Annotated in this window: 48 protein-coding genes (1 of these 48 running past the window's edge); 24 read left to right on the top strand and 24 right to left on the bottom strand. The window is 41.9% G+C overall.

Features of this window, described 5'->3' with window-relative positions; translation table 11 throughout:
• From ACFQZX_RS08140 to yihA, 5 genes are all read right to left on the bottom strand, one after another.
• Positions 1-1,216 carry the 5' portion of a M3 family oligoendopeptidase gene (locus ACFQZX_RS08140; RefSeq protein ID WP_377113614.1) on the bottom strand. Its footprint begins 485 nt before the window's first position, so only the first 1,216 of its 1,701 coding nucleotides appear in the window; its start codon is at positions 1,214-1,216; the stop codon falls past the left edge of the window.
• 530 nt (positions 1,217-1,746) lie between these two features.
• Entirely contained in the window at positions 1,747-2,676 is a 930-nt protein-coding gene (locus tag ACFQZX_RS08135; RefSeq protein WP_377113612.1) for an NAD-dependent epimerase/dehydratase family protein, read from the bottom strand.
• 352 nt (positions 2,677-3,028) lie between these two features.
• Positions 3,029-3,631 (bottom strand): Crp/Fnr family transcriptional regulator, encoded by a 603-nt coding sequence (locus ACFQZX_RS08130; protein WP_377113608.1) that lies wholly within the window; start codon positions 3,629-3,631, stop codon positions 3,029-3,031.
• Complete coding sequence (locus ACFQZX_RS08125; protein ID WP_377113605.1) at positions 3,619-4,473, bottom strand: UbiA-like polyprenyltransferase; 855 nt, start codon at positions 4,471-4,473, stop codon at positions 3,619-3,621. The genes ACFQZX_RS08130 and ACFQZX_RS08125 overlap by 13 nt, the downstream gene beginning before the upstream one ends.
• A gap of 60 nt (positions 4,474-4,533) precedes the next feature.
• The gene (gene yihA / locus ACFQZX_RS08120) at positions 4,534-5,163 is read right to left on the bottom strand and encodes a ribosome biogenesis GTP-binding protein YihA/YsxC (protein ID WP_377113602.1); all 630 of its coding nucleotides are present in this window, start codon (positions 5,161-5,163) and stop codon (positions 4,534-4,536) included.
• Between the two features lie 128 nt (positions 5,164-5,291).
• Here yihA and ACFQZX_RS08115 point away from each other — a divergent pair, with 128 nt between their 5' ends.
• Positions 5,292-5,780, top strand: coding sequence for a VOC family protein (locus tag ACFQZX_RS08115; RefSeq protein WP_377113599.1), 489 nt, complete (start codon positions 5,292-5,294; stop codon positions 5,778-5,780).
• Positions 5,781-5,787: 7 nt separating this feature from the next.
• Here the strand turns inward: ACFQZX_RS08115 and ACFQZX_RS08110 are convergent, their stop codons facing one another.
• From ACFQZX_RS08110 to ACFQZX_RS08095, 4 genes are read right to left on the bottom strand one after another with little or no spacing between them, the layout of a single operon-like run.
• Positions 5,788-7,899, bottom strand: coding sequence for a putative porin (locus ACFQZX_RS08110; RefSeq protein WP_377113596.1), 2,112 nt, complete (start codon positions 7,897-7,899; stop codon positions 5,788-5,790).
• Positions 7,899-8,714 carry a purine-nucleoside phosphorylase gene (locus ACFQZX_RS08105; RefSeq protein WP_377113593.1) on the bottom strand — a complete coding sequence of 272 codons (816 nt, stop codon included), beginning with the start codon at positions 8,712-8,714 and terminating at the stop codon, positions 7,899-7,901. Before ACFQZX_RS08105 ends, ACFQZX_RS08110 begins: the two co-directional genes overlap by 1 nt.
• A complete protein-coding gene (lpxK, locus tag ACFQZX_RS08100) occupies positions 8,686-9,738 on the bottom strand; it encodes a tetraacyldisaccharide 4'-kinase (protein ID WP_377113591.1) in 1,053 nt (350 codons plus the stop codon). Before lpxK ends, ACFQZX_RS08105 begins: the two co-directional genes overlap by 29 nt.
• 41 nt (positions 9,739-9,779) lie before the next feature.
• Positions 9,780-10,961, bottom strand: a complete 1,182-nt coding sequence (locus ACFQZX_RS08095) for an asparagine synthetase B (RefSeq protein WP_377113588.1) — start codon at positions 10,959-10,961, stop codon at positions 9,780-9,782.
• 196 nt (positions 10,962-11,157) lie between these two features.
• On the opposite strand from ACFQZX_RS08095, the gene ACFQZX_RS08090 reads away from it, so the two are divergent.
• The 3 genes from ACFQZX_RS08090 (at position 11,158) to ACFQZX_RS08080 (ending at position 12,758) form a co-directional block, all read left to right on the top strand.
• Positions 11,158-11,604 (top strand): hypothetical protein, encoded by a 447-nt coding sequence (locus tag ACFQZX_RS08090; RefSeq protein WP_377113585.1) that lies wholly within the window; start codon positions 11,158-11,160, stop codon positions 11,602-11,604.
• Positions 11,605-11,724: 120 nt separating this feature from the next.
• Entirely contained in the window at positions 11,725-12,162 is a 438-nt protein-coding gene (locus tag ACFQZX_RS08085) for a peptidylprolyl isomerase (protein WP_377113582.1), read from the top strand.
• Between the two features lie 83 nt (positions 12,163-12,245).
• Complete coding sequence (locus ACFQZX_RS08080) at positions 12,246-12,758, top strand: DUF5606 family protein (protein ID WP_377113579.1); 513 nt, start codon at positions 12,246-12,248, stop codon at positions 12,756-12,758.
• A 100-nt stretch (positions 12,759-12,858) separates the two neighbouring features.
• Here ACFQZX_RS08080 and ACFQZX_RS08075 read toward each other — a convergent pair whose 3' ends face one another.
• The gene (locus ACFQZX_RS08075; RefSeq protein WP_377113576.1) at positions 12,859-14,331 is read right to left on the bottom strand and encodes an energy transducer TonB; all 1,473 of its coding nucleotides are present in this window, start codon (positions 14,329-14,331) and stop codon (positions 12,859-12,861) included.
• Positions 14,332-14,800: 469 nt separating this feature from the next.
• Here ACFQZX_RS08075 and ACFQZX_RS08070 point away from each other — a divergent pair, with 469 nt between their 5' ends.
• Positions 14,801-14,974: a hypothetical protein gene (locus ACFQZX_RS08070; protein ID WP_377113574.1), complete on the top strand. Its 174-nt coding sequence runs from the start codon at positions 14,801-14,803 to the stop codon at positions 14,972-14,974.
• Between the two features lie 355 nt (positions 14,975-15,329).
• Here ACFQZX_RS08070 and ACFQZX_RS08065 read toward each other — a convergent pair whose 3' ends face one another.
• The 3 genes from ACFQZX_RS08065 to rlmH form a co-directional block, all read right to left on the bottom strand.
• Positions 15,330-15,740, bottom strand: coding sequence for a Dabb family protein (locus ACFQZX_RS08065; RefSeq protein ID WP_377113572.1), 411 nt, complete (start codon positions 15,738-15,740; stop codon positions 15,330-15,332).
• Between the two features lie 21 nt (positions 15,741-15,761).
• Complete coding sequence (locus ACFQZX_RS08060; protein WP_377113569.1) at positions 15,762-16,682, bottom strand: cation diffusion facilitator family transporter; 921 nt, start codon at positions 16,680-16,682, stop codon at positions 15,762-15,764.
• A gap of 113 nt (positions 16,683-16,795) precedes the next feature.
• Positions 16,796-17,269 (bottom strand): 23S rRNA (pseudouridine(1915)-N(3))-methyltransferase RlmH, encoded by a 474-nt coding sequence (gene rlmH, locus ACFQZX_RS08055; protein WP_377113566.1) that lies wholly within the window; start codon positions 17,267-17,269, stop codon positions 16,796-16,798.
• 77 nt (positions 17,270-17,346) lie between these two features.
• Between rlmH and ACFQZX_RS08050 the strand changes: the two genes are divergently transcribed.
• From ACFQZX_RS08050 to ACFQZX_RS08035, 4 genes are all read left to right on the top strand, one after another.
• Positions 17,347-19,152, top strand: coding sequence for a MutS-related protein (locus ACFQZX_RS08050; protein ID WP_377113563.1), 1,806 nt, complete (start codon positions 17,347-17,349; stop codon positions 19,150-19,152).
• 274 nt (positions 19,153-19,426) lie between these two features.
• Positions 19,427-19,639, top strand: coding sequence for a hypervirulence associated TUDOR domain-containing protein (locus ACFQZX_RS08045; protein ID WP_377113562.1), 213 nt, complete (start codon positions 19,427-19,429; stop codon positions 19,637-19,639).
• A gap of 112 nt (positions 19,640-19,751) precedes the next feature.
• The gene (locus ACFQZX_RS08040; RefSeq protein ID WP_377113559.1) at positions 19,752-20,516 is read left to right on the top strand and encodes an ABC transporter ATP-binding protein; all 765 of its coding nucleotides are present in this window, start codon (positions 19,752-19,754) and stop codon (positions 20,514-20,516) included.
• Between the two features lie 74 nt (positions 20,517-20,590).
• Positions 20,591-21,709: an ABC transporter permease gene (locus tag ACFQZX_RS08035; protein ID WP_377113556.1), complete on the top strand. Its 1,119-nt coding sequence runs from the start codon at positions 20,591-20,593 to the stop codon at positions 21,707-21,709.
• A gap of 63 nt (positions 21,710-21,772) precedes the next feature.
• On the opposite strand, the gene ACFQZX_RS08030 is transcribed toward ACFQZX_RS08035, so the two are convergent.
• Positions 21,773-22,417, bottom strand: coding sequence for an energy transducer TonB (locus ACFQZX_RS08030; RefSeq protein WP_377113553.1), 645 nt, complete (start codon positions 22,415-22,417; stop codon positions 21,773-21,775).
• Positions 22,418-22,554: 137 nt separating this feature from the next.
• Here ACFQZX_RS08030 and ACFQZX_RS08025 point away from each other — a divergent pair, with 137 nt between their 5' ends.
• Both ACFQZX_RS08025 and eno read left to right on the top strand, forming a co-directional pair.
• A complete protein-coding gene (locus ACFQZX_RS08025; RefSeq protein WP_377113550.1) occupies positions 22,555-23,292 on the top strand; it encodes a DUF2490 domain-containing protein in 738 nt (245 codons plus the stop codon).
• A 115-nt stretch (positions 23,293-23,407) separates the two neighbouring features.
• The gene (eno, locus tag ACFQZX_RS08020) at positions 23,408-24,709 is read left to right on the top strand and encodes a phosphopyruvate hydratase (protein WP_377113548.1); all 1,302 of its coding nucleotides are present in this window, start codon (positions 23,408-23,410) and stop codon (positions 24,707-24,709) included.
• 231 nt (positions 24,710-24,940) lie between these two features.
• Here the strand turns inward: eno and ACFQZX_RS08015 are convergent, their stop codons facing one another.
• On the bottom strand, positions 24,941-27,517 hold the full coding sequence (locus ACFQZX_RS08015; RefSeq protein WP_377113545.1) for a TonB-dependent receptor domain-containing protein: 2,577 nt from the start codon (positions 27,515-27,517) through the stop codon (positions 24,941-24,943).
• 179 nt (positions 27,518-27,696) lie between these two features.
• Positions 27,697-30,666, bottom strand: coding sequence for a leucine--tRNA ligase (locus ACFQZX_RS08010; protein WP_377113542.1), 2,970 nt, complete (start codon positions 30,664-30,666; stop codon positions 27,697-27,699).
• Between the two features lie 110 nt (positions 30,667-30,776).
• On the opposite strand from ACFQZX_RS08010, the gene ACFQZX_RS08005 reads away from it, so the two are divergent.
• The gene (locus ACFQZX_RS08005; protein ID WP_377113539.1) at positions 30,777-31,226 is read left to right on the top strand and encodes a DUF1634 domain-containing protein; all 450 of its coding nucleotides are present in this window, start codon (positions 30,777-30,779) and stop codon (positions 31,224-31,226) included.
• A 40-nt stretch (positions 31,227-31,266) separates the two neighbouring features.
• Entirely contained in the window at positions 31,267-31,482 is a 216-nt protein-coding gene (locus ACFQZX_RS08000) for a KTSC domain-containing protein (RefSeq protein WP_377113536.1), read from the top strand.
• 23 nt (positions 31,483-31,505) lie between these two features.
• Here ACFQZX_RS08000 and ACFQZX_RS07995 read toward each other — a convergent pair whose 3' ends face one another.
• Positions 31,506-33,932 carry an outer membrane beta-barrel protein gene (locus tag ACFQZX_RS07995; protein ID WP_377113534.1) on the bottom strand — a complete coding sequence of 809 codons (2,427 nt, stop codon included), beginning with the start codon at positions 33,930-33,932 and terminating at the stop codon, positions 31,506-31,508.
• Between the two features lie 196 nt (positions 33,933-34,128).
• Between ACFQZX_RS07995 and ACFQZX_RS07990 the strand changes: the two genes are divergently transcribed.
• Positions 34,129-35,415 carry an alpha/beta fold hydrolase gene (locus tag ACFQZX_RS07990; RefSeq protein WP_377113531.1) on the top strand — a complete coding sequence of 429 codons (1,287 nt, stop codon included), beginning with the start codon at positions 34,129-34,131 and terminating at the stop codon, positions 35,413-35,415.
• Positions 35,416-35,534: 119 nt separating this feature from the next.
• On the opposite strand, the gene ACFQZX_RS07985 is transcribed toward ACFQZX_RS07990, so the two are convergent.
• On the bottom strand, positions 35,535-36,008 hold the full coding sequence (locus ACFQZX_RS07985; protein WP_377113528.1) for a DinB family protein: 474 nt from the start codon (positions 36,006-36,008) through the stop codon (positions 35,535-35,537).
• A 90-nt stretch (positions 36,009-36,098) separates the two neighbouring features.
• Here ACFQZX_RS07985 and ACFQZX_RS07980 point away from each other — a divergent pair, with 90 nt between their 5' ends.
• The gene (locus tag ACFQZX_RS07980; RefSeq protein WP_377113526.1) at positions 36,099-37,871 is read left to right on the top strand and encodes a DUF885 domain-containing protein; all 1,773 of its coding nucleotides are present in this window, start codon (positions 36,099-36,101) and stop codon (positions 37,869-37,871) included.
• A gap of 8 nt (positions 37,872-37,879) precedes the next feature.
• Here ACFQZX_RS07980 and ACFQZX_RS07975 read toward each other — a convergent pair whose 3' ends face one another.
• The 4 genes from ACFQZX_RS07975 to carA form a co-directional block, all read right to left on the bottom strand.
• Positions 37,880-38,197 carry an FtsB family cell division protein gene (locus ACFQZX_RS07975; protein ID WP_377113521.1) on the bottom strand — a complete coding sequence of 106 codons (318 nt, stop codon included), beginning with the start codon at positions 38,195-38,197 and terminating at the stop codon, positions 37,880-37,882.
• Between the two features lie 163 nt (positions 38,198-38,360).
• A complete protein-coding gene (locus ACFQZX_RS07970; RefSeq protein WP_377113518.1) occupies positions 38,361-39,704 on the bottom strand; it encodes a DEAD/DEAH box helicase in 1,344 nt (447 codons plus the stop codon).
• Between the two features lie 130 nt (positions 39,705-39,834).
• Positions 39,835-40,341: a signal peptidase II gene (gene lspA / locus ACFQZX_RS07965; protein ID WP_377113515.1), complete on the bottom strand. Its 507-nt coding sequence runs from the start codon at positions 40,339-40,341 to the stop codon at positions 39,835-39,837.
• A gap of 95 nt (positions 40,342-40,436) precedes the next feature.
• Positions 40,437-41,540, bottom strand: coding sequence for a glutamine-hydrolyzing carbamoyl-phosphate synthase small subunit (gene carA / locus ACFQZX_RS07960; protein ID WP_377113627.1), 1,104 nt, complete (start codon positions 41,538-41,540; stop codon positions 40,437-40,439).
• A 281-nt stretch (positions 41,541-41,821) separates the two neighbouring features.
• On the opposite strand from carA, the gene panB reads away from it, so the two are divergent.
• Both panB and ACFQZX_RS07950 read left to right on the top strand, forming a co-directional pair.
• Positions 41,822-42,637, top strand: coding sequence for a 3-methyl-2-oxobutanoate hydroxymethyltransferase (gene panB, locus ACFQZX_RS07955; RefSeq protein WP_377113512.1), 816 nt, complete (start codon positions 41,822-41,824; stop codon positions 42,635-42,637).
• 46 nt (positions 42,638-42,683) lie between these two features.
• Positions 42,684-43,421, top strand: a complete 738-nt coding sequence (locus tag ACFQZX_RS07950) for an RluA family pseudouridine synthase (RefSeq protein ID WP_377113509.1) — start codon at positions 42,684-42,686, stop codon at positions 43,419-43,421.
• Between the two features lie 675 nt (positions 43,422-44,096).
• Here the strand turns inward: ACFQZX_RS07950 and yiaK are convergent.
• A complete protein-coding gene (gene yiaK, locus ACFQZX_RS07945) occupies positions 44,097-45,077 on the bottom strand; it encodes a 3-dehydro-L-gulonate 2-dehydrogenase (protein ID WP_377113506.1) in 981 nt (326 codons plus the stop codon).
• 107 nt (positions 45,078-45,184) lie between these two features.
• On the opposite strand from yiaK, the gene ACFQZX_RS07940 reads away from it, so the two are divergent.
• A complete protein-coding gene (locus tag ACFQZX_RS07940) occupies positions 45,185-45,685 on the top strand; it encodes a hypothetical protein (RefSeq protein ID WP_377113503.1) in 501 nt (166 codons plus the stop codon).
• A 44-nt stretch (positions 45,686-45,729) separates the two neighbouring features.
• Complete coding sequence (purN, locus tag ACFQZX_RS07935) at positions 45,730-46,308, top strand: phosphoribosylglycinamide formyltransferase (RefSeq protein WP_377113501.1); 579 nt, start codon at positions 45,730-45,732, stop codon at positions 46,306-46,308.
• Here purN and ACFQZX_RS07930 read toward each other — a convergent pair.
• Positions 46,235-46,852 (bottom strand): STM3941 family protein, encoded by a 618-nt coding sequence (locus ACFQZX_RS07930; protein WP_377113498.1) that lies wholly within the window; start codon positions 46,850-46,852, stop codon positions 46,235-46,237. The genes purN and ACFQZX_RS07930 overlap by 74 nt on opposite strands.
• A 217-nt stretch (positions 46,853-47,069) precedes the next feature.
• Between ACFQZX_RS07930 and ACFQZX_RS07925 the strand changes: the two genes are divergently transcribed.
• The 5 genes from ACFQZX_RS07925 to ACFQZX_RS07905 all read left to right on the top strand — a co-directional run bounded on the left by ACFQZX_RS07925 (position 47,070) and on the right by ACFQZX_RS07905 (position 57,548).
• Positions 47,070-48,608, top strand: a complete 1,539-nt coding sequence (locus tag ACFQZX_RS07925) for a PAS domain-containing sensor histidine kinase (protein WP_377113495.1) — start codon at positions 47,070-47,072, stop codon at positions 48,606-48,608.
• 1,137 nt (positions 48,609-49,745) lie between these two features.
• Positions 49,746-50,936, top strand: coding sequence for an ROK family transcriptional regulator (locus ACFQZX_RS07920; protein WP_377113492.1), 1,191 nt, complete (start codon positions 49,746-49,748; stop codon positions 50,934-50,936).
• 102 nt (positions 50,937-51,038) lie between these two features.
• Positions 51,039-54,122 (top strand): SusC/RagA family TonB-linked outer membrane protein, encoded by a 3,084-nt coding sequence (locus tag ACFQZX_RS07915; RefSeq protein WP_377113490.1) that lies wholly within the window; start codon positions 51,039-51,041, stop codon positions 54,120-54,122.
• Positions 54,123-54,148: 26 nt separating this feature from the next.
• Complete coding sequence (locus tag ACFQZX_RS07910) at positions 54,149-56,068, top strand: SusD/RagB family nutrient-binding outer membrane lipoprotein (RefSeq protein WP_377113487.1); 1,920 nt, start codon at positions 54,149-54,151, stop codon at positions 56,066-56,068.
• A gap of 607 nt (positions 56,069-56,675) precedes the next feature.
• Entirely contained in the window at positions 56,676-57,548 is an 873-nt protein-coding gene (locus ACFQZX_RS07905) for a PAS domain S-box protein (RefSeq protein WP_377113484.1), read from the top strand.
• Positions 57,549-57,671: the final 123 nt, after the last annotated feature.

Raw genomic sequence — 57,671 nt, 5'->3', positions numbered from 1 at the left:
AAACGTTCCAGTTATCCATGGAAATTAACTCCATCGACATGGAAGCCAGTTCGGCAACTTCGCTTGGGCAATGTTTAAAATCATTCAGTTCCAGGTCGGCAGTCAGGAAAGTATGTACCGCGTGGCCGCCTTCATGCACCATAGTGGTCAGGTCGCGAAAGGTATTGGCAGAATTCATGAAGATGAAAGGCGCGCCTGTTTCTGATAGCGGATAATTGTAGCCCCCCGGCGCCTTGCCTTTGCGGCTCTCTACATCAAACAGGTTATTATCTTTCATGATCTCCAGGCGCTCGCCCAGGTAACGGTTAATGTTGCTGAAGCACTGTATAGATTTTTCTATCAGTTCGGTACCGTTGTTAAAAGGTTTAAGTGCAGGCCTGCCAAGCGGGTCGACATCCATATCCCAAGGTTTAAGCGCTTCAACGCCCAGGGCTTCACGGCGTTTTTCAGCGAATTCTTGTAAGATTGGTACTACCTCAGTTTCAATGGCTGCATGAAAGGCATAACAGTCCTGCGGGGTGTAATCAAAACGGCCAAGCGCCTGGAACATATAATCGCGAAAGTTTTCAAAACCGGCATTCACAGCCACCTTATGGCGCAGGGCGCGCAGGTGATCAAATAAGGTATCCAGCACTTGTTTATCCTGCAGGCGGCGGGCAGTTATCTTTTCCCAAACCTCCTGGCGTTTACCGCGGTCAACATCTTTTAAAAAGACAGAGGCCTGCTCAAGCGTGTATTCCTTATCGCCAATATGGACAGACATAGAGCCGGTTATCGACTGATATTTTTGCTGCTCAACCTGTATCTCGGTTTGAAGCGGTATATTTTCCTCGCGGAAAAGTTCCAGTTGCTTGCGTACGCTGCGGAGCATGATGTAGTACTTTTCTTCGCTAAGTTGATCAACAAATTCGCTTGCAACCAGTTTTTTGTTTAGCTCGTTATTATACGGCGCTGTTTTTGGTTCAATTTCGGTAGCAAAATACTGAAAGCTTTGCAGCAGCTCTTCGCTTGCGGTATCGCAGGTCATGCGGATATAGCGCCAGGCAAAATCTTCTTCCAATGCAGCCTGTAGTTCGCTGGCATCTTTAAGCCATTGCTCCAGATCTTCTACTGAGTTTATTTGGCGATCAAGCAGTTCTTTATAAATGGGTTCCAAGTATTCCCATTTGATTTCAAGATCGGCAGGTATATAGGTTCTTGTTTTTTTATGTATCATGGTTAGTAATATGCAGATGTGCTTATGTGCAAATATGCATATTAGTTGGTAAGTTGTGAAGAGGGGTAGGTAGAAAAGACAGTTTGATGAATTTTTAATTAAGTGGATAATGCCTCTCCTAAATCCTCTCTTTTTGCTTGCGGCTTTTACTCACCCCGACTTCGCTTCGCTGGTCGACCCTCTCTGCTGCGCAAAGAGGGTGGGAAGGGAAGAAGAAAAAGTTTTAGCCCTCTTTCCGCTTGCGGGAGAGAGGGTGGTCGAGCGGAAGCGATGACCGGGTGAGTCGGCTTGCGGATTACTGCTCACGCGACTACGCATAATAGCCTCTCCTAAATCCTCTCCAACGGAGAGGACTTTAAAATGCTCCATCTTTTGAATGTGGGCTATTTGACTCAACCCCGACTACGCTTCGCCAGTCGACCCTATCTGCTGCGCAAAGAGGGTGGGAAGGGAAGAAGAAAAAGTTTTAGCCCTCTTTCCGCTTGCGGGAGAGAGGGTGGTCGAGCGGAAGCGATGACCGGGTGAGTCGGTTATTCCGGCTTGTAAATTGTACGGGCTACTTCTCTGATGCCGTCTTCATAACTCGTCGGTTTAAAGTTGAATGCCTTATTGAATTTGTCGCTGTTAAAATTATAGTCATTATCGTTTTGATAATACATTTCTACTGCGCCTGCAATAACTTTTACAAATAACCCCATCAGCCTCAGCATAAACTTGCGCACCCGCATATATTTAGGCTTAACACCGTAAATTTTTGCAGCCAGTTCTATGAATTGCTTACCAGGCATAGCGGGTGCGGTTGGCAGGTGCCATACCTGGTTGTCACTTTCCGGCGAGTGACCGAGCAGATACATGGCCTTGCCGGCATCAGGTATATAAATAAAGTTGTGCAACTTTTCAGGGTCGCCCATCCATTGCGCGCTTTGCTTTTTGGCAAACTTTGCCAAAACCATCATATCTAAAAAGGCATTGGTGCTGCTGGTGCCATAAAAATCGGGTGCACGGGCAATAGTAGCCTGTATGCTGCCGGCCTTAACTTCGGCCATCAGCATATTGGCAATTTCGGCACGTACCTTTCCCTTCTCGCTGTTTGGCTTATAAGGTGTCTCTTCAGTGATTGGGCCGTTTACAAGCCCGTACATGTAAATATTATCGAAGAAGATCAACCTTGCGTTGTTTTCTTTTGTAACGTTGATCACATTGCGCATAATGACGGGCCATTGCTCGCGCCAGATCTTAGCGTCATACACCAAACCCGCGCACAAATAGATAATGGTTGCCCCTTTAACTGCAGCCTGTAAACCGGCATAATCCAGCAGGTCTGCTTTTTGCCAGGTGAGGTTATCGCCCTTAATATCTACAGGCCGACGGCTAACAAGGCGGATAGTTTTATTGTTTTTTAAAAGCTCTTGCGTAAGGGCGTTTGCTACCGGCCCGCCGGCTCCTAATATGGTATGCATGTTGTTCCTTTATTAAGTATGGTACAAATCTCCGTAATGTTTATTAATCAAAACGTTATCTTAAGATAAGGAAATTCGATAGTGAATGGAGGAGTAGTGAATGGTGAATGGAGGTTTTATGTGGCTTATTACTTAACCCGGATACTGCCTCTTCTAAATCCTCTCCATGAGAGAGGACTTTAAAATGTTTTTTTGGCATGCGGGCTATTTTACTCACCCCGACAACGCTGACGCTGGTCGACCCTCTCTGCTGCGCAAAGAGGGTGGAAGGAAAGGAGAAAAAGTTTTAGACTCTCTTTTCTGCTCGCGGGAGAGAGGGTGGTCGAGCGGGAGCTATGACCGAGTGAGTTAGCTATACCAATATCCTTCTCCGTATTCGCGACAGCGAAACAGGTGTTATGCCCAAAAAGTTAGCTACATAATGCTGGGGGATACGCCGCAGAATATCGCGGCCGGTTTCCATTAGTTTAAGATAACGTTCTTCAGGGCTTTGGGTGATGAACGAGGTAACCCTGTCCTCGTAACAGATCAGGTAGTACTCGGCCAGTAGTCGCCCAAAACGTTCGATCTTATAAGCTAATATCGGGTTACTCAGCATTGCTTCCCAGTCTTTCTTACTTACTGTTATAATGGTTGTAGGTTCGAGCGCCTGTATGTAATTAATTGATGGTTCGCCTGTCAGGAAGCTTTTATACGAACTTACATAGTCGTTCTCAAAGCTGAAATAATTAGTGATGTCGTTACCGTCTATAAGGTGGTAATACCTTACCGAGCCGGATAGCACAAATCCAAGTGTTTTACACACTTCACCTGCTTCAATAAAATGTTCTTTCTTTTTTAGTTGCCAAACATTCAGGTATTGAATGCAGATGGCCCACTCGGCATCATCAAATTCAATAAAAGCAGCCATGTGCTTCCTGAACTGATTTAACTGTGCCGGACTTAACGCATCCATACCCTGTCTAACAAAAAGAAGGCGGCAAAAACCACGCTGGCAATACCATTGGTGGTCATGAAGGCCAGGTTAACCCGGCTTAAATCGTTTGGTTTTACCAGCAGGTGTTGGTAGATGAGCATCGCGCAGAAAAATACAATGCCTATGTAATACAAAAGGCCGACATTAGTATACACAACCGGCATTATTATAAATACCGCAGAAAAAACGTGCAACACGGTTGATAAGCGCAGCGCATTCACCTTGCCTAACCATGCCGGTATTGAATGAAGTTTTTCGCTGCGGTCAAAGTCCTCATCCTGCAGGGCATAAATAATATCGAATCCGCTTACCCAGCATAGTACCGATAATGAGAAAAATACAGGTGTCAGCGCGAAAGCGCCGGTAACAACCAGGTATGCACCTATGGGCGCGAGCGATAAGCCCAGTCCCAGCACCATGTGGCAAAGCGCTGTAAAACGTTTGGTTGCGCTGTAGCCTAAAACCACCAGCAAGGCCACCGGCGACAGGTAAAAACATAGTGGATTGATAAACCAGGTAGTTAATATAAACAGTGCGCAGTTTGATAGTGTAAAGGTTAAAGCTGCAGCAGGCGAAATGCGCCCTGCAGGTATGTCGCGCTGTTTGGTACGTGGGTTTTTGGCATCAATATTCCTGTCGAGGTAACGGTTAAATGCCATTGCCGAGTTGCGTGCGAAAACCATGCACAACAACATCATCACCAGCTTTTGCCACTCGAACCGATGATTGGTAGTGGTAACTGCCAGAAAAAAGCCTATAAAGGCAAATGGCATGGCAAATATGGTGTGCGAAAAAGTAACGAGGGAAAAGTATTTTTTCATCTTGTTTAGAACAACAAATATCGGCTTTTGAATGCTAAATAACTAACAGCCAACAAACAATCATTTATACCTTTCTTCATTAAATACCGGCGGCTCAAAGCTTTGGTTAATGTTGTCGATAAAGTTTAAAACCTCATCGCGGCCAAGCAGGTTTTCTGATGATGTAATGAAATGCTGCGGTGCTTCTTCGAACGAGGCAAGCAGCGCCTTGCGGAATTTAGCAATGTTCTGATCTGTTTTGATGCTGCTTTGTTTATCTGCCTTTGTAAAAACGGTAACAAATGGTAGTCCCTTTTCGCCAAGCCAGTTGCAAAATTCCAGATCTATCTTCTGCGGCTCCAGGCGGCTATCTATCAAAACCATTACACATTGCAGGCTTTCCCGTTTATCCAAATAAGTGCGGATAAACTTGTTCCAGTCTTCCTTTTTGCTTTTTGATATTCGGGCATAACCGTAACCAGGTAAATCAACAATATACCAGTTTTCATTTACAAGGAAGTGGTTAATAAGCTGTGTTTTACCTGGCGTTTGCGAGGTTTTAGCCAGTCCCTTTTTCTGCGTAAGCATATTGATCAGCGACGATTTACCTACGTTTGACCGGCCTATAAAGGCGTATTCGGGCTTTAACGGCGGTGGTAGCTTTGATATTTGTGTGTTGCTGCAAATAAAGTCGGCAGATTTGATGATCATCTTGCAAAGGTAGGGCTTTTATAATTAACACGATAAACCCTAATTCGATGTTTAAACATTTATTTACTTGCTGCTGATACATATCATCACTGTACTTGGTATCTTTACTTATTAAAAAAGGATTAAGAATGAGTGATTATAAAATACCTGCTCAAACGCGTATAGGTCATGTGCATTTAAAAGTGAGCGATCTGCAACGGTCTATGGCGTTTTATTGCGACCTGCTGGGTTTTGAGTTGATAACCATGTATGGCGATCAGGCCGCTTTTATTTCGGCAGGAGGGTACCATCATCATATCGGTTTGAACACCTGGCAAAGCAAAGGCGCGCCACCTGCGCCGCAGTACGCACCGGGTTTATTTCATACGGCTATATTATATCCGGAAAGGAAAGATCTGGCTGCCATATTGCAACGGCTGATAGATAAGCCATATCCGCTTACCGGCGCCTCAGACCATGGTGTATCTGAAGCAATATACTTAGATGATCCGGATGGCAATGGCGTTGAATTATACTGGGACCGCCCGCGCGACAAATGGCCCTTAGATGCACAAGGCAATTTAACCATGTTCACCCGGCAACTGGATGTAAGAGGATTGCTTAACGAATTAAATTAATCACAGACTATTGATAGAATGTCCAGGCAACGCCAAACTTCAGGAACCTGTCCATCTGCGGGTAACGGTTTACAGTGTAGTAGCCATTGCTGAATAGCCCCTGATTGGCGTAATCATATTGCAGGAATATATTGGTACGCTCAAGCGTTGCTTTGAAAAATACACTTGCAATAGGGTACGAGGTAAAGGTAACATCAGCACCGTTATAAAACTGCCCTATGCCCAGTGCATAAGACGGCGCCACATAGCGGGTATTATACCGTACGTTTATACCAAACTGCGAGGTAAGCGTAAACAGTTGCGCTTTATAATACAAGCTGCTGAAAGTGTAAAGCTCCGGTGTGCGCAGGATATTGGCATTGTCCGTTTTTTGATAAACTATGTAATTATCAAAATTAAGTTTATGCCAGTGCAGGTTTTTGCCCAGGCTAAGCTTCAGCATGTTTATAGATGAGCCATACTGCATAGGCGTAGCGTCAATACCCCCGGGCTGCGACGCAAAATACAGATAATCACTCACCAGGAAATACTCGGCCTTTAAATCAAGTTCAAGGGCGTCGTTTACATAGTTGAAAGATAGGTTAGTGATCTTTTGATTATCAAAATCGTTGTTAAATATCCAGTGGTTGGATATCCAGTTGGTATATACCAATCCCGGCGAGCTGCTTTGCTGGTAAGCGCCAAGCACAATGCGGCCTGTTTTTTTATTGCCTGCAAGCGTCAGTTTGGCATCATACAGGAAATCGCCAAAATTACGGCCCTGCGCTATCTGGTTAACGTTCAGGTCCAGGTTGATCCTGTCGCTGAAACGGTAGCCTAACCTGCCCTTAAGGGTAATATTCTGGAACGATTCCTTTTGCACCCTAACCTGCTTCATATCTTTACGGCCCACATTATTAATTATGGTATCGGCCACATACTGGCTCATGTTGTAATAATCCTGTGTAAGGCCAACATCCAGTTTTAGCTCGTTTTTAGACCTTGTTGTTGATTTGCCGCGCAGGTAAAAGCTGTACGAAAAATCGTTCTGCAGGTGAAATACATTAAGCGAATCGCGCGAGCGGCCGGCACTGTAATAGTAATCCGGGAAAGCCCCGTAAGTGTCAAGTCCGTTTTGCAGGTAGTTAAACTTGCGCTGATTGGCATAAAAAGTATAGCTTAAACGTTGGGTAGGCAGCACATTTTTAGTGCCTGTTTTGCCCTGGTTCAAACTATCTATATGCCCGATATAATAAAACTGTTTAACATATAAGCCGGTGTTTTTCCAGTTGGTATAGCTACTGGGCAACTTTACCGCTTCGCCGGTTTTATCAAATGACGAATTGGGGCTGTTAAAAATAGTGTCTTTTAAAATGGAACCCGTTTCGGGCGCTTTAAGGTTATTGACCAATAAATTAGCCAGGAGGTTGTAACGGTTATTTTTGCTATGGTACCAGCTGAAGATACCGGCGTTAAAGTCGCTTACGTTCTGGCTGATGATGTTACTGGTGCTGTAATAACCTCTTGAACCATTAAAATTAAGTATAAAGCCGATATTCCAGTTTGGCTTGATATTTTGAGTGTGCAGCGTTTTAAAAAGCTGCTCCTTTGTTCCGCCAAAGGTGCTATAAAGCGAGAGAAGAGTATAAGGTGCCCGGGCATTGAAGTAATTAAGGTCCTGCGGGTTGATCATATATGCATCCAGCGCATGCAGCCCCTCGTCAAAGCCAATAGTTTTACGGGGGTTGAACAGCAGGTCGCGCGCGGCCACACCAGGATAACCTAAGCTGATCTTAGGGTTACGCGGCTGGTTCAGCGGACTGTAGTTCTCAAAGTTCACCAAGCCTGTATCCAGCGGAAAAAGTTGTGTACTATCAGCCAGCAGGCGTTCGCTGGTTACCTTTATGTATTTAGAAGTAACTACTATCGAATCCTTTTTATTCTCCTCGCGCTTACGTAGCGAGTCGAGATTATCAGATGCGTTGGATTGCCTGCGGTATTTGGTGGTATCGCGGCTGTAAACAGGCTCGTCTGACGTAGGGTTTTGCCCCGGGAACCGCGGATTACTGATTTGGGCAAACGCGCCCTGAGCTGCAATGCAGATGAACAGAACCAGGATGTATTTTAGCTTATCTGCCATTAAAGCCCCGCAATAAGTTCTTTTAATATCAATGTTAGTTTTGGTTCGGCCTGGCTTGCAACTTCAATAATTTCTTCCACAGAAACGGGTTTCAGATCTTCTGGGAAACCCTCGTCTGTTAAAACTGAAATAGCAAATACGGGCAGCCCCATGTGGTTGGCAACAATCACCTCGGGCACGGTACTCATGCCCACGGCATCGCCGCCAATAATACGCAGATATTTATATTCGGCGCGTGTTTCCAGGTTTGGGCCTGTAACCGCAACATAAACTCCTTTATGGCATAAAATATTGTTTGCCTTGGCAATATCAAGCGCTTTATTTATTAAATGGCGTTTATAAGGTTCGCTCATATCCGGAAAACGCGGGCCCAGGTCGCTGTCGTTGCGGCCGGTAAGCGGGTTCATGGGCTGCAGGTTGATGTGATCCTCAATCACCATCAGTTCACCCTTTTTATAATCGGGATTTAAAGAGCCGCTGGCGTTAGATACAAACAATGTTTTTATGCCCAGCATTTTCATTACTCTTACCGGGAAGGTAATCTGCTGCATGCTATATCCCTCATAATAATGCAAACGGCCCTGCATGGCCACCACTTTTTTACCGCCCAGTATACCAAATATCAATTTGCCGGAGTGGAACTCAAGCGTTGAAATAGGAAAATTGGGAATATTGGAGTACATCAGCTGTTTTTCAACTTCAATCTCGTTCACCAGGCCGCCAAGCCCCGTGCCCAATATAATGCCTGCCTCCGGCTCAAAATCGCCGATCCTTTTTTTAATGTATTCAGTGGTGAGGTAGATGCTCTCTAACATAATTTTTTATTAATTGATCAAAACCTGCCGCGTTGTTTAAAAACTTAACTCCTATTGGCAATACCCAAACTGGCAGTTGCTGTATTACATTTCGCAGGCTGTGTACCCCTAAACGCTGCGCATCTTTTTCTGTTGTAACAATTATTTTTTTTTGCGATATACAGGACTCAAATTCCGTAGCAAGTTTACTGATATTTTTTAAGGTATACTGATGATGGTCGGGATAACTGTGATGTATAATGTTTTGAGTTGATCGTTTCAGTTCATCAACCAGCGGCCGGGAGTTGGCAATGCCTGTCAATAAAAACACAGTGGTATCAGCATCGATGAAATAGTTTACCATATTTCCCTGCAGATCCTGCAACGGCTGATAGGCTATACTGCAAAAAAACAATGGCTGGGTACTTAAAGGCGTAAGCTTATTGTAGCAGCGTGTCATATCGGCTTCCACAATATCTGCCGGGCATTTGGTAACCACTATTACATCCGAGCGCCAGCGGCCGCTGAAAGGTTCGCGCAGGTTGCCGGCAGGCAGTACAACCTGGGGCTGTTGCAGCCGGTTATAATCAAACAATAGTATGCTGAACCCCGGTTTAACCGCACGATGCTGAAAGGCATCATCTAAAATTATTACATCATGTTGTTGTTTCAGCTGATTAATGCCCTTTACCCGGTCTTCGCAAACGGCAACGGTAATATCAGGAAAATTATGCTTAAACTGCGCAGGCTCGTCGCCAATCTGGTCTGCATTGCTTGATGCATCTGCCAATACAAAACCTTGGGTTTGGCGCCCGTAACCGCGACTAAGCGTAGCCAGCCTTACATCCTGCTTAAGCAGGCGGATCAGGTATTCTGTCATGGGGCTTTTGCCGGCGCCGCCAATATCAAGGTTACCTACACAAATAACAGGCAAATCAAATTCGTGGCTTTTGAACAGGCCCGTATCATACAGCCAGTTGCGTATAACAACTACAAAGCTGTAAACAAGCGAAAAGGGTAACAAAAGCCAGCGCAGGTATTGCATAAAGCGGTAAAGATAGGTAATAAAGCCTCAATGTGCGGGCATCAGGTTTTTTGCTTTTTCTTTTTAGCCGCCGGGAACAACACATTGTTTAAAATAAGGCGATAACCCGGTGAGTTGGGGTGAAGTTTCAGGTCGGTTGGCGGGTCGCCTACGGCGTGCTGATAATCTTCAGGGTCGTGGCCGCCGTAAAAGGTCCACTGGCCTTTGCCGTATTCGCCATGTATGTAGCGGGCCTCGCCATTGGCTTTCATTTCGCCCATAATGGTAACGCCGGGTTTTAGTTTGTCTTTTTTATAAGCGGTGGTAAGGCCCATAAAACCTTTGATAACCTTATCATGGTCCTGCGTTAGCATGCTGGGCACCACATCCCACTTGGCCGAAAAATCAAACAGGGTAAAAAAATCACGTGTACGTTCTACCTGCCGGGTGGGGGTAACGTCGATATCGGCAAACTGGTGCGATAAGGGATTTTGGTCTATAGTGAAATTTTGGAAGGCGAATGTTTGTGAAAAATCAAGCTTTTGCTGTGCGTTAGGGTCGGCAGGGTCGCCATCAAACATGGCTTCGCAAATATCGGTATTGGCGGCAGCCAGGGCAATATCAAAGGTATCGGTACCGCTGCACATGGCAAACAGAAAGCCTCCGCCGGCGCAAAAATCGCGGATGCGCTGCGCTACTGCCAGTTTCATTTGCGATACTTTGTTGAACCCCGATTTAGCCGCCATAGCCTGTTGTGTTTTTACATCGTCATTATACCATTGCGCAAAACGGTAAGCGCTGTAAAACTTACTGAACTGCCCGGTAAAATCCTCGTGGTGCATGTGCAGCCAATCGTACTTGGGCAGGTCGCCGCGTATCACTTCTTCATCATAAACCACGTCATAAGGTATCTCGGCATATTTTAAAACAAGGGTTACGGCATCATCCCAGGGAAGCTTGTTTTTTGGTGAATAAACGGCCATTTTAGGTGCTTTCTCCAGCTTTACCATGTCCATATTTACAGACGGATCGCTTACCTCGTTCAATATCTCGTTGGCTTTTGCATCAGCAATAACCTCGTAGCTTACACCGCGTACTTTGCATTCGTCTTCCACCCGTTTATCATACTGCATCATAAAGCTGCCACCGCGATAGTTAAGCAGCCAGTCGACGGTTTGACCATTCTTCAACGTCCAGAAAGCAATACCGTACGATTTAAGATGGTCCTTCTGCTCATCATCCATAGGAATAAGGAGAGAGGAGGCCTTTAGTAAAAGGGGCAGGAAGCAGAAAGCTAAAAGCAGAAAGCTTTTGGGAGGAAAAAGATATTTTATTATATTAAGCATTGGGCGTTATCAAATGTAACGATTAATTGGTAATGGTATTATTATGTTATATTGGTGATTAGTATTTTCACTTATAGTATTATATCTATAAACTATGAATTTTGCTTTGACGTTAGAAGTAACTAAAGAGATAGTTGAGAATGGATTGGATGATCTCATTAATAGCACATCAATAAAGATATCAGAATTTTTAGAAGATAAAAGTTATGGACAAGGCTTGGAAACGCTTTATGTAGGGGTTGTTTGCGTAAACCCTAAATTTGACTTTTTTTTTAAAGAACGGAAGCCTAAGTACCGCAAAAAAGAAATAATCATTCAAGATGGTAGACCTTATGAATTAATAAATTGTTTAACATATGACATTAAACTCGACTATGTACAAGTTATACATTTTACCAAATCTGAATTTATCAAAAATCTGTTTCTTAAGCTTATAAATTCATTAGAATACCTTGATAGTATCAATATTGTTGACTTCAATAAAAACCTGTTTAAAACTGACCTTATTAAATTTTTAAATATTAAAAACGCAATTTTATAACTGCTGCTGGCACAGTTTGTAGCTCATGACAAGCATTGGCATTACTTTATACCTTTTACCTTTCACCTTTTACCTTTCCGCTCAAATACTTACCTTTGCCACCTGTTTAAATTTAAAACCATGAGCAAAGCAATAATTAAAACCGAAAAAGGCGACATGACCGTTCAATTTTTTGACAAGGATGCGCCAAATACTGTAGCTAACTTTTTAGGCTTGGCTAAGTCGGGTTTTTACGATAACGTTACCTTTCACCGTGTTATACCTAACTTTGTTATACAGGGCGGCGACCCAACCGGTACCGGTGCAGGTGGCTCTGGCAAACGCATCGACTGTGAACTGACCGGCGATAACCAATATCATGATCGTGGTGTGCTTTCTATGGCGCATGCAGGCCGCAACACCGGGAGTTCACAATTTTTTATCTGCCACAGCCGCGATAATACCGCGCATTTAGACCGCCATCACACCGTATTTGGTAAAGTGGTTGAAAATGTTGACGTTGTTGACGATATACGCCAGGGTGATAAAATTTTAGGAATAGAAATTATAGAAGAATAGTAATTAGTGAGTGGTTGATTAGGTGAGTAGTTGTTAAAAAAGAACCATTCACCCAATCAACTTAATCAACCATTAACCACAATATGAATTTACAGGGAATAGTAGCCGTATCGGGCAAGCCGGGATTATGGAAAGCATTGGCACAAAATAAAACCGGTTATGTGCTGGAAAGCCTCGATTATAAAAAAGCAAAATTAGTAGCTAACCTTTCTACCGCCAAACTGGCCGCGTTGAGTGAAATAACTGTTTTTGGATTGGAAAACGATATTAAGCTTACCGATATATTTGAGAACATGAAGTCGGCATCGGTGCCTGCTACCAAAGAGGATGAGAAGAAACTGCGTGAGTTTTTCTACGAAGTAGCGCCTGATCATGACGAAGAAAAGGTTTACTCATCTGATATTAAAAAGATCATCAGCTGGTTTTTGATATTGAAAGATATGCCGTTATTTGAGGAAGCCGACCCGGCTGCTGCACCTGCTACTGAAGAAGCGCCCGCAACAGAGGAAGCTGCAACTGCAGAACCCGTTGCTGCCCAAGCTACAGAAGAGGCCCCCAAAGCAAAAACAAAGAAAGCCGCTGCTAAAAAAGCATAAACTTTTTGTTTGATAATATTAAAGCCCCTGCAGCGATAAGCTGCAGGGGCTTTATGTTTTACATGAATGATACAAACGATGATATTGAAAAGCAGTATATTTATTTCCAACTGATTAACAGCCTAAGCCGATAAGTACCATCGCCTGTGATTAGGAACTGCTTGCAATAAACAAATTCATTTTCCCAGGTACATGTACGGCCTGCCCAACCTTCACCTGTATTTTGCTGATCAGTTTTTAATGTTAAATCAGCATCTACTATTTGCTTGTTGTCTTCAAAAAGTTTCTTTAATGATACTACGTCCGAGCTCTTACCTTGCCATGAATACTCAATAAGCCTGATTGTACTGTCGGGAATTGAATAAAAGTAGTCTGTTTCCATGTGTAATATTCCCTGATCTTGGCGATAAATTGCTGGATTTGCAAGGTTATACCCTTCTATACCTTCAACGTAGCCCTTCGCAAGCACAATCGGAAAGTTGAAGGCTTTAAAATCGCTTCCTTTTGCTTTTTCGAGCATTTTGACTTGAGAAAGAGAGGGGCGCTGGAAATTGAATGTGTTTGTTTGCTCTGGATATTTCTCAAGCATGGCATCGGCTGCAGGATTTTCTCCGGATTGTTTGGAGTTTAACCAGTCTTCTCGCGCTGCTGGTATGTTACCAAGAAGCAGCTTGCACATGCCCCGCTTAAAAAGGTTTTCTTTATCAGTTGGTGTATTTTGTAAAGCCTGGTCGTAGTAATATATGGCAAGTTCATAATCTTTACTCAAATAGGCTTCATTTGCTTTTTGACTGGCAAAATAAGCTGGTATCACAGTTGCGGAAGTTGAATATCTAAGTTCGACTGACATGCGCACGGAAACGGGCTTGCCGGCAAGCGTTGCAGGTTTCCAACTTTTTTTTGATTTGGAAAATACTTTAATAAATCTTTCATCAAACAAGTTGTCGATTCCTTTCAGTATTTTAACACTATCTGCCAAACCGCTTTTGTCTACTACAAAAGTTGCTAAAAAATGGCCCGCACGTCCGTCCATTTTAACTTTCTCACTGATGCCATCATAAATATACTGACGGAAACTTTCTCCCTTATAGGAGGCGTATATTTTTGCGCTTTGCTGGTAAATTGTATCCTTACCTTTTATTGAAAATATATCACTCGGTTTCAATGTAAGATTTTGCTGGTATACTGATTCTGGTACGAAGTAAAACTTCAGGGATGACGAATCATTTGCCTCGAATGCATTTTGTAACAGTACAAGGGTGTCTTTGATTGATGTAATACGATAGCTGTTCATTAATCCGCCTTCAGGAGATTTTATTAAAAGTTTATCTGATTTAATTTCAAAGAGGTTTTCAACACCTTTTTCAAAATACACGGTTGCAATATGCATCCTGTCCGGCTTGCTGAATTGATATTTGATATAAGTATATTTAAGCGGATGTTCATCTGGAAGTGGGCTGCCATCGCTAAAGGTAACTTTGGCATTCACCCATGTATTATAAATATTTTTGTTGATTTGGGCGAATAATTGCGTACTAAGCAAAGTGAAAATTAATACAATAAAATATTTCATTGTGAAGGTTTGATAGGCTAAGATATAAAAGATAAGTTATATACCAGAGTACAACGGGCTCAAGTTCTGTTGAGGGCTAAATGCGCCATTGTCAAATTGCGGGTAGCACAGGCACTGCAACAGCACTAACTTACAAAGCAAGCTGGCGCGGCCGCAGAGTTTTTTCTTTGGTTCGTTTCTTTTTTGCGGAAAAAAAGAAATGAACATCCACTAACTATCATACAGCACACTCATTCCTAACGGAGAACGACTATTATCGTTAATGCTTTGATTAACGTTAGTCCGCTCATTGCCGCGGGGCTACTTCTTTTGTCTTGATACAAAAGGAAGCAAGACTAAGCGAAGCGTTCTCATGAGCGTAGCGAATAATTCAAGACGAAAAATTCTACCTCCGCACAACCCAGCCCATCGGCCCCGGTTTTTCGTCGGCCCAACGCTCGTGGATAAATTCGATGCTTACAGGAATTTTATGTCAATGATAGTAATGCCTGAGTTTGACGAACCCAACGCCACCGTTCCTCAATGCGGCATTGGCAGATTGCGGATAGTAAAGGCACTGCAACAGCACTGCCTTTCAAAGCAAGCTGGCGCAGCCGCAGAGTTTTCTTTTGGTTACTTTTCTTTGACGGCCAAAGAAAAGTAACATCCACTGCCGATATAAAAGCACACCCATTCCTCACGAAGAACTTTTAAACGTTTGTGCTTTGATTTAACGTTAGTATGCTCATTGCCGCGGGGGCTACTTCTTTTGTCTTGATACAAAAGGAAGCAAGACTAAGCGAAGCGTTCATGAGCGTAGCGAATAACTCAAGACGAAAAAATCCTGCCTCTGCACGACCAGCCCATCGGCCCCGGTTTTTCGTCGGCCCAACGCTCTTCAATAATAATTCAGCTGAATAGTTGCGACTGACAGTGCTGTGCCACCAATTTTATCATAGGACTGATTACCAGCATATTATGCATGTTCACTATGTTCACCTGTGTGTTCGTGAACATGATTACACGTCTATTGCATCATAAACTATTACCTTTTCCCAAAGGTGACTGCAGTTTTTAATGAATTCCTGGTGAATCGGGTGGCTTTGGTAAGTGGCCTGGCCAGCCAAATCTTCAAAAAACATCAGCTCCGATACGCCCCAGCTGTTATCAACTACGTCGCGCTTTTCGGTACTGGCTACTACGCCAATACGCAGTTCTTTGATGGTTTCGATCTTGCGCAGAGTTTTTAATCCGGCTATGATCTTATTGCGGTCATCAACCGAACCGGGATTTTTAAGCCAGAAGAATACATGGTGTACAACAGGATATTTACTCATGGTATTGGTTATTGGCATTGCAGATGCTACAGCAGTACCAGCAGCAACGGTAGCAGCAGTGGCTATAAATTTACGTCGGTTAGTAGTGCTCATGGATATAAAGGTTAAAGTTGACTAACAATTTGGTTGCTTACATTTCTTATTGCTAAACTCCGGCTCAAAAGTGCTGTGGCTGATGGACAGGTGCTCCAGCCTGTGTCGAAGGTCATGTTTAATGTCGTCAAACATGTTTATATGCTTCGGGCTGATAACCAGGTGGGCGGTAAGCGCGTTTTCGGTTGTGCTTAAAGCCCATACATGCATGTGATGTACATCTACTACGCCATCAGCTTTAAGCAATTCGGCTTTGATTTCTTTAAGGTCCATCTCCTTGGGTACGCCATCCATTTCCAGGCGCAGGCTGTCTTTAAGCAGGTTCCAGGTGCCCGTCAGGATAACAATGCCTATAATGATGCTCACTACGCTATCTATCCAGGCAAGGCCGGTAAAGTAAATCAACAGACCCGATATAACAACACCTAAAGATACAATGGCATCAACTGCCATGTGCAGGTAGGCGCCTTTTACGTTGAGATCGGTATCCTTATCTTTTACAAAAAGCCATGCTGTAAAACTATTTACTGCAATTCCTGCAAAAGCTACCCACGCAATAGTGCCGCCGGCAATAGGTTCAGGGTGTATAAAGCGCATAATAGCTTCATAAATAATAAAGCCTACGGCCACTACCAGTATCACCGCATTAAAAAAGGAAACAATGATGGTAGACCGTTTATAGCCGTACGTATAATTTTTGTTTGATTTAGCCTTTGCCAGTTTAAAGGCCAGCAAGGCTAATGCTAACGATGCCACATCGCTCAGGTTATGCCCAGCATCGGTAAGTAAAGCCAGCGAGCCGCTTATTAAACCTGCTATCACCTCAATGATCACAAAAGCAGAGTTAAGCACTATACCCCATATAAAGGCAGCGTTCAGATGGTCAAGCTTTGGTGTATGATCGTGGTGATGGCCGGAGTGTGGGTGGTCGTGACTGTGCATATTGTATTGATGTGCAGTTGTGCAGATACGCAAATGTGCAGATAATTTGTCTGAATGTGAATTTACAGCATTCAAGAATATTCAATCATGTCTAAATTTCAATATCTCCACACCTATTCATGATGATACGGCTCTCCTTTAATAATAGTATAAGCCCTGTATAATTGCTCGACAAAAAATAAGCGCACCATCTGGTGAGAAAATGTCATACGGCTCAGCGATAGCTTATCATTAGCACGCTGGTAAACCGACTCATGAAAACCATAAGGGCCACCTACAACAAACACCATATTGGCCGATGACAAAACCGATCGCTTATTAATGTAATTGGCAAACTTTACCGATGTATACTCGGTGCCGCCTTCATCAAGCAGTATTACATAATCCTGTGATGTTATTTTTTTAAGTATAAGTTCGGCTTCCCTGGCTTTTTGCTGGTCCTCAGTAAGGGCCTTGGTATTTTTTAGTTCAGGCAAATCTGCAAGTTCCAGTTTGGTATAGTGTTTAAGCCGTTTTACGTACTTTTCAATGCCTTCTTTAAGATATGCATCTTCGGTTTTGCCAACGGTAATAAACGTTATCTTCATACGCTGCTGTAACTATTTAAGTTAAAATGTTATCTTATTGTTGTAACATTGAAGCTGTAAAAATACCTATAATATCTGTGCAACAAACCATAATTGATAACTATACCCAAGCTGCGGCAAAGGCAAAGCAACAAGCCGAGGAATTTAAAAAACTTGCTAATAATTGTTCGTTACTTAGGCTGGCTGTATTTGGTGCGATGGTACTGGCCGTTTATTTCACTATTCAACAGGACGATTTTACCGTTTTGGCCGTAAGCGCTGTGGTATTACTTGGAGTGTTCGCCTGGCTGGTATCCCAACAAGGCCAATATGAGCGCAGGCGCGATTACTACCTGGATTTGGAGCGCATCAACCTGAATGAGATCAACAGCCTGCAAAGCAATATCAACCTTTATAATAACGGGCAACGATATTATAACGAAAAACATTTTTACAGCTCTGATCTGGATATTTTTGGCAATGCTTCATTATTTAACCTGATAAACCGTGCTGCTACTTCTGCCGGTAATGATGAACTTGCGGGATGGCTTAGTGCACCTGCAGATCAATCAATTATATTGCAAAGGCAGGAAGCTGTTAAAGAGATAGCGTCAAAAAAAGAGTGGAAAAAAGAGCTGCAGGCATTACTGCTTTTTAGTAATGACGGTGATGTTAACCACCTAAGTAACCTGTTTAAATACCTGCATACACCTTTAAACCTATCCGGCGAAGCCTGGCTTGTAAAGTATGCTAAAGTTGCCCCGTTGCTGTTAACTGCCGCAATTATTGCCGCATATTTTTTACCTGTCTTTAAAATAGCTGCGATTGTTATTGGCTTGCTTAACATGGGGCTCGTAACATCACGTGCGGCTTACATCAAAAAGGCTGATATGATTGCTGATAAAATAGGTAGCATGTTAGGCAATTATGCTGGTGTTTTTGCGAAAATAGAACAAGAAGAGTGGTCAGGAAAATACAGTAAATATCTTGCACAAACGCTAAAAAAGAATCAAACCTCGGCCAAAATCAAGGAACTTTCTGGGCTGATTAGTAAGCTTAACTACCACCTGAATGTTATCGTGGGCATCATCCTTAATTTATTTTTTTTGTGGGATATCAGGCAGATCATCGCCATTGAAGACTGGAAACGTAACAACAGCGGTAATTTTGAAGATGCGTTTGATGTAATTGCTCAATTTGAAGCGCTGATAAGCATTGCTGTACCGGCTATCAATTACCCGGATTGGACTTTCCCGGAGATTGCGGATACAAATGGCTATACCATAATGGCTAAAAATGTAGCTCACCCGCTTATCCGGAATAACAGGGTAGATAATGACTACGAACTGAACGATGCTTTTAAGGTAGATATCATCACCGGATCTAACATGGCGGGTAAGAGTACTTTTTTGCGTACCATAGGCATAAACACGGTGCTTGCTTTAAGTGGTGCGCCGGTTTGCGCATCGGTTATGAAGGTTTCGGTGGTGACAATAGTGAGCTATATGCGTATCAAAGATTCGCTGAATGAAAGCACATCTACCTTTAAAGCCGAACTTGACAGGCTGCAGATGTTGCTTGCGGCTGTGGAGCATGAACAACGGGTTTTCTTTTTAATAGACGAAATGTTGCGCGGTACTAACTCTATGGATAAATATTTGGGTAGCAAAGCCGTTATTGAGCAGTTGATAGCTAAAAAAGGCGTAGGCATGGTAGCCACGCACGATTTGCAAATTGCCCGGCTGGAAGATAAGTATCCCGGTTATGTACGCAATTACTATTTTGATATACAGGTACAAAACGGCGAAATGCTATTTGATTACAAGCTTAAGCACGGTGAGTGCAAAACATTCAATGCTTCACTGCTGCTCAAACAGATCGGTATAAATGTTGAAGGTGAATAATATGGAATTCACCGCCGTTTATTCCTTTAAAGAATAGTTTTACCGACATTTTGCATCTGTTTACCTAATTATTCTATTCCTGGAGGTGGTTTTAGTGCATTTTTGAATGTAATTAAAAACTCATCAACATGATAACTTTATTAACAATATCTGTATTCAACGCCATTTTTGCATTTATAGCCAGTGCGGTTTGCTTTATAGGATTATTAGGTAAAAACATTTTTTGATGTATGGTTTGGCAAACCTATTGCTGTCTTCATATAAAAATAATACTATGAAAAAGGGAGATACCGTTCACTGGAATTGGGGCAAGGGCGACGCCGAAGGAAAGATCGAAAAAAAACATACAGAGCCTGTTGAGAAAAAAATAAAAGGCACAAGTGTAAAGCGCAAAGCCAGCAAAGATGAGCCTGCGTATGAAATTAAAATGGACGAAGGTAAAAAGGTAATCAAATCAGAAAGCGAATTGAAAAAGGGCGGTAAGTAGCCGCCGGCATTAATGGTTTGCTGTATTGTGACTGTGAAAATCTAATTGTATTTTAATGCAATTTTGATGTTACGCTTGCCTTTATTAACCAAATACAGTGCATATTTACAGTATGGCAAACCAACCTATTATCACGATAAAAAACCTGGTTAAAAATTACGGCGATTTTCAGGCTGTAAAAGGTGTAAGCTTTGAAGTTTACGAAGGCGAGATATTCGGCTTGCTTGGGCCAAACGGCGCAGGTAAGACAACTACGCTTGAGATCATCGAAACCCTTCGCGACAAAACATCCGGTGAAGTAATTGTAGATGGGTTCAATATTGAAACTGATGCCTCCGAAATAAAAAAGCGTATCGGTGTGCAATTGCAGGCCGCAGGATATTATCCTAACCTGAACCTGTCCGAACTGATCGTTCTTTTCTCTGGTTTATACGGAGTTGATAAAACGCCTGCTGAAATGCTTGAAAAGGTGGCACTGACCGAAAAAGCTAAAGCGAAATTTAAGGACCTTTCCGGCGGGCAAAAGCAACGTTTTTCCATAGCCACTACCTTGATCAACAATCCACGCATTATATTTTTAGATGAACCTACCACAGGCCTCGACCCGCAGGCGCGCCGTAACCTGTGGGACCTGATACGCGAGATACGCGAAGCAGGTACAACGGTTGTAATCACCACACACTATATGGATGAAGCCGAGGTACTGTGCGACAGGGTAGCCTTTGTTGACGGCGGTCACATTATTGGCATAGACACGCCCGACCATTTTATTGATGAACTGGTATCTAAAGGTTTCGAGCGCAAAAAGCAGGTAAAAGCCGCCAATCTGGAAGATGTATTTATAAACCTGACCGGTAAGGAGTGGCGTGAAGCTTAATACCTGCGGCAGTTTGCAGTTTTAATTTAGCAGTTTGTAGTATTCAACCAATGAACTATTGAGCCAGTAAATAAATGAACCCCAAATACAATAATACCCGTGCAACGTTTGCTATAGCCAGGGCAAGTTTCCGTTCTATTTTACGCAGCCCTTCGGCTGTTGTTTTCAGCCTGGCTTTTCCATTGATATTTATTGTGGTATTTGCCAATATTGGTGGTGGCGGTATGTCTGTAGATGTAGGTGTAGCAAAAGGCTGCGATACCTTGAACCCGGTTTATAAAGCGTTGGCCCAAAATAAGATCATTCATTTGATAAAAGATCAGACAACCGGTGAAATGAGCAAGAACCTGGCAAAGGGATCAATTGATGCGATAATTGACCTAAAGCCTTTTGTGCCCATGAAACCCATTAGCCTAAGCGTACAATACAGTCATGCATCCGGTGATAAGGGTGCGGTTTTAAAATCAGCATTGAACAATATTTTTTACCGGATACAATCTGAACAGTTTAAGCGTATACAACAATTCTCTGGTATACCTATACCAAATGCTGTCGACCTGAAGGAAACCATTGTTACCGGCAGGGAATATAAATATATTGATTTTATATTACCCGGTCAGTTAGGTTTTTCGCTACTTAGTAGCGGGGTATTTGGCACAGCATTCGTATTTTTAAGTTTGCGTATAACATTGGTTATCAAACGCTTTTTTGCTACGCCTGTAAAACGTTCAAGTATAGTACTTGGCGAGGCTATAGCCCGTGTAGTATTTGCTTTGTTAGGTGCTCTGTTTATTATTATTGTGGGTCATTTTGTATTTGGCTTTACGCTGATACATGGCATTACCACCGTGCTGAACATGCTGGTGCTTTGTACCATCGGGCTGATCATATTTATGGGTTTTGGCTTTACCATATCGGGTATCGCAAAAAACGAAAGCTCGATACCCCCCATTTCCAATATTGTAACCATGCCTCAATTTCTATTGTCGGGCACATTCTTTTCTGTAAGTGCCTTTCCTGTTTGGCTGCAACATATTAGTAAGGTTTTACCTCTTACCCATTTAAACGATGCCATGCGCAAGGTAGCTTTCGAGGGTGCCGGCCTCGGCGATGTAACTCATCAATTATTTATACTGTTACTATGGGGAATAGGCGTTTATGCAGTAGCCGTAAAGACATTTAAGTGGGAATAGCTTTGAAAAAGAGTAAAAGATTTAAGATATAAGGATCTTAAATGTAGAACGTGTTCGCGTCTTTTATACAGGCTTTATAAAAATTATGTATTTTTTTGCTTTTCTGTTTTCAGCGGATTGTTCGGAAAAAGATTTTATATAATCGATTTTGTCAGCACTAAAAACGTTGCCTAAAATGGCTTCCGCATTTTTTAAATCATAAGTTTTATCATTTACCTGAAATTGAAATTTGTAGGAAGACCTTTTTAATTCTTTAAGATCAATAATAGGCTTCGATATATCAAATTTGAACGGCAGCGTGAATTTTTGTTCTACTTTTATCCCGTTTTGTATCGCCGGTAACCATCGTGTAGAATTACTTATAGCAGCAATCAGATTTTCTTCAAAACCTGTAGCGCTATCGCTAAAAGCTTTTACATCCTTAATATAACCGTCTTTGCCAACAGTAAAGCCTGCAACTATCCTACCATTAAAGCCAAACAAGCTTACTAACTCCGGTATCTTTATTTTATTGGCAATGTATCCGTAAAAACGTTCTATTCCTCCTGGGAACGAGGCACCTTGTTCAATAACCGAAAATGAATTGGTCTTTTCTAATGCTAAAGTAGCACTGTCTTTTTTAGGTTCAGGAATATTAAAAACCTCTTGCGCAGAGGATTTCAATGAAAATAATGAAAAACTTAATAAAAAGTAAAGAGGTTTAAGCATAAGCAAATATATTTAAAAGGTATTTGATCTTTTATATCCAATCATCCGGATTAACATAAAATTAACATTAAGCCTTCTAAAATTAACATCCTGGTAATATTAACTAAATACTTTTGTATTAAAATCATATTACTAAAATGTTAAAAAACATATCAAGGCTGCTTGTTCTATCGGCCTTTTTTATTGCCTTAACTTTAGCTGCCAAAGCGCAGGATTCCAAATTAGGCACCTGGGGAATCGCCACAGTGTTAATGCCGGGCGATAGCGTCCATCGCTGGGGCGGTTATACTGAATTACAGATACGGAGCAATGGTGCGGGCTTCAGCCAGTTTCAGTACTATGAATATAAAGCGGGCCTAAGTTATGATCTGGACAAAAACTTTATAGCGCTTTTAGGTTCGGGAACGTACCACACATATGATTATGCTGATGTAAGTGCCGGCCCTCATACAAACGAGTTCAGGGTATGGGAACAGATGACCGTTAATCAGTTTCTGACACCACTAAAATTTGAGCACCGTTACCGGGTGGAGCAACGTTGGGTAAACGGCGATTACCGTAACCGGTTCAGATACCGGTTAAACATGTTCATCCCGCTAAATAACACCAAAATTGTAGCCAAAACCTGGTTTCTGTCTGTTTTTGATGAGGTGTTTTTCAACAACAAAGCCCCTAACTTTGAACGTAACCGCGTTTCAGCAGCTTTAGGATATCAGTTTGATAAAAAATGGATATTACAAGCCGGTTGGATCAATCAGCGAAATTATTCAGCCGTTACAAGCAGTGCGAAAAATAACTTGTTATTAATGCTGATGTATCGCATAAACCGTAAAAATAGTGCGGAGCGTGAGCATCTGCCTACTACAAGCGACTAATAACATTAATTAATTGTTACAAATACAAATTAAGGTTGTTATTTCTTGATTTTGCGCTTAACTTAGCCGACCATATTAGTATAGTAAACACTCACAAAACAATACGAAAGATACTATGAGCTTGATAATTGATGTTCATGCGCGCCAGATACTTGATTCGCGCGGTAACCCTACGATAGAGGTAGATGTTTTAACCGAAAATGGTGCCCTTGGCCGCGCTGCTGTTCCTTCTGGCGCATCTACAGGTGTGCATGAGGCTGTTGAGCTTCGCGATAATGATAAAGCCGTTTACATGGGCAAGGGCGTTTTAAAAGCCGTTGAGAATGTAAACGAAAAAATAGCTCCTGAATTGAGAGGCGTTGATGTGTTTGAACAAAATGCTATTGATAGCCTGATGATCAAATTAGATGGATCTGAAAACAAAGGCAACCTTGGCGCTAACGCTATACTTGGTGTTTCTTTAGCTGTAGCTAAGGCTGCCGCACAGGAAAGCCGCCAGCCTTTGTACCGTTATATTGGCGGTGTAAACGCAAATACCCTACCTATCCCGATGATGAACATTGTAAACGGTGGTTCGCATTCTGATGCGCCTATAGCTTTCCAGGAGTTCATGATCATGCCGGCAGGCGCTTCATCATTTTCTGAAGCTTTGCGCTGGGGTACCGAAGTATTTCATAACCTTAAAAAAATCCTTCATGACCGTGGCCTTTCAACCGCAGTAGGCGACGAAGGTGGTTTTGCCCCAACTTTTGAAGGTACCGAAGATGGTGTTGAAACTATCCTTCAGGCTATTGAAAAGGCAGGTTACAAACCAGGTGTAGATATCTTCCTTGCGTTTGATTGTGCTGCTTCTGAGTTTTACAAAGACGGAAAATACGACTATACAAAATTTGAAGGTGAAAAGGGTGCTATCCGTACCAGCGAAGAGCAGGCGGATTATCTTGCCCAGTTAGCTGAAAAATATCCTATCATCTCTATTGAAGATGGCATGGCCGAAGATGATTGGGATGGCTGGAAACTGCTTACCGAAAAAATTGGCAACAAAGTACAGTTGGTAGGTGATGATTTGTTTGTAACTAACGTTAAACGCTTACAACAAGGTATTGATAACGATACTGCCAACTCAATACTGGTGAAAGTAAACCAGATCGGATCGTTAACAGAAACTATTAACGCGGTTAGCCTGGCGCAAACCCACAGCTACACTTCGGTAATGAGCCATCGCTCTGGCGAAACTGAGGACGCCACCATTGCCGACCTTGCGGTAGCCCTTAACTGCGGTCAGATCAAAACCGGTTCTGCTTCACGTTCAGACAGGATCGCGAAATACAACCAGTTGCTGCGTATTGAAGAAGAACTTGGCGAGAACGCCCGCTTTATTGGTAAAAACTTAAAGTACGTTAAAAACAGAGGTTAATCAGCTCTGAAAATAATATTAAGCCCCGGGCAATTGCCCGGGGCTTTTTTGTTGAATAGGATTTTGACAATAAACAATTCTATGATTATGATAAGGAAAGCAAAAAGTATAAGCATTTGTAGCGACGGGGCCTTGTTTGCTTGTGCAATCAGCTGCCTGTAATAATGAATAACAGGCTATAACAAAAAAGCCCTGGATAAGAATCCAGGGCTTATATATGATAAATCTAAGTTACTGACGAGCCGGTGTGCCGCCTCCGGCACCGCCGCCCATGCCGCCTTGGTCACCGCCTTGTATCAAGTCGTCGTTGTTAACGCCTTTCTTTTTCTGGGTAGGTGCTTTAAAGCTTATTTTACCAAAGCTATAGCTAAATGTTATACCAAATGATTGGAAAGGGACCTTGGTATGTGATATCTGGCTAAAGCCTGGGCTTGATATATCCTGGTTAAAGGATTTATTAACCGCGAATGGTTGTACAGTATTAAAGCCAATTGAAGCTTTTTTATTCATGAACTGTTTTTTAACACCAAAAACATAGATACCGAATGACGGGCTGCTGCCTTGTATTGTGCGGCGTGGCGAGTTTACAAAACCAAAGGCTTCAACAATAAAGTCTTTAGGCAGGTTATATTGCGCGCTGCCAAACATGGTATACTGAACGCGGGTTTTAAGCGCATCTTCATTTACAGAACCGGCATATTCATCATAAACGGTAGGATTATATGTAAATACGTTTACACTACCACGGATAGTAAGGGGTTTGATTGGGGTTATTGAACCAAAGAAACTTGCACCCAATGAATTATTTAACGCTACGTTGTTTTGTACTGTACGGGTACCTATTACATTTTTGCCATCAACAATTTCATTAATTGGTACCGCAATGCCCTCAATCAAATCATTAGTTCTTTTGTAATAAACAGAAAAGTTAAGCACCGAAGAGCTGATGAATGTGTTATAATTCAACTCAACTGTTTGAGATACCTCTGGTGCCAGGTTAGGGTTACCTACACTTTGTGCCTGTATGTTGGTACGGTTTATAAAAGGATTCAATACCTGCAGGCTTGGCCTTTGTATACGCTTGCTGTAAGATAATTTAAGCGTGTTTGCACCAAAGGTTTTTTGTAAGGTTAAGCTTGGTATATACGTGTTATAGCTGGCCGTAAACGGATTTAATTGCTGCTGGTTATCGCCACTGGCAAAAGGCGTTTGCGGATCGCCTTTTATCTGCGTATTCTCATAACGGAAACCGGCTAATAACGAATAACTTTTAGGCAATGTAAAAGTGAATACACTGTACCCTGCATAAACGTTTTGGTTATAATCGTAAAGATTAGAATTTTCGGGATCTAAAATTGGGTTTTTGCCATCAGCGTCTAAAGAAAATATGTCGTAAGTACTGCTTATACGTCTTTGGATCGTTTTTCCGCCTGCCTCAAGCTTTAACACTTTACTAATAGGATTGGTATAATCAGCCTGAACGGTGTATTCATTGTTCTTGCCATCGTTATTACCCTGTTGGTTAGGTTGTGGAATTGCCGGAGTAGTTTGTTTACTTGTAAAAATACTGGAGTAATCTGTTTTGATGATACTATGGCTCCACTGGCCAGAAACAGTAACCTCATGACCTTCTTTTTTAAATTTGTGTGTATAGTCAAGGTTCCAGTCAAATCCGCTGAACTTATTGTGATTTAAAGTATTGCCAGCATAAATCAAATTTTTAGAAGGATCATTAAAGTCCTCTATACTATAATCGCCACCCCCTTTTGTATTAAAACCACCATCGTTTATGGCAATAGTGCTGTTGATACTGTTATAGCCATTAAACTCATAACCTGCGCTAACTGTACCTCGTGCGCCATGGCGTTTCATTTCGTTATAGGTATCATTATGGTTGTGCTGATTTATGGTACCGTTATTAATAGTTTGATCAAACACAGTAGTTATTGTTTGCGGCCAGGTAAGGTTACCACCCAGATTAGCCGAAAAATTGAAACGGTTTTTATTGTAGTTAAAGTTAACGTTACCATTGTTTTGGCGTGTACCTACGCCACCGCTTACCGAGCCGCTGATGCCGGAGGCATTTTTGGTTTTTGTAACGATGTTGATGATACCACCAGAACCTTCTGCATCATATTTAGCAGATGGAGAAGTAATTACTTCGACGTTTTTGATCTGATCGGCGGGTATGGTTTTCAACACATCGCTTAAGCTTGCTGATGTAGCGCCTGATGGCTTGCCGTTGATCAACACCCTTACATTTTGATCGCCCCGAATGGCAACGTTACCATTCATGTCTACCGATACCAAAGGAACTTTCTGTAATACGTCGGTAGCGTTACCGCCAGCTGCGGTAAGGTCTTTTTCGGCGTTATAAACAATCTTGTCTATCTTGTTTTCAACCAGGGCCGCCTGGCCAACTACCTGCACCTCTTTCAAAGTTTTAGCGCTTGGGGCCAATACTACGTCACCCATGTTGTAATCCGGTTTAGAAAGCGTAGTTTCTACCGGATCAAATGTTTTTGTAGGGTAACCAATGAAAGATACAGTGATTTTATACTTACCTGCTTTTAAATTATTGATCTGGAAGTTACCCTTATCATCTGTAAGGACACCATTCAACGGCGATTTTGCGCCGCTGCGGTATATTGTTACAGTAGCATAGTCTACCGGTTTTTTAGTAAGCGAGTCGATAACCGTACCCGAAATTTTACCGACTATACTTGAGCCGCCACCACCCGTGGGAAACTGGGCTTTGGCCGTCATACAGCCGAGAATAATTATCAATAGTAATAGTATACGTTTCATGTTTTGAGCGTTTTCGTAATTTGAGGCGAAAATGCCAAAAATGTTACAGTCATAAATCTCTAATTTGTAAAATATTTGTGCCTGTAATGTATATGTTACACTAAGCGGTTTAATGCCAGTGTTTTCAATAACAAAGGCCGCTGTTGGCGGCCTTTGTATGATGGTTATTTAAAAAAGATTTATATCACCACATTTACAATTCTTCCCTTTACTACAATCACCTTTTTAGGTGTTTTTCCATCAAGGTGTTTTTGTACATCTGCATGGCCCAGTACGGTCGCTTCAATATCTTTTGGGTCCATGGTTAAGGGTAAGCTGATGTTGGTACGTACCTTACCGTTAAAAGATATCGGGTAACTGAATTCGTCTTCAACCAGGTAAGCGGCATTGAAGGTAGGATAAGCAGCGGTTGACAAAGAACCGGCCGGGTTGCCTAATAACGCCCAAAGCTCCTCGCAGATGTGCGGCGCATAAGGTGCAAGCACAATCACCAGGTTTTCCAGGATAGCCCGCTTATTACATTTAAGATCAGTAAGCTCATTAACGGCTATCATAAAGCTGGATACAGAGGTATTGAACGAAAAGCGCTCTATGTCTTCCTCTACTTTTTTGATGATCTTGTGCAAAGCTTTCAGCTCGGCTTTGGTTGGCGCTTCATTGGTAACGGTAAAATTCCAGTTGGCATCATGGAACAGCCTCCAGAATTTTCGTAGAAACTTAAATACCCCCTCAATACCATTGGTATTCCATGGTTTGCTTTGCTCGAGCGGACCAAGGAACATCTCGTACATACGCAAAGTATCGGCACCGTAACGCTCAATCAGGTCATCAGGGTTCACTACGTTGAACTTTGATTTCGACATTTTTTCGATTTCCCAGTCACAAGTAAACACACCATTTTCTGATATAAATTCTACATCGAAATTATTATTAGAGAATTTTTCTTTAAATTTTTCAATACTTAAAATATCATTACTTACTATGTTCACATCAACATGCCAACGGGTGATCGATGCAGATTCCAAAGATATTTTACGTTTTAATTTAGAAAGTTTTTCTTCGTATTTCTTATTCAACAGATTCTCTAAATCTTTAACAAACGTATTGTCATTTTTATATTTTTTAACAGTATCAGCGGAAATGTAAACAATAACCACATTATCACCACTGATGTTTGATATGATTTTTTCGCCAGATTCACTGAGTAATTCAATGTTAATTTTATTGATAAAATTACTTCTGCCCTGTATCATCCCCTGGTTGACCAGCTTTTTAAATGGCTCTTCCTCAACAACCTTACCTATATCTTTCAAAAACTTGTTCCAGAAACGGCTGTACAATAAATGCCCGGTAGCATGCTCGCTGCCGCCAATGTACAGGTCTACATCTTTCCAGTATTCAATTACCTGCTTTGATGCAAACTCGCTGTCGTTATGCGCGTCCATGTAGCGGTACCAGTACCAGCTGCTGCCAGCCCAGCCCGGCATGGTGCTTAACTCGTACTCATAACCGTTATACTTCCAGTCTGTTGCCCGGCCGAGAGGCGGTTCGCCGGTTTCGGTTGGCAGGTATTTATCAATCTCAGGCAGTATTAACGGCAAATCCTGCTCATCAAGAAGATAAGGCAGGCCATCTTTAAAGTATACCGGCACAGGCTCGCCCCAGTAACGTTGCCGGCCGAAGATAGCATCGCGCATGCGGTAGTTTATCTTTGCTTTACCTGCGCCAATAGCTTCAAGTTTGGCAACAACAGCAGCGGTAGCTTCTTTATAACCTAATCCGTTTATGAAATCACTATTGATGTATTTACCTTCCTTTGTAGGGTCGGCCTCGGTTTCAATATTTTGTATGTCAATGATAGGGATGATAGGCAAATTAAAATGCTTGGCGAAAAGATAGTCACGCTGATCTCCCGATGGTACAGCCATAACAGCACCGGTACCATAACCAGCCAAAACATAATCGGCAATCCAAACCGGTATTTTCTCGCCGTTAAGCGGGTTAACTACATAGCTGCCTGTAAAGGCACCGGATACGGTTTTTGTATCGGCCATGCGGTCAAGCTCACTTTTCTTCTTAGTTTGGGTGATATAGGCATAAATGGCGGCCTTTTGTTCGGGTGTTGTTAGTTGTTCAACCAGTTCATGCTCGGGCGCTATAACTAAAAAGCTAACACCAAATATCGTATCAACACGGGTAGTGAAAACTTCGATAAAAGGAGCTGGTTGAGAGCTGCCGTTTCCCGGAGAACTGTCCGCTCCGGTTGCACCCTCTAATGGAAACTTTACACTTGCACCAACGCTTTTGCCTATCCAGTTGCGTTGCATTTCTTTTAGTGGCTCGGGCCAGTCAATGGTATCCAGGCCTTGTAAGAGGCGCTCGGCATAAGCAGTGATGCGCATGCTCCACTGCATCATTTTCTTTTGCTCAACAGGATAACCGCCGCGCTCGCTAAAACCGTCTTTCACCTCATCGTTAGCCAAAACGGTACCCAGGGCAGCACACCAGTTTACGGTACTTTCGCGCAGGTAGGTAAGGCGGTATTTTAACAATTCCTGCTGCTGGATTTTTTCAGGCAGCGCCTGCCATTCATCGGCAGTAAAAATTAAGGTATCTTCATCGCAAACCGCGTTAATGCCATCAGAGCCTTTGGTTTCAAAGTGATTAACCAGTTTGTCAATGCCTTCGGCTTTATCCGCATCCTTACTATACCAGCTGTTAAACAACTGCATAAATATCCACTGGGTCCATTTATAATACTCCGGCGAACTGGTGCGCACCTCGCGGCTCCAATCGAAAGAAAACCCTATCTGGTCCAGTTGGCGGCGGTAGGTAGCAATGTTAGCTTCGGTAGTAACAAATGGGTGCTGGCCGGTTTGTATAGCATATTGCTCTGCCGGGAGCCCAAAGCTGTCATATCCCATTGGGTGCAGCACGTTAAACCCTTTAAGGCGTTTGTAACGTGCAAAAATATCAGAGGCGATATAGCCCAGCGGATGCCCAACATGCAAACCCGCGCCAGATGGATATGGAAACATATCCAGCACATAGTACTTGGGTTTATTGGTTATATTTTCGGCTTTAAAGGTGTTGTTCTCGGCCCAAAATTGCTGCCACTTTTTCTCGATATCTTTATATTGATAGTCCATTTGCTTAGTTACACGGTATAAGGTTGCGAAAATACTAAAAACTGCTTACAGATAAACCTTTTACATGCAGAATACACAAAGTCTATATATCCCGTAGTTTAACATTAAAGTTGGCCGGTAGCATATTAAGGCTTATTTTCGGCCTTACCGGCAATGCCGGCAACCAATTAAGAATGGTAAATAAAACATTTAAGGATAAGGATATGCAGGCGGTAATAGGATGGGTATTACGCGCCGGGGTATTGATATCTATGCTTATGGTATTAATTGGCGGCGCTTTTTACATACTCAGGCATGGGCATGCCATTGCAGATTACCATGAGTTTAAAGGTGTGCCGGACTTTGTTGGCACCTTAAGCGGCATCATAAACGGTATCATTACACTGCGCGGACGCGCTATTATACAGTTTGGTATTATGTTGCTGATTGCCACACCGGTAATAAGGGTGCTGTTCTCTGCCATAGGTTTTTTTTTAGAGCGCGATTATCTTTATACTGCTATAACACTTGTAGTACTGCTTATTATTTTGATAAGTGCACTTAGCGGGCACGCAGGTTAAATTTTTGCAAACCTTTTTTATTTTCAGATGCTATATCAATATGCAAAGGCATAGGGTACAGTCATCGGCATTACAAAGTGTGGGTTACGATCCTCAAAAGAAAATACTTGAACTTGAGTTCAGGGAAAATAGCGGTGTATGGCAATACTTCGGCTTTAAACCTTCCTCCTATAAAAAATTCATAAGCAGCGAATCATTAGGACATTTTTTTGTGACACGGATAAAAGGCAAATACCCTGAGCTCAAAATGATGTAATTACACTTAATCTTCGTCAGGCATTAATTACCCATCCTGCGCTGCTCATCTTCGCTGCCTGTAGTGTGTTGCGAAGCTTTTTTAACGGTCTTTTTACCAAAGCGGTAACTAAAGCTTAAGGTTACAACCTGGTATTCACGCCTGTCCAGCGTGCGCATATCCAGGTTTTGATAATTGGTATAAGCCCTGTCCCTGTTGGTTTTAAAAATATCCCTGCCTGTTAAGCTTAATTTTCCAAGTTTGTTCAGTATTTGCATACTAATACCTGCGTTGAGGTAGTAGTTGGCTTTAAATTTATTAATGCCATACCATACCGGCGTTTCATAATGCCCGGTAAGTTCGGCGCCAAACCGGCTGCTGATAGTGAAGCTTTGTTTGGTATTGATGATTACATCCCCTGTACCCTTGTTCAAATTGCCATACTGCGGATCGGCAACATAGCGCTGGTAAGAGGCGTCGATGTCATACCGGCTGGTCCACCAGGATGTAAATTTGATAGGTGCATTAACGCTGATGCCATATACATACGTTTTACCAAGATTCACCTGTGTATTCAGGATAACCTTACTCGCGTCATTTTGCTGGTAAAAGGCAAAAGACGTCCCCTTCATGAAAGATGCATAAAGTTTGGTTGTTATATCCTGGTTATAAGTGTGCGATAAACTGATGTTATTAGTGTACTCCGGGCGCAGGTAAGGATTTCCTGATTGGTAAGTATACAGATCAACAAAGTATAAGAAAGGATTTAAACGATCATAAAGCGGCCTCAGTATTCCCCTTGTAAATGTAAGCGCGTACTCGTTTTTATCGTTATAGCGGTAATTGAATAATACCGTAGGGAACAGATTAAAGTAGTTTCTGTTTGTGATGCTATCTTGTGTTACAGAGTTGCCTTTGGAACGGGTGTATTCGCCTCTTATGCCTGCGTTAACATCCAGTTTGCCAAATTTGCCAATATAATTTACATAACCGGCGGTTATGTTTTCATCAAAAATGAAGTGATTGCTAAAAGTTGGGTCGCTTGTATAAACATTATCTACCATTGGGCCAAATACCAGGTTGTTATCTGTTTTTGTGCTGCTGAACTTAAAGCCGGCCTCTATCCGACCGTCTTTAGGCAATGGGTTAGCATAATCTAAAAGCGCCGACCAGTTATGCATCTTAGTGGGCGAAAGGTTCTGTAATAAAAGCGGGTCGCGATATATATTACCTGATCCGTTAGAAAAATTGTTGGTTATATACTCGTCAGAATGCCGGCTGTTGGTAGTATAAGTAAGGTTGGCAGCAAGCGTTTTGCCTTTTTTATCCAGCTGGCCGGTATAATTGAGGTTGTAATTAAGTGTATGTATATCCCTCTCGAGCAAAGAATTTGCCTTTATTGCAGAATCAAGCCTGCCCTTATTATAAATATCAAGGTTATTATGTTTCTGGTAATCGGCGCCACTTAAGTTACCGCTTACCAAAAAACCTAAAGTATGATTTGCCGACAAGTAATAATCTGTACCGATGCTGAAATTATGGGTAAGGGTTTTATAAACGCTTGTATAATCGGTATTATAGCTGCTGATAACACCTTGATAGGTGATATTGCGGTCGGTATAAAAATCCTTGTACGTTTTGTTGGCCGAAAGATTATAGCTACCAAAAACATTATATTTAACAGTGCGGTTGTTAAACGATATACCTGTACTACCCTTTGCATACCTGCCATAGCCCGCAGATGCGGTAAAAGTTCCGTTAGTACCTATGTTTTTGCCTTTTTTATATATAATATTGATGATGCCCCCGGCTGCAGCATCATATTTGGGTGAGCCGCCGGTGATAACTTCCATCCGTTCAACATTACTGCCTTGGGCACCTTTAAGCAATGAAGCGAGGTCGGCCCCCGAAAGGTTAGTGGCTTTGCCATCAATAAGTATCAGGGCCTGCTGCCGGCCGGTAATGCTGATATTGTCATTGTTATCAACTCTTACTCCGGGCGATTGGCTTAAGATATCTAATACCGACTGCCCATCGGCAATGATACTGGCTGCAGGGTTGATGATCAGTTTACCGGGCCTCACTTCTACGTAAGGTTTTTTGGCAATTATTGATACTTCTTTAAGCCCGTTGTCACGTGCAGGCAAACTAATATCCGGAACAGTTATATCTGCATCCCTGGTTACATTTACCCAACCGGAATAAGTTTGCTTATAACCCAGCATGGTAGCTAAAACTGTATATGTGCCTTGTTTAATGTTAAAAAAACGGTAGGCGCCTTTCGCGTCAACAAGTGCGGATTTGATTATTGAAGAGTCGGGAAGGCTAATTAATATAGCTGTAGCGGCAGCGGCAGGCTGATTAGTATTAACCATTACCTTCCCATGTAATGAAGAACCCTTTTGGGCGAAACAAAAATTAAATAAACTTACCAGGATTGCTGTTAAGACGCCACCAAATTTAATAGTCATTAATATGTAGTAGAAGTTTGCCTTATAGTTATCCTCTTAATGGATTTTAAATATAACAACAATATTACAAAGGTTAACAGTATTATAACATTTTATGCATCTTAATAATAAATGTTGACTTTAGTTGCAGGTATGAAACCGCTGCTATATGATAAATTATTATTTTAGCAGCTATTGAGTATTCAGTACTGTTATTATGAGAAAGTTTTACCTCTTAGGATTTTTAATTTCTTTCGTTTTACGTTCGGGAGCGCAAACGCCTCCTGCCGGATATGTAACTGCGGTTAATAAATTCAAACAGTTTTATAACGCAGGTCAGCCTGATAGCATTTTCAATATGTTTAGCCCCGAAATGAAGGCCAGCCTGCCCCTTGAAAAATTTAAACCTACAACCATACAGTTAAAATCGCAGTTAGGAAATTTAAAGAAAGCCGATTTTGTAAAATACAGCCAACCACTCGTGGTTTACAAGGCCTCGTTTGAGAATGCAGTTTTCCTGCTGAACCTATCATTGAATAGCCAAAACAAATTGACAGGCTTACTGCTAAGCCCTTATGTAGAGCAAAGCCCGGTGAGTTTTCAGATGGATGCTTCTCTGAAAGAATCGCCCATATTGCTTAAAACCTTTACCGGTAATATCTCGGGTACGCTAACTACGCCTAAAGATGCCAGCGGTAAGATACCTGTTGTTTTAATTATAGCCGGCTCTGGGCCAACAGACCGTGACGGTAACAGTTCAAAGCTGGGCTTAAATACCAATGCTTATAAAATGCTGGCGAACGATCTGGGTAAAGCAGGTATTGCATCACTGCGTTACGATAAACGCATGGTGGGTGAAAGCACTACTGCTGCCAAAGAAAAAGACCTGCGTTTTGAAGATTATGTAGATGATGCGATAGGCCTTATCAATATGCTGGCTAAAGATGAGCGTTTCTCAAAGGTTATAGTGCTGGGCCATAGCGAAGGCTCGTTAGTGGGTATTTTGGCTTTACGCGGGCAGCCTGCCGATGCATTTATATCTGTAGCAGGTGCCGGCCGCCAGGCAGATGCCATTGTTACAGAGCAGCTGAAATCGCAGCCTAAGTTTGTGCAGGATAATTTTAAAACCATGCTCGACAGTTTGAAGAAAGGCAAGTTTACCGATAATATTGACCCTAAAATATATGCGGTAGCACGGCCAGACATACAACCTTACCTGATGTCGTGGTTCAGATATGTTCCGGGCAAGGAGTTGAAGAAGGCTAAAGTGCCTGTGTTGTTGCTGCAGGGCGCAACAGATCTGCAAGTGCCGGTATCTGATGCCGAAGCGCTGAAAAAAGCGAAATCAGATGCCCAACTGGTTATCATACCTAATATGAACCATGTTTTAAAAGAAGCGCCTGCAGACCGCGACCAAAACCTGGCTACGTATACCAAACCAGACCTACCCCTTAAACCCGAGCTGGTTACCAGTATTGTGACATTTGTAAAGGGGTTGAAGTAATCTGAACTCGAATTTAAGAAGCAGCCTATTGCAATGTGGAATTATTAAAAATGCTATAAGCGCTTAAATTATTCAATAAATTCCTTAATTCTTTAAATTCGAGTTCAGATATCAACATCTTATTTCCAAATTCCGAGCAATCTTCTCAGCAATATAATTTCTGCTGTGTGATAAGCATTATGGTCGGCAATTTGTAATGCCTCACGAAGGATGTTTTGCCCATCGCCATGTGGTATCTTTTCGTAAATATCTCCACTTTTAATTAAGGAGATAAACTCACTTCTGTCGGTATTTATTTGTGCAACTGTTTTTTCCCATGCAGCATCATCGGCAGGTGCAGCATCTTTTGGCCAGTAATCATCCGGCCATTTGGGCGATTGATGGCTGCCATCCTTGCTAAATTGCAGCATATCCCATTGTGCTATACGTATATGTTCGGCCAGTTGCCATATACTATAAGGCAGGCCGTTTGGTTTGATACCTCGTGCATTTGCAGGAATGCCATCGAGGGCGTCTTTAAGTGTAGCATGTGCGCCGCCACCTTCAATCACCTTAATCAATTCAGCTATTAAAATATCGTGTTGATTGCTCATAAAAAATGTTTTATTGTTAACAATTGTGCTACGTGTTTGATTTATCTCAATCAAAGTTTTAAGTTTAACCACAAAAGCAAACTTACCACCGTGATCAAAAAAATATTGCTACTTGCCCTGTATGTTACGGCTTTTTCAGCCTGTAAAAAGGATGGCGAATTTAGTGCCGATAACTCGCTTAAAGACGACCCCGGCTTTACCCGCTATGAAGAGCATTTTTTGGATGAACTATGGAAGCTTAACCCCGACTGGGCTACCGGAGTAGGTTATCATAAATATGATAGCTTGTTATTGGTGCCGAATGAAAAGCTGCGCCAGCAGCAGATAAAATTTGCCAAGGTACAGCTCGATTCGCTTAGCCGTTATGTGCCAGGCACGCTTTCTGAGGGTAACCAGATTGATCACCACATGATGCAAAATCAACTGGAATCTTTGCAGTGGGGCATTAATCAGCTTAAGTCTTATCAATGGGACCCCTCATCATACAATGTTACGGGCAGTTTTGCCTTTATCCTGAACGAGCATTACGCGCCTTTGGAAAAAAGGCTTCGCAGTTTCTATCAAAAGATGGAAAATATACCTGCATATTACAAAGAAGCAGAAAAGCAATTGAAAAACCCGGTGGCTGAGCTGACGCAATTGGCTATCGACCAAAACCTTGGCGGGGTAAGTGTTATTGAAACTGATTTTGCTGATTCTCTTAAGAAGACAAAAATTCCGGAGGCCGAACAAAAAACCATGTTGGCAAGGGCAAAGCTTTCTGCCGATGCCATAAAAGCGTATGCAGTCTTTTTAAAGGGCATGAAGAATGACAAACCCCGTAATTTCAGGTTAGGAAAGGAACTTTATGAGGCAAAGTTTAAATATGACATACAGGCCGAGGGTACCGCGCAGCAAACTTTTAATGCGGCTGTAGAGCGTAAGAAATACCTTCATCGCGAAATGGCTAAACTAAGCCGCCAGCTTTGGCCAAAATATTTTTCATCGCAAACAATGCCAAAAGATTCGCTTGAACTGATAAGCCGTGTTATAGATACTTTATCGGCAAAGCATGTGAAAGCCGATGAGTTCCAGTCTGCCATAGAAAAGGAAATACCTAAATTAACGGCCTTTATAAAAGAGAAAGACCTGATAACACTGGATCCAACCAAGCCTTTGGTAGTACGTAAAGAGCCTGCTTATATGGCCGGGGTTGCAGGTGCATCTATAAGTGCACCGGGCCCATATGATAAAACAGGAAATACTTATTACAATGTTGGCAGCCTGGCTGGCTGGCCGGCAGAAAAAGCAGAAAGCTATCTGCGAGAGTACAATGATTATATTTTACAGATATTGTGCATACATGAGGCTATTCCAGGCCATTATACGCAATTGGTATACGCCAACAAGGCACCAAGCATTATCAAGTCTGTATTAGGTAACGGCGCCATGGTTGAAGGCTGGGCGGTATTCAGCGAGCAGTTGATGATGAACGCTGGTTTTGGCAACAATGCGCCAGAGATGTGGCTGATGTGGTATAAATGGCACCTGCGCTCGGTATGTAATACCATATTAGATTATAGTGTACACGCTGGCAACATGTCTAAAGAACAGGCAATAACCATGCTTACCAAAGAAGCTTTTCAGCAACAGGCTGAAGCAGAAGGTAAATGGAAACGGGTAAGTGTTACCAGCGTACAATTAACCAGTTACTATACAGGTTATAAAGAGATCAACTCGTTATTTGAGGAATGGAAAAAGAAACAACCGGAAGGTTATAAGGTAAAAGACTTTAACGAAAAGTTTTTAAGTTACGGCAGCGCCCCTGTTAAATTTATTAAAGAGGCCATGTTTGCAAAGCCTAAAACAGACGATAAAAAGTAGCAAATGTGCTACTTTTTATTTTCGTGAATGATGACAAAAACATCCTCGTTATCTTTTTTCATCAGGTACTTCTCGCGGGCAAACTTTTCAAGCTTAGCTTTGTCTGAGGTTAGCTCGTCAAGGTCTTTGTTAACTTTTTCAGTTTCAATTTTATAAAAAGCTTCCTCTTGTTTTAACTTATCAAGTTGCTGGTGGTACTCGTACTGCGAAAAAAGGTCATTTTTATCAAAAAAGATCATCCATACAACAAAAGCCAGGGTTACCAGGAAGTATTTGTTCTTGATCAGATCAATAAGACGTTTCATTTGTGCAGTCTCAAATTTCATTTAAAGCTATTAAGTTTTTTTTAGGGATGCAAATGTTTTTAGTGAGTAGTGAATGGTGAATATAAAATAAATTCTTTGTCTCTTTTTTGCGGATCGTTCACTACTAACTATTCATCATTTACAACTCACCGTTATCTACTCACCATTTACCCTTCACAGTTCACTACCCTCGCCTGCCGCTCATATTTCCTTCACCTTTACCGGCGGCACTACGATGGTTAGATGGCCTGCCGCCTGTGGCCGGCCTTTTGTTACGGCGATTATTTCTGTTTCCGTTTGTGCTGTTGCGCTGCTGGCCGGCAGGTGCATTGCCTTTTATGGCTACGCTAACCGCTTTTCCGGTCATCTTTGCGTTCATCAGTTGTATGCTTAACGGGTAAGGATGTCCTTCTTCAATAGGTACCTGCTTACCTATTAGTTTATTAATGTCTTTCAGATATTCGATCTCATCTTCACCATCGCAAAAAGAAAGGGCTATGCCACTGGCACCGGCACGGCCTGTACGGCCAATACGGTGAACATAAGTTTCTGGTATGTTAGGTAATTCGTAATTCACTACGTGGGTTAGTTCATCTATATCTATACCGCGTGCGGCAATGTCTGTTGCTATCAATACGCGTGTTGTACGGTTCTTGAAGTTGGTAAGCGCACGCTGCCTTGCGTTTTGGGATTTATTACCGTGGATAGCCTCAGCAGTAATACCCGCTTTGTGCAGGTCTTTCACTACTTTATCAGCGCCATGTTTGGTACGGGTAAATACCAGCAGCGTTTTAATATCTTTATCTTTAAGTATATGTATCAGCAGGTTTTTTTTATCGCCTTTACCTACAAAGTAAACCGCCTGTTGTATCGTATCAGCCGTTGATGAAACCGGTGCCACTTCTACGCGCGCGGGGTTATTTAGTATTGAGTCGGCAAGTGCCTGTATCTCCTTTGGCATAGTTGCCGAAAAGAAAAGCGTTTGCCTTTTAGCGGGTACCTTGGCAATAATCTTTTTTACATCGTTAACAAAACCCATATCAAGCATGCGGTCGGCTTCGTCAAGCACCAGTATTTTAATATGGTTCAGATGAATATAGCCCTGGCTCACCAGGTCAAGCAAACGGCCTGGCGTAGCCACCAAAATATCAATGCCTCTTTTTAAAGCATTAACTTGCGGGTTTTGAGATACGCCACCAAATATCACCAGGTTTTTTAGGCCCGTGTTTTTGCCGTAAGCCGTAAAGCTGTCGCTAATTTGGATAGCCAGCTCGCGGGTAGGGGTTAAAACAAGCGCCTTAATGGTTTTTTGCTCGCGGTGCTGCTGCCTGTCTGCATGTAATAATTGCAGGGTGGGTATAGCGAATGCTGCCGTTTTGCCGGTACCTGTTTGTGCACAACCTAATAGATCGCGGTGCTGTAATATATAAGGAATAGCTTGTTGCTGTATAGGGGTAGGGCTGATATAACCCTCTGTTTGTAAAGCCTTTAAAATAGGCTCAATTAATTTAAGATCTGTAAATAACATTAAATGAAATATGCGGTGCGTTTAAGACCGACTTGTATATGAGAAGTTTATAGACAATTTTAATTGGCGCAAAGATACGCTTTTTTATTGGCAATATATGAGGAGCCATTAGGCAAGGCAAGGCCAGGACTTAATTTGTATGTTTTTTTGACCTGCTATTTAAAATTCCATCAAGTAATATCATACCAAGCCCAACCATAATAGAAACATCTGCAGCGTTGAAAATGCCCGTTTGTAAAGCACCGAATTTAACATGCAGGAAATCGGTGACAGAACCATGAACAATGCGGTCATACAAATTGCCAATCCCCCCGCCTATGCAAAATATGATGCCTGCTGCCATCAGTGGCGACATATCTTTTTTACGGATAACATATACCAAACCTGCAATAAGCGCCAAGACCGGCAGCAGGGTTAATAATATAAAACGGAAAGGCTGAACCAGTTTGGCGCCAAGGCTAAGGAAAGCGCCGGTGTTTTCTACATGGAGTAAGGTAACATGGCCATCAAAAAAATAGTATTGATCATATAAATTGATATGATCGCGCATCATCATTTTGGTTACCTGATCGCAACTGATATTGAAGGCCAGCAACGCCAGGATGGCAACGGTACGGTAAACGCCTTTTAATTTCATTGGCTGCGAAGGTAAAAAGAGTAGGTGGAATAGTTATAAAAAAAGCCTTCCAAAAAATTGAAAGGCCATGTATAATTTATAAATCTGCAGTTAAATTATTTTTTCATCAGATTGATAAAGTCATCGAACAGGTAACGGCTATCATGCGGGCCTGGAGATGACTCAGGGTGATACTGCACCGAAAACGCATTTTTACCTTTTACACGTATACCTTCTACCGAGTTATCGTTTAGGTTTACGTGGGTCACTTCAACCTTGTCCGAAGCTTTTACTGCTTCCTGCACCACGCCAAAGCCATGATTTTGTGAAGTAACTTCGCAATGGTCGATAATTACATTTTTTACAGGGTGGTTTAAACCGCGGTGGCCGTTGAACATTTTTTTGGTAGGGATATCATTAGCCAAAGCCAACAACTGGTGGCCAAGGCAAATACCGAATAACGGCTTATCTGTTTCCAGGATTTTTTTTACCGTATCTATGGCGTAAGGCATAGCTGCAGGATCGCCGGGGCCGTTAGAAATAAAGTAACCTGATGGTGCAAAATCCTTCTCCATTTCTTCAAAAGAAGTTTTTGCTGGATATACCTTGGCGTAAACATCACGATCATCAAAGTTGCGCAGGATGTTTTTCTTAACGCCAAGGTCAAGCACTGCTACACGATAGGTCGCATTTTCGTTACCAAACGTGTAAGTTTCTTTGGTAGATACCTGCGATGAAAGTTCAAGGCCGTCCATTGAAGGTACTTCAGCAAGTTTAGCTTTTAACTCCTCAATATCTAATATCTCTGATGAGATAATAGCGTTCATAGCACCTTTATCGCGTATGTGGCGCACTAACTGACGGGTATCAACATCGGATATGCCTACAATATTTTGCTCCTGAAAATAATCCTGTATCGATTCATCCGCCTGTTTGCGGCTGTAAGCAATGTTATAGTTTTTACAAACCAGGCCGGCTATCTGTATCTGTTCAGATTCAATTTCCTCGTTATTGATACCATAATTACCAATGTGCGCGTTGGTAGCAACCATTATCTGACCAAAGTAAGAAGGGTCGGTAAAGATTTCCTGGTAGCCGGTCATGCCGGTGTTAAAGCAGATCTCGCCTGTGGTAGTACCAATTTTTCCGGCGGCTTTACCGTAAAATACGGTACCATCTTCCAGTAACAAAACAGCAGGCAACTTGGTGAAATGATTCATCATTTAGCAAAAAAATTGAAAGGGTTAAAAATTCGGATTTTCTGGCTCGAAGCTCCGTGAAAAGAAACCAAAAGGCTGAAGTAAGATACCTCTTTATTCACGGCGCAAAAGTAGGGAAAAAATTAAGATTTTAAGCGTAAGATTTTAGATTTTTTGATATTATCTATTTTAAAGCTGTAAGCTTACATTATTGTTACACTATATAACAGGGCAATCGTAATTCGTAAATATAAATTCTAAAATCAAAACCTACCTTTGCCTTTACAAAAACTAATTATACCATGTCGGTAAACAAGGAAGTTAAACGCATTACCACGCATATACTGCAGGAAATGAAGAATAGAGGCGAGAAGATCGCCATGCTTACAGCTTACGATTACTCGATGGCTGCTATTGTTGATAATGCCGGTATGGATGTAATACTGGTTGGCGACTCGGCCAGTAACGTTATGGCCGGGCATGAAACCACCTTGCCTATTACTCTGGATCAAATGATATACCACGCGTCATCGGTTGTTAGGGCTGCTAAACGTGCGCTGGTAATTGTTGATCTTCCTTTCGGTTCTTACCAGGGAAACTCAAAAGAAGCGCTTTCATCAGCCATACGCATCATGAAAGAGTCGGGCGCGCATGGTGTTAAAATTGAAGGCGGTATAGAAATAGCGGAATCTGTAAGCAGGATACTAACCGCAGGCATACCTGTTATGGGGCATTTAGGGTTAACACCACAGTCGATATATAAATTTGGTACTTATACGGTGCGCGCCAAAGAAGAGGCCGAAGCCGCCAAACTGAAAGAAGATGCACTAAAACTGCAGGAGTTGGGCTGTTTTGCTGTAGTGCTCGAAAAAATACCTGCTAAGCTGGCAAAAGAGGTAAGTGAAAGCCTTAACATTCCAACTATAGGTATAGGTGCCGGGCAGCACTGTGATGGCCAGGTATTGGTAATACATGATATGCTTGGCATTAACAAAGGGTTTAAACCGCGCTTTTTACGGCAGTATGCTAATTTATACGACGCAATGAACAATGCCATTGGCAACTATGTTAATGATGTAAAAGCAAAAAATTTCCCTAACGAAAAGGAAGAATATTAATAGTCCATAGAAGATAGTTAATAGATTCAATTATATACTATCACCTATGAGCCAGGACTTCAATATGCGCCCCGAACATACCTACATAAACAAAGATATTACTGATGCCGACGTGCTTTATGAGGATAATCACCTCATTGCGGTTAACAAGCGTGCAGGCGATATTGTACAGGTAGATGAAACCGGCGACGAGCCGCTTGACGAAAAAGTTAAACGTTATATTGCCCATAAATACAACAAGCCAAATGGTGCTTTTTTGGGCGTGGTACACCGGTTAGACAGGCCCGTTAGCGGGGTTATTCTTTTTGCAAAAACCAGCAAGGCTTTGGACAGGATAAATAAAATGTTTAAAAACCGCGAGATGCATAAAACTTATTATGCAATCACCCGGCAAAAACCTCAGCCGGAAACCGGCAACCTGATACACTGGCTTCTGAAAAACCCACAGAAAAATGTAACTAAGGCACACAACAAAGAGGTGCAGGGCAGTCAGCGGTCTGAGTTAAATTATAAGCTTGCAGGGCAATTAGATGGGTACTACGTAATAGAGGTAGATCCGATAACCGGCCGGCCGCACCAGATACGTGTACAGCTTTCTAACCTGGGCTGCCCAATTGTAGGCGACAATAAATACGGCTATCCCCGCGGCAGTTTACGCAAAAGTATATGTCTGCACGCACGCAGGTTGAAATTTATCCACCCGGTGAAAAACGAGCCGGTTGAAATTATAGCGCCATTACCCAAAGATGGCTTTTGGGAAAAGTTTGAAGGGCTGATTGAGTGAGCTGAACTCATGAAATTTGAATGTTCACGAACACACAGGTGAACATCGTGAACATGTATAATCTGCTAATAATCAGTCCTATGGTAAAATTGGTGGCACAGCACTGTCAGTCGCAACTTTTCAGCTCAATTATTATCCACGAGCGGTGGGCCGACGAAAAACCGGGGCCGATGGGTGAGGCTGTGCGGAGGTAGAATTTTTTCGTCTTGAGTTATTCGCTACGCTCATGAGAACGCTTCGCTTAGTCTTGCTTCCTTTTGTATCAAGACAAAAGAAGTAGCTTCCGCGGCAATGAGCGGACTAACGTTAATCAAAGCATTAACGATAATAGTCGTTCTCCGTTAGGAATGGTTGTGCAGTATCATCGTTGGTGGATGTTCTTTTTCTTTTGCCGGAAAAGAAAAAGAACGAAAAAGAAACCTCGCGGCCGCGCCAGCTTGCTTTGAAAGGCAGTGCTGTTGCAGTGCCTTTACTATCCGCAATCTGTCAATGCCGCATTTAAGGACGGGAGCGTTGGGGCTGTCAGGCTCTTTTTAACCCGTCATTGCGAGAAGGTACGACGAAGCAATCTCTTTATATGCTTGTTTTACATGATTGCCGCGCTATCGCTCGCATGACACTTTATCAAAGAGCAGTAAGCTTAAAACCTGGAGGCGATTGGACCTGGCAACTTCCTCACATTCCCTTCACCTTTTCCCATATCTCTTCATCAACCCAAACACCCTCTTTTAAGCTTTGGTCGCGCGTGCGCATCATGTTTTCGCCCGGGTATGATATTTCTTGTCCGCTGTTGTCACTTTTTGTATAGGTCAATATCTCATTAATTAAACTACGGTTCCTGTCGGCATCTGTTTTTATAGCTATAAATACCTGCGATACGCCGCTTTCTGCCTTGCCTGCATTGGTAATAGCCGCGGTTGATTGCCCGCCGCTTAATAATGTTGCCAGCATATCAAGCACTAATGAAAGGCCTGATCCTTTCCAGAAGCCGATTGGCAGCGCTCTTTGGCTTTCTAATATTGCTGAAGCATCTGTTGTTAAATTACCTTCATTATCATACCCGCCAGGTTGGGGCAGGGGTTTGTTTTGCGCTTTATATAATTGCAGTTTACCCATTGCGTATTGCGACATGGCCATGTCCAGCAAAACCGGCTCATCATTGTGCGGAACAGCAATTACCAGCGGATTGTTACCTAACCGGGGTTGGGTACCTCCCCAGGGCGGCAGGTTGGCAATGGTATTGGTAAAACATATTCCAATGTAACCAGCTTCTGCAGCCTGTAAACCGTAAGTGCCCCCGCGCATCCAGTGGTTGGTATTTTTAATGGCTACACAACCTATGCCATTTATTTCGGCAAGCTGCATTGCCCTGCTCATACAAAAGCGGGCGTTAAGCATACCCGGCCCAAAGTTTCCGTTCCATTGTTCTACAGCGCCAAACGTGTTTAACAGTGATGGCTCCGCATCAGGCTTTACAAAGCCTTTCTTAATATATTCCACAAAGGTAGGGAAACGGTTAAGGCCATGGCTGTAAACGCCGTCGCGGCTGTTGGCGGCAAAAATATCAGCGCAAGCCTCTGCTTTGTTAGGGTTAAAGTTTAAGGCGGTAAGCACACGTTTAAAATGTTGCTTTAATTCGTCAAACGGTATTCGCATATTGCAAATATGCGCGCATTAACAAATGGGTTAAAATATTTTAAAAGATATATAGTTATTATCAAGCAGGGTTTTGATATTGTTTAAGTAGCTATCTTTGCGTTAAAATGAATAACAATTACAACCGGTTTTTAGGTATCATATTACTTTTAACAGCAGTTGCATTAAACTCATGTAAAAAAGAAAAGCAGGATTACTTATCAGACCTGCTGATAAAAGACCAATGGCAATTAGGATCTGTACTGGAATACCATTACCTGGGCGACTCGCAGTTGTCTGTTGATACCATTCAGTGCGACGCTACCCAGATATTTAAATTTAATAAGGACAAAACCTGCGCTTATACCAATTTCGGTTGTAATGCAGGCACAATCTCTGGTAACTGGTCAATATCTGGTAACCGTTTATATCTGATATCCGATCTGACCGTGCCCGATGCTACAGCTTCTGGCACATCGCAGCCTTTTATAAATGCCCGCATTAATAACCTGGGCGATTTTTCGCTGGTGTTGGAAACAGGTGATATACAAACTTATTATACGGCAACAGATTACCGCGACATCAGGCGTTATGGCTTTGTAAGGGTACGAACGGTGAGTGCTGAATAATTTGATAAAAATTTATATTTTGCAATATAAAATCTGCCAGAAATTTGAAAAAGAGAATAGCCATTTTCGCTTCAGGATCAGGGTCAAACGCCCAAAAAATAATGGAGCACTTTAAACGCAGTGCCGATGCCGAAGTTGTACTGATACTGACCAACAACCCGCAGGCTTATGTTTTACAGCGTGCCGATAATTTTGAGATCCCCTCGCATATATTTAACCGGCATGAATTTTACGAAACTGAAGAGGTTATCAGCTTATTAAAAAATCTTCAGGTTGATTTGATAGTGCTTGCCGGTTTTTTATGGCTTGTGCCGCAATCACTGCTTGCCGCTTTTCCAAACAAGATCATCAACCTTCATCCGGCATTATTACCAAAATACGGTGGTAAGGGCATGTACGGAGACCATGTACATAAAGCCATATTGGCCGCGGGCGAAGAGGAATCGGGCATTACCATACATTTTGTAAATGCCGAGTTTGATGAGGGCGAGATCATTCATCAGTCGCGCTTTAAGATTGAACCGGGTGATACGCTGGAAATGGTGAAATTTAAAGGCCAGCAACTGGAGCATCACCATTTCCCGAAGGTGATCGAAGGTCTGTTGAAGAAGATGAAATCCTGATCTGGCGTTCCTGGCTTTGCTTCCACTGATCAGTTAGCAGGCTGTATAATTCTTCAAAATCATATATAAGCGCTTTTGCAGCTATAACAACCGGAGAGCCGCAACTGCGATTATTTGTTGAGGCCGTTCGGCGTGCAAGTGCATTGGGTTGCCGCCTTATATATCCGTTAATATCCGTAACCATTACCACTATTATTTCGCCGGAGCTTAATTGTTTTTTGTTGATGCCGGTTACGTCTTCCCACGGCACAAACCCCACCGCAAATACGCTGGAGTTATCGGTAATTCCGTCAGCGTCTATCATCAGGCCCGGGCCGGCTTCCAGGATCTTATTTAATATATAAAGCCCTATAAGTGCAAAAATGATAATATCAGCATATTCCGCAATGCTTATCAGCAAAGAAGCGGACTGATGCGTGCCCGGCTTATTAACAAGCCATATACCTAATAACACTAATAGGGCGGCACCGGTAAGCGCCAAGATCAGCCTTGTTTTACGTAATGGTATTTCTATAATATCAAGCGGACTGGTGATTTTTTGCATGATGCCGGGTTAATGCTGTGTCCGGATAAACACAACCTGATTTGATAAACAACAAGTTAATGGTTTTGATTTGGCTTCCTGAACAAAATAAACAATCAATATTAATATCTTCATTAGGCTAAAAGCTGCTTTTTTATTATTATCGGCATAAATTATGAAGCCCCGCTTTATAAACCTAAGTTTATCATAACAGGAATTTGCAGAGGACGAATTTACGATGAGTAGCGTTGACGAGAAATTATTTAATCTGCTGGTAAGCAGTGTTAAGGATTACGCCATTTTTATGGTTGACATCAACGGCTACATATTAAGCTGGAACCAGGGGGCTGAAAACATCAAAGGTTATAAAGCAGATGAAGTGATAGGTAGGCATTTATCAATATTTTATCAACCTAATGATAACGAACGTTTGCAGTTGCGCCATAATTTAAACCAGGCACTTAAAAACGGAACTTATAAATGCGAAGGTTGGCGGGTACGTAAAGATGGGACCGCTTTTTGGGCAAGCGTTGTATTTACCACTATTTATAACGAAGCAGGGCTGCTTACCGGATTTGCTAAAGTTACACGTGATATTACCCTGCAAAAAGAGCAAGAAATTAAATCGGCACAACTAAACGCCGAACTTGAAAAGCGGGTTAAAGAAAATACCAGTAAAATAATAGCAAATGAAGTACGTTTCAGGCACCTGATAGAAAACAGTTATGACGGCTATACCCTGTTTGACGAAAACTTAAAAGTAGTTTATAGAAGCAGGTCGTCTGAGCGTATCAACGGCTGGACTTATACCGACCGCGAGGCCGAAGATATCTGGAACATTTTGCACCCGGATGATATTGCTATGATGCGAATGCAACTGCCTCAATTATTAAGTAGTTATGGTAAGCCATTTATAGCCGTATGCCGCGTTAAACATAAAGAAGGGCATTATATATGGCTGGAGTGTGTATTTACCAACATGCTTAATGATGAGCATATCAGGGGTGTTATCTGTAATTTCAGAGATATTACATCGCAAAAAGAAGTTGAGGCAGAAAGAGAAAAGATAACCTCAGACCTTGTGCAACGTAACCAGGACCTTGAACAGTTTGCCTACATGATATCTCATAACCTGAGGGCCCCTGTAGCTAACATATTAGGTTTAACCCAGATACTGGATTATACCGGGACACAGGAAGAAGATACCCGCCCTGCCTTGCAAGCCCTTACTCAATCGGTAAAGCATCTGGACCAGGTAATTATTGATATGAATAATATCCTACAGGTAGGAAGCATTGCCAATGAAAAATACGAGCCCGTGTACTTGTCTGAGGTAGTTAGTAGTATTCTTGAGAGCATACCGCACATGGTTGAAAAAAACCAGGTTGCTTTGCATCATGATCTGGATGCGCTTGAAGATATATTTACCATTAAAAGTTATATATACAGTATTTTTCAAAACCTGATTGTGAACAGCATTAAATACCGTAAAGAAAACTTAAACCCTGTTATTCATATCAACAGCCAGATAGCCGGAGCGTATGTTAACCTGTGCTTTAAGGATAACGGGAAAGGCATTGATATGGGTAAATATGGCGCACAAATATTCGGGCCTTACAAACGATTCGACCAAAGCGTAGAAGGCAAAGGCTTAGGCCTGTTTATGGTAAAAATGCAAACCGAAAGGTTGGGCGGCAAAATAAGTGTTGAAAGTGAGATAGGCAAAGGTGCCCGGTTTAAAATAACACTGCCATTGAACAAGCGTACGGTCAGCTGATAATCAGGCATGGTAATACCTGAGCTTACTTGTTGCTTTTATAAAAAAATACACATAACTTCAACCTAAATCAAAAAAATTTATGAGAGGTTAGATAGAAGCAAGTGGGGCCGATAATGATTATCCTACAATATATTCCAATTTTGCACATAATTCATGAATGAATATTGAGTTTTTGAAATAAAAACAAAATTTTTTAGCCTCATAAGAAATACATGTACAAGGTTGGCTCTAAGTTTCAGAAAACTGTGGATAGATTCAAAAATAGAATTGAAAAGTCTATATAACCTACTATCAGCTGGTTCAGATAAATTTTGTCAACCGGCTATTCATTTTTTTACTAAAATACCTCATAACTAATGGGAAACTACCTTATAATCGCCGGGCTTATATCTGCCTTAATAGCTATACTTATACTTTTAGGTTATATTCCACATAGTCCTGAAACTCATACCTCATTTATAGCACTTTTCACCGGCTTGAGTGTTGCTTTCATCATGTTTGGGCTTTACAAGAAAAGGTAGTTAAGATTCCAACAAACGCAGCCGGATTATCAGCTGAGTCCCCTTACTTATTCTCCTTTAAATAAAATCAACTATCTCGTAATAAACGGTTTTAAACCTATATGCGCAGCAAGATAAAGTGTGAATGATTTCCTTTACCTATTTGCTAAATAAGTAATAACTATATTTTTTATAATAAACCCATCTGAATGGAAATGGCAACATTTAGCCTGGGTACACTATCGTAGGTACTTGTGCTATGTAGTGTCCTGGATAACTTTGGTTGCAGGAAAAGTCAAAGGTTTGTGAGGGACCGCTTATTGAGCCGCTATTCAGGCGAATTTAAATTTGGTGCAGCTGGTTCCAATTATATTTATACTCCTTCCTCAGGTCATCCAACTTATAATTCTGGTACAGTATTGATTTGCAAAGCAATCATATTAATTTTTAGTGAGTGCGTTGATGTCAGTAATCCCAGCCCGTAATGGATATTGTTTACTTAGCAACTATAAAACGTTAAAACCGTGTTATTAACATTTTATATAATTATAAAAAAGTTATTAAAAAAAATAAAAAGTATTGGATTATTATAAAAATTAATTCTAAGTTTGAGTTGCCCAATTGATCCTAATTAATGACTATTGTTAAAAAGCACGATCTTTTACGAAAAGAGCTGATCAAGCATTTTTACTATAATAAAAGGCTAACCCTTACCGAGTTAAGTAAGCTTACACATAAAAGCCTGCCTTTGGTAACCAATGCAGTTAATAATTTAATTGATGATGGTTATATACAAGAGCATGGCCTTGCCCCGTCTACCGGGGGCAGGAGGGCGTTATCATTCCTTTTAAATCATCAAAAGCAGCGTTATGTTATTGCAGTAGCAGTAGACCAGATGCTTACCCAGGTTGTTATTTATGATTTAATGAATAACATAAGGGTAGCCCCTGAAACTAAAGAGATAATTCTGGATAAAGAGGATGCAACATTAGTAGATAAGTTTGCTGATTTTTTAAAGGGATATATTCAGCGTTCGGGGATACCCATCGGGCAGATATTAGGGGTAGGTATAGGCATGCCCGGGTTTGTTAATGCCATTGAAGGCATAAATTATACTTTTTTTAAACCCCAGAGCAATATCAGTTTACGCAGATATTTAAGTAATGAGTTTGGCCTGCCGGTTTTTATAGATAACGACTCGAGTTTGATTGCCCTTGCCGAGTTAAAATTTGGCGCGGGTAAAAATTTGAAAGATGTACTGGTAGTTAATATTAGCTGGGGTATAGGTTTGGGCATGGTAGTAAATGGCAGCCTTTTTAGGGGGCACACGGGTTATGCCGGTGAGTTTAGCCATATCCCCTTGTCGCAAACCAACAAAATGTGTTCGTGCGGGAAAAGGGGATGCCTGGAGGTAGATACCTCTTTGATGGTAATGATAGAGCGCGCTAAAACCGAAATGGCTGCGGGTGCAAGCTCCAGCATGGAAAAAGTGTTTAAAGAGACTGGTGATCTGCCTGCAGATCATTTTTTACATGCGGCAAGGTCTGGCGATCCGCTGGCGGTTTCCATTATATCCGATGCTGCATTTTTAATAGGAAAGGGGATATCAACCCTTATACATATCATGAACCCCGGGCTGATTGTATTAAGCGGAAGCGGGGCAATTGCCGGTAAGGTGTTAATGGCCCCTATACAGCAGGCCATCAATGAATTTTGCATACCCTGGCTGGCCGAGCAAACAGAGATTGAGGTTTCGCGGCTGGCCTCGGATGCTAAACTTTTAGGTGCCGCGACCCTGGTGATTGAAAATTGCAGCTTTAATTAAACATATATAAACTAAAAACCACCCATTAATCAATAAACAACTAAATCCAACAACATGAAACAAATGTACTTGAGGTGTGCAGCCGTTTTGTTATTCAGTTTGATGACAATAGCTGCGTATGCACAAAAAGTAGTTACCGGTACGGTAACTGAAAAATCCGGGCAGGTTGCTCCCGGTGTTAATGTTACCGAGAAAGGTACAACCAATGGTACCGCTACTGATGCAAATGGTAAGTTTACGCTTACTGTTAAGCCAGGCGCGGTATTAACGTTTTCTTTTATCGGCTACAAAACACAGGAAGTTACCGTGGGCCAAAATGCTACCATTAATATTACAATGGAAAGCGGCGACAATGCACTTAACGAGGTTGTGGTAACGGCTTTGGGCATTAAGCGCGAAAAGAAATCATTAGGTTACGCCGTGCAGGAAGTAAAGGGCCAAACCCTAACCGACCGTAAAGAGCCTAACGTTGTTAATGCTCTATCTGGCCAGGTTGCAGGTTTGCAAATTACGCGTTCTGGTAACGGCCCGGGTGGTTCTTCAAGGATTACATTGCGTGGTAATAACTCGTTAACAGGTGATAACCAGCCACTGATTGTTGTTGATGGTGTACCTATCGATAACTTTATTGGCGGCGACATAGGTAGCGATGGCAAGCGTAATAACGACTATTACAACCCAAGTCGCGATATGGGTAACGGTTTGTCAGATATCAACCCTGAAGATATCGAAAGTATCAGCGTTTTGAAAGGCCCTTCTGCAGCAGCATTGTATGGTTCAAGAGCAGGTAATGGCGCAATCTTGATAACTACCAAGACAGGTAAATTACAAAACGGCTTAGGTATTACGCTTACATCATCATTTGGTTTTGAAAGTATTTTTGCTAAACCTGATATGCAAACCGAATTTGGCCAGGGTACTAATGGCGGTTTTAGTGCAAACTCTGCACTTAGCTGGGGTGAAAGAAACAGTGGGCAGACACAAACCCGTTTGGATGAAACTACATTTCAGCAAAATTATCACAATAACGTAGATAATTATTTTAAAACAGGTTTGCAATCACTGCAAGGTATATCATTTCAGCAGCAGTATAAATCTACATCGGTATATACATCTTACAATCGCTTAGATGACAAGAGCTATATCCCGGGCGCTAAATTAATACGTAACAACCTGTTGGCCCGTACTGTAAGTAAATTTGGCAAAGATGATAAATGGACGGTAGATACCAAAGTACAATACATCAACTCTACAGCTCAAAATCGTCCCCAAAATGGTTATAATCCAAATAACTATTTTTATTTCTTGCAAACGCTGCCTACATCAATCAACCTGACTGATTACAGCAATCCGCTCAGGCCAGATGGTACCATGAACTGGTGGCGTACCGGCCAAGAGCTAAACCCATACTGGGCAGCAAAATATAACCTAAACGAAGATGTACGTGACAGGTTTCTGTTAAATGCATCTATCAAATACCAGTTTAATAGCTGGTTAAATTTTGAAGGCCGTGGCGGTGCGGATATCTACAATACAACTACTGTAAGTAAGACTTATGCTGGCGGTTCATCAAACCCTTCTGGCTCGTATGGCGAAAGAAGAGGTGATTTTACCGAAACCAATTACAGTGGTTTACTTACCGCTAAAAAAGATAACTTGTTTGGCAAATGGGGTGGTACAGCAACATTTGGTGGTAACTTAATGAACCAGCGACGCTCTTTTTTAAGTGCAAGTGCCGGCTCCTTAACAGTACCTAATTTCTTTGCTATTGCAAATGCTTCTGGTAATCCGTCTTTTGAACAGGGGCTATTTTTGCATAATATTTATTCGGTTTATGGATCGTTAGGTATCAACTACGATCAGGTTTTCTTTGTTGACGGAACATTCAGGAATGACTGGAGTTCTGCCTTGAGCAAAGATAACCGGTCATATTTTTATCCGTCTATAAGCACGTCATTCGTTTTTTCCGAAGCGCTTAACAAAAATGGAAGTCTTCCGTCTTGGATCACCTATGGTAAAATCAGAGGTTCATTTGCTTCAGTAGGTAACGATATGGACCCTTACCAGTTATATAATGTTTATACCGTTGGTAAAGATCCTAACTCAAACATCAATGCTGGCCGTGGCAATACACTATATGATCCAAATGTGCAAAGCGAGTTAATCAAATCATACGAAGCAGGATTGGAGATGCGTTTCTTTGACAGCAGATTAGGTTTAGACTTTGCAGTTTACAAGACAAACGCTACACGCCAGTTGCTTGATTTACCTATGGATCCCTTGAGCGGTTACAGCTTCAGAAAAATCAATGCAGGTAACATTCAGAACAAAGGTTTGGAATTAATGGTTGATGGAAAAATATTAAGAAGCAATGAAGGCTTTAACTGGAACGCGATGGTGAATTTTTCATTGAACCGAAACTTAGTTAAAGAACTTACACCAGATGTCAACATCTATACTTTAGGTGGTTACGATAACGTGGCTATCGTAGGGCAAACTGGTCAGCTTTATGGTGCTATTTATGGTACATCATTCCAAAGAGTAAATGATGCAAGCAGTCCTTATAATGGCCAAATAATTGTTTCAGATGCTGGTTTACCATTAATTGATAATAACAAAAAGTTATTAGGCAATCAGCAAGCAACAAGCCTTCTTGGTGTAACTAACTCTTTCTCATATAAAGACTTTAACTTTTCATTCCTGGTTGATGCACGCTTTGGCGGTAAAATCTTCTCAAGTACATTAGCCCACATGGAAGCAGCTGGTACTTCTGCAAACACAGTTGTTAATGGTAATCGCGATAACATGACAGTTGATGGTGTAGTGCTTAATGCAACCACCAATCAATATGAAAAAAATACCGTTGCTGTTACTCCGCAGCAGTACTGGTCAGCAGTTACAACCGGTAATCAGGGTGTAACCGAAGCAAATCTTTATGATGCTTCAAATATCCGTTTAAGAAACGTACAATTAAGCTACAATCTTTCCAAAAATTTGCTGTCAGGTACAGGCATTCAAAGGGCTCGTGTAGGTATATCTGCAAACAATGTATGGTTGATAAAAAGCCACATGATGGGTATAGACCCTGAATCTGTTTTTGCAGCAGGCAGCAATGCAACCGGTTACGAGAGCGGAAGTGCGCCAACTACACGCACTATTTTACTTAACCTGACCATCGGGTTCTAATAACTAAAAAAGACAATTCATTAGATATGAAATCAATATTAAAAAAATCATGCCTTGTGCTTACAGCTACAATGATGCTGGCATCGTGCAAAAAATTTGATGAAATAAATCAAAATCCTTTTGCCGCCAGCCCAAGCCAGGTGGAAACAGAATATTTCTTAAATAATTCAATTATTGGTGCCCAGCAAGACCCCGGTCTTTCCGAGCGTATGTTCATTTTATACTGGGTGGTTGGCGGTCGTGCCTTTCAGGACGAGGACGGTGAAACTTTTTCACAGGGCGATTTTGTTGATGATTGGGCAGGTGAATACTATCGTCAATCATCTCAGTGGCAGAATAATGCTAACACTGCTATACAGATCGCTAATGACCAGATTGCAAACGGCACATCAAAACCATATACTCAGAACCTGATACAGGTCGCCCGTATCTGGAGAGCTTATTTAATGAGCGAATTTGCCGATACATTTGGCCCAATGCCAATCAACGCTTTTCAGGGCACTAACCCGGAGTTTAAGGACGTAAAATCGGTATATTACTACATATTTGACGAGTTAAAAGATGCGTCTTCAAAACTTGACCTTACTGTTACGAACACTGACGCAGTTAAGAAAGAGGATCCGGCTTATAGTTATGATTATGCCAAGTGGCGCAAATATGCCAACTCGCTGCGCATGCGTTTAGCTATGAGGTTATCTGAAGTTGACGCTCAGAAAGCACAGTCGGAGTTTGAAGATGCTGCGAAAGGCAGCGACTTTATTAAGGATGCTTCAGAAATGTTTAGCGTGGCTGAAAGACCTAACGAGTACAATCCTTTAGCCAGCGTATTCCGCAAGGAATCGTCATGGATGGGTTTACCTATCTCTGCAACTTATAATAACCTGGTCGTAAATTTAGGGAGTATAAAGTCTGCCGATCAGTTAAGTTCTGCCGATTTAAAAGCAGCAGTTGTTCCTAAAGACTGGATGGGGCAACAATATACCGAGTATTTTCCTACTAAAACCAACGACCCTATGAAAGGCTTTTGGTTAAACGGTTTGCCTTACAGTATTGATCCTCGTGCCTACAAAATTTTTAGTATACCAGGCAATTTAACTGATCCTAATTACCCGGCTCTTGGCGACTCATTTGTGAAATTTGATGGGCCGCTTCAGGATGCTGATAAAAAGAAAGTAAAAACGCTTAATGCCAAATACACCTGGAATGCAAAGGCTGATGGAGAATGGGCTGGAATAGTTACACGAAACCAACCTATTGTAACTAATGGTTGCAAACCGCTGTTAAACTTGGTTTACCGTACTGGTAATAAGCGCAGAATATTTTTTGCGCCGTGGGAAACGTACTTTTTATTAGCCGAAGCTGCTGAGCGAGGCTGGTCATCTCCAGTTTCAGCCAAAACTGCCTATGAAACAGGTATTGAGAAAAGCTTTGAGTATTTCGATGTAACCAATAATTTAACTACTTACCTTGCATCTACAGATTACAACCGTGCAGGTACATCTGTTAACTGGGATGACGTTACTGAGCCTGGTGCATCACACAAAATGAATTACGAAGATGGCATTACAGGCAAGGCCGGTACAGTTGATGTTGCTTATCCTAAAAATGATTTGTACAAATCAGGTACTGTACGTAATGACCATATGACCAAGATCATTACTCAGAAATACCTGGCGCAGTTGCCATGGTTACCACTGGAAACCTGGAGCGATCATAGGAGGTTAGGTTTACCTTTCTTTGAAAATCCTGTTGTTGAACAGGCAATGTCAAACCTACCGGCTTTAAATGCCGGTAATGTTAATACCAGCAGCATACAGTTTTTACCACAGCGTGTTAGATATCCATCGGATTTAAAGAACAGCAACGCGACTGGCTATAACGCAGCAGTATCTGCGCTTGGCGGTGCTGATGCCGTATTGACACCGCTTTGGTGGGCTAAACACTAATATTTTTTTGATTTGAGATTAGTTGAGCCGCTCCTGTATGGGAGCGGCTTTTTTATTTCAGTATCTTATTTCTGTTAGTGGTTGTTATTTCATTGCATTTGTAGTAGACAAATTACTTAAACAGATAGTATTGCAGCAACCTCAAAGCCGTAAACTATCACTTCGTCTATAAACCCGGCAAACCGGCCTGCAGCTCAATTTATTGGCGCAGTACTTAATACAATGATGCCGTAAAGTTGCGGTCGCCAAGCTTCTCATTTGCGTTCTTCCAATCTGATATGGTACATTAACCCCAGCCCTACCATACGCCTATAATAAACCAGTAGCCGGCAGTAGTAAGTATGCATATCAAATGCAGTTTGCGCGTTGGTTTCCAAATCCGTCCCAATAATTTGAAGCCTGGTATAATAAGAAACAACAGTTAATATCACATTATATAGTGGCTAAACCGTATCTTACTATAATTAATTTACTGTAAAGTAAAAAATCATGATTTAATTGATATTTTGTAGCAATAAATCTTTTAACCGTAAACAGCATTTTAGTTAGTTATTAAAATATAAAAGCGCAAATATCATATGAAGCGCTAACCCCCTAAAAAGCAAGTATGTTCAAAAAATATCATTTTATATTGCTGTTTATTTTCGTTATCGGGCTGACCTGGTTAGCAGTAAGTGATGTTTTAATAATTGAGGTAAGCAATAAATTACAGCCAGCATCTTTAAAAGTTTTGCGCATAGGCAATGATGCAACCTGGCTTTCCCTTACAATTTATATATTATACCGTCAGATGCGTAAGCAGCAACAGGCACTAAACCGGTCTGAAGAACAATACCGTAAATTGTTTGCAGCTCACCCAACTCCTATGTGGGTATATCATACAGAAAACCTGAATTTCCTGGCTGTAAATGATGCTGCAATTGCCCAGTACGGCTATTCGGCAAAAGAGTTTTATAGCATGTCAATCAAACAGATCAGGCCGGCTAATGAAGTGAAACTGCTGGAAGAAATTGTAAAAGTAAACCAAATGGGTTTAAGGAATTTAGGCGTTTGGCACCACATGCGCAAAAACGGTGAAATATTTCCGGTATCCATTGTTTCGCACGGTGTAAATTTTAACGGTTTGCCCGGCAAACTCGTGCAGGCGACAAACATTACTGATATCATTCAAAAAGAAATAAAGCTACAGGAAGCTTATCAGCATGAAAAAGAACTTAAAGAACAGCTAAGCGGCCAGTATGACTTACTGTTGGTACAGCACAAGATCTTTCATGAGATTGCCTGGTCAAACTCACACGAACTCAGGCCACCCGTTTGTTCTATCATCGGGTTGACGGAAGTTCTGAAAGATGCGGAAACCGAGGACGAAAGGCAGCATTGTATTAATTTGATCCTTAAAACCGGGCAGGAGCTTGATAACATTATAAAAAGAACCGATGAAAAAATCAGCCGGATGGAGCCTCTAAAACCAAATAGTTAAGGGCATTATTACAAAATCAAGAGGCCGTCTCATAAGTCATTATGAGGCGGCCTCTTTTTGTTTGGATTGGGTTAGTTAACAGTAAGGCTGGACCGTGTCAGCTTGCTTTATTCTTTTCGGGAT

It is taken from the genome of Mucilaginibacter litoreus (assembly GCF_042676805.1).
GTDB classification, from domain to species: Bacteria; Bacteroidota; Bacteroidia; order Sphingobacteriales; family Sphingobacteriaceae; genus Mucilaginibacter; species Mucilaginibacter litoreus.
Note: the sequence above shows the minus strand (reverse complement) of the source record. Positions and strands in the feature narration are given on the sequence as shown.

Bases quoted from the DNA above. Each gene is read 5' to 3' on its own strand.
- ACFQZX_RS07975 (WP_377113521.1), bottom strand. From the start codon at position 38,197: ATGAAATTTGAGACTGCACAAATGAAACGTCTTATTGATCTGATCAAG.
- ACFQZX_RS07930 (WP_377113498.1), bottom strand. From the start codon at position 46,852: ATGCAAAAAATCACCAGTCCGCTTGATATTATAGAAATACCATTACGT.
- ACFQZX_RS07920 (WP_377113492.1), top strand. From the start codon at position 49,746: ATGACTATTGTTAAAAAGCACGATCTTTTACGAAAAGAGCTGATCAAG.
- ACFQZX_RS08035 (WP_377113556.1), top strand. From the start codon at position 20,591: ATGAACCCCAAATACAATAATACCCGTGCAACGTTTGCTATAGCCAGG.
- ACFQZX_RS07915 (WP_377113490.1), top strand. From the start codon at position 51,039: ATGACAATAGCTGCGTATGCACAAAAAGTAGTTACCGGTACGGTAACT.
- ACFQZX_RS07985 (WP_377113528.1), bottom strand. From the start codon at position 36,008: ATGAGCAATCAACACGATATTTTAATAGCTGAATTGATTAAGGTGATT.
- carA (WP_377113627.1), bottom strand. From the start codon at position 41,540: ATGAATCATTTCACCAAGTTGCCTGCTGTTTTGTTACTGGAAGATGGT.
- rlmH (WP_377113566.1), bottom strand. From the start codon at position 17,269: ATGAAGATAACGTTTATTACCGTTGGCAAAACCGAAGATGCATATCTT.
- ACFQZX_RS08070 (WP_377113574.1), top strand. From the start codon at position 14,801: ATGTCAATGATAGTAATGCCTGAGTTTGACGAACCCAACGCCACCGTT.
- ACFQZX_RS08110 (WP_377113596.1), bottom strand. From the start codon at position 7,899: ATGGCAGATAAGCTAAAATACATCCTGGTTCTGTTCATCTGCATTGCA.
- ACFQZX_RS08080 (WP_377113579.1), top strand. From the start codon at position 12,246: ATGAATTTACAGGGAATAGTAGCCGTATCGGGCAAGCCGGGATTATGG.
- yiaK (WP_377113506.1), bottom strand. From the start codon at position 45,077: ATGCGAATACCGTTTGACGAATTAAAGCAACATTTTAAACGTGTGCTT.
- ACFQZX_RS08000 (WP_377113536.1), top strand. From the start codon at position 31,267: ATGCAAAGGCATAGGGTACAGTCATCGGCATTACAAAGTGTGGGTTAC.
- ACFQZX_RS07995 (WP_377113534.1), bottom strand. From the start codon at position 33,932: ATGACTATTAAATTTGGTGGCGTCTTAACAGCAATCCTGGTAAGTTTA.
- ACFQZX_RS08030 (WP_377113553.1), bottom strand. From the start codon at position 22,417: ATGCTTAAACCTCTTTACTTTTTATTAAGTTTTTCATTATTTTCATTG.
- ACFQZX_RS08060 (WP_377113569.1), bottom strand. From the start codon at position 16,682: ATGCACAGTCACGACCACCCACACTCCGGCCATCACCACGATCATACA.
- ACFQZX_RS08015 (WP_377113545.1), bottom strand. From the start codon at position 27,517: ATGAAACGTATACTATTACTATTGATAATTATTCTCGGCTGTATGACG.
- ACFQZX_RS07990 (WP_377113531.1), top strand. From the start codon at position 34,129: ATGAGAAAGTTTTACCTCTTAGGATTTTTAATTTCTTTCGTTTTACGT.
- ACFQZX_RS08075 (WP_377113576.1), bottom strand. From the start codon at position 14,331: ATGAAATATTTTATTGTATTAATTTTCACTTTGCTTAGTACGCAATTA.
- ACFQZX_RS07905 (WP_377113484.1), top strand. From the start codon at position 56,676: ATGTTCAAAAAATATCATTTTATATTGCTGTTTATTTTCGTTATCGGG.
- lpxK (WP_377113591.1), bottom strand. From the start codon at position 9,738: ATGCAATACCTGCGCTGGCTTTTGTTACCCTTTTCGCTTGTTTACAGC.
- panB (WP_377113512.1), top strand. From the start codon at position 41,822: ATGTCGGTAAACAAGGAAGTTAAACGCATTACCACGCATATACTGCAG.
- ACFQZX_RS08010 (WP_377113542.1), bottom strand. From the start codon at position 30,666: ATGGACTATCAATATAAAGATATCGAGAAAAAGTGGCAGCAATTTTGG.
- ACFQZX_RS08135 (WP_377113612.1), bottom strand. From the start codon at position 2,676: ATGCATACCATATTAGGAGCCGGCGGGCCGGTAGCAAACGCCCTTACG.
- ACFQZX_RS08095 (WP_377113588.1), bottom strand. From the start codon at position 10,961: ATGGATGATGAGCAGAAGGACCATCTTAAATCGTACGGTATTGCTTTC.
- ACFQZX_RS08125 (WP_377113605.1), bottom strand. From the start codon at position 4,473: ATGAAAAAATACTTTTCCCTCGTTACTTTTTCGCACACCATATTTGCC.
- ACFQZX_RS07970 (WP_377113518.1), bottom strand. From the start codon at position 39,704: ATGTTATTTACAGATCTTAAATTAATTGAGCCTATTTTAAAGGCTTTA.
- ACFQZX_RS08085 (WP_377113582.1), top strand. From the start codon at position 11,725: ATGAGCAAAGCAATAATTAAAACCGAAAAAGGCGACATGACCGTTCAA.
- ACFQZX_RS08090 (WP_377113585.1), top strand. From the start codon at position 11,158: ATGAATTTTGCTTTGACGTTAGAAGTAACTAAAGAGATAGTTGAGAAT.
- yihA (WP_377113602.1), bottom strand. From the start codon at position 5,163: ATGATCATCAAATCTGCCGACTTTATTTGCAGCAACACACAAATATCA.
- ACFQZX_RS08065 (WP_377113572.1), bottom strand. From the start codon at position 15,740: ATGAGCACTACTAACCGACGTAAATTTATAGCCACTGCTGCTACCGTT.
- ACFQZX_RS08105 (WP_377113593.1), bottom strand. From the start codon at position 8,714: ATGTTAGAGAGCATCTACCTCACCACTGAATACATTAAAAAAAGGATC.
- ACFQZX_RS08040 (WP_377113559.1), top strand. From the start codon at position 19,752: ATGGCAAACCAACCTATTATCACGATAAAAAACCTGGTTAAAAATTAC.
- ACFQZX_RS08130 (WP_377113608.1), bottom strand. From the start codon at position 3,631: ATGGATGCGTTAAGTCCGGCACAGTTAAATCAGTTCAGGAAGCACATG.
- lspA (WP_377113515.1), bottom strand. From the start codon at position 40,341: ATGAAATTAAAAGGCGTTTACCGTACCGTTGCCATCCTGGCGTTGCTG.
- ACFQZX_RS07940 (WP_377113503.1), top strand. From the start codon at position 45,185: ATGAATAACAATTACAACCGGTTTTTAGGTATCATATTACTTTTAACA.
- ACFQZX_RS08115 (WP_377113599.1), top strand. From the start codon at position 5,292: ATGAGTGATTATAAAATACCTGCTCAAACGCGTATAGGTCATGTGCAT.
- ACFQZX_RS07950 (WP_377113509.1), top strand. From the start codon at position 42,684: ATGAGCCAGGACTTCAATATGCGCCCCGAACATACCTACATAAACAAA.
- eno (WP_377113548.1), top strand. From the start codon at position 23,408: ATGAGCTTGATAATTGATGTTCATGCGCGCCAGATACTTGATTCGCGC.
- ACFQZX_RS08025 (WP_377113550.1), top strand. From the start codon at position 22,555: ATGTTAAAAAACATATCAAGGCTGCTTGTTCTATCGGCCTTTTTTATT.
- ACFQZX_RS07910 (WP_377113487.1), top strand. From the start codon at position 54,149: ATGAAATCAATATTAAAAAAATCATGCCTTGTGCTTACAGCTACAATG.
- ACFQZX_RS08045 (WP_377113562.1), top strand. From the start codon at position 19,427: ATGAAAAAGGGAGATACCGTTCACTGGAATTGGGGCAAGGGCGACGCC.
- ACFQZX_RS07925 (WP_377113495.1), top strand. From the start codon at position 47,070: ATGAGTAGCGTTGACGAGAAATTATTTAATCTGCTGGTAAGCAGTGTT.